This window comes from Streptomyces sp. H27-H5 (assembly GCF_026627505.1).
GTDB lineage: Bacteria > Actinomycetota > Actinomycetes > Streptomycetales > Streptomycetaceae > Streptomyces.
In genome coordinates, this window is record NZ_JAPNLK010000025.1 from 1 (window position 1) to 55,339 (window position 55,339).

At 72.5% G+C, this 55,339-nt stretch carries 54 protein-coding genes and 1 pseudogene (1 of these 55 cut by a window edge); 29 read left to right on the plus strand and 26 right to left on the minus strand.

Translation table 11 applies throughout. The features are described from left to right. Nucleotides 1–271: 271 nt before the first annotated feature. Complete coding sequence (locus OTB19_RS14930) at nt 272–871, plus strand: class I SAM-dependent methyltransferase (protein ID WP_267798645.1); 600 nt, start codon at nt 272–274, stop codon at nt 869–871. A gap of 49 nt (nt 872–920) precedes the next feature. Here the strand turns inward: OTB19_RS14930 and OTB19_RS14935 are convergent, their stop codons facing one another. Then, the gene (locus OTB19_RS14935) at nt 921–1,835 is read right to left on the minus strand and encodes an oxygenase MpaB family protein (RefSeq protein WP_267798647.1); all 915 of its coding nucleotides are present in this window, start codon (nt 1,833–1,835) and stop codon (nt 921–923) included. A gap of 142 nt (nt 1,836–1,977) precedes the next feature. On the opposite strand from OTB19_RS14935, the gene OTB19_RS14940 reads away from it, so the two are divergent. Next, nucleotides 1,978–2,775, plus strand: coding sequence for a hypothetical protein (locus OTB19_RS14940; protein ID WP_267798648.1), 798 nt, complete (start codon nt 1,978–1,980; stop codon nt 2,773–2,775). A gap of 179 nt (nt 2,776–2,954) precedes the next feature. Here the strand turns inward: OTB19_RS14940 and OTB19_RS14945 are convergent, their stop codons facing one another. Beyond that, complete coding sequence (locus OTB19_RS14945) at nt 2,955–3,137, minus strand: hypothetical protein (protein ID WP_053683347.1); 183 nt, start codon at nt 3,135–3,137, stop codon at nt 2,955–2,957. 725 nt (nt 3,138–3,862) lie between these two features. Between OTB19_RS14945 and OTB19_RS14950 the strand changes: the two are divergent. From OTB19_RS14950 to OTB19_RS14960, 3 genes and pseudogenes are all read left to right on the plus strand, one after another. Beyond that, nucleotides 3,863–5,837: pseudogene (locus tag OTB19_RS14950) on the plus strand (DEAD/DEAH box helicase). A 1-nt stretch (nt 5,838) separates the two neighbouring features. Next, nucleotides 5,839–7,095: an SWF or SNF family helicase gene (locus OTB19_RS14955; protein WP_267798649.1), complete on the plus strand. Its 1,257-nt coding sequence runs from the start codon at nt 5,839–5,841 to the stop codon at nt 7,093–7,095. A 322-nt stretch (nt 7,096–7,417) separates the two neighbouring features. Then, a complete protein-coding gene (locus tag OTB19_RS14960) occupies nt 7,418–8,692 on the plus strand; it encodes a GAF domain-containing protein (protein ID WP_267798650.1) in 1,275 nt (424 codons plus the stop codon). A 115-nt stretch (nt 8,693–8,807) separates the two neighbouring features. Here the strand turns inward: OTB19_RS14960 and OTB19_RS14965 are convergent, their stop codons facing one another. The 3 genes from OTB19_RS14965 to OTB19_RS14975 all read right to left on the minus strand — a co-directional run bounded on the left by OTB19_RS14965 (nt 8,808) and on the right by OTB19_RS14975 (nt 13,384). Beyond that, nucleotides 8,808–9,416, minus strand: a complete 609-nt coding sequence (locus tag OTB19_RS14965) for a TetR/AcrR family transcriptional regulator (RefSeq protein ID WP_267798652.1) — start codon at nt 9,414–9,416, stop codon at nt 8,808–8,810. Between the two features lie 106 nt (nt 9,417–9,522). Continuing rightward, nucleotides 9,523–11,580 (minus strand): discoidin domain-containing protein, encoded by a 2,058-nt coding sequence (locus tag OTB19_RS14970; RefSeq protein ID WP_267798653.1) that lies wholly within the window; start codon nt 11,578–11,580, stop codon nt 9,523–9,525. A gap of 280 nt (nt 11,581–11,860) precedes the next feature. Beyond that, nucleotides 11,861–13,384: an aldehyde dehydrogenase family protein gene (locus OTB19_RS14975; protein WP_267798654.1), complete on the minus strand. Its 1,524-nt coding sequence runs from the start codon at nt 13,382–13,384 to the stop codon at nt 11,861–11,863. A 365-nt stretch (nt 13,385–13,749) separates the two neighbouring features. Between OTB19_RS14975 and OTB19_RS14980 the strand changes: the two genes are divergently transcribed. Further along, a complete protein-coding gene (locus OTB19_RS14980; protein WP_267798656.1) occupies nt 13,750–14,415 on the plus strand; it encodes a molybdopterin-dependent oxidoreductase in 666 nt (221 codons plus the stop codon). Next, complete coding sequence (locus tag OTB19_RS14985) at nt 14,399–15,049, plus strand: cytochrome b/b6 domain-containing protein (protein ID WP_420716843.1); 651 nt, start codon at nt 14,399–14,401, stop codon at nt 15,047–15,049. The genes OTB19_RS14980 and OTB19_RS14985 overlap by 17 nt, the downstream gene beginning before the upstream one ends. Before the next feature lie 54 nt (nt 15,050–15,103). Here the strand turns inward: OTB19_RS14985 and OTB19_RS14990 are convergent, their stop codons facing one another. The 7 genes from OTB19_RS14990 to OTB19_RS15020 form a co-directional block, all read right to left on the minus strand. Continuing rightward, on the minus strand, nt 15,104–16,672 hold the full coding sequence (locus tag OTB19_RS14990; RefSeq protein WP_267798657.1) for a hypothetical protein: 1,569 nt from the start codon (nt 16,670–16,672) through the stop codon (nt 15,104–15,106). Nucleotides 16,673–16,845: 173 nt separating this feature from the next. Beyond that, nucleotides 16,846–17,040: a hypothetical protein gene (locus OTB19_RS14995; protein WP_267798658.1), complete on the minus strand. Its 195-nt coding sequence runs from the start codon at nt 17,038–17,040 to the stop codon at nt 16,846–16,848. Nucleotides 17,041–17,138: 98 nt separating this feature from the next. Then, complete coding sequence (locus OTB19_RS15000; protein ID WP_267798660.1) at nt 17,139–17,798, minus strand: ABC transporter ATP-binding protein; 660 nt, start codon at nt 17,796–17,798, stop codon at nt 17,139–17,141. Further along, entirely contained in the window at nt 17,791–18,753 is a 963-nt protein-coding gene (locus tag OTB19_RS15005) for an ABC transporter ATP-binding protein (RefSeq protein WP_267798758.1), read from the minus strand. The genes OTB19_RS15000 and OTB19_RS15005 overlap by 8 nt, the downstream gene beginning before the upstream one ends. 62 nt (nt 18,754–18,815) lie before the next feature. Next, nucleotides 18,816–19,682, minus strand: a complete 867-nt coding sequence (locus OTB19_RS15010; protein ID WP_267798662.1) for an ABC transporter permease — start codon at nt 19,680–19,682, stop codon at nt 18,816–18,818. Then, entirely contained in the window at nt 19,675–20,631 is a 957-nt protein-coding gene (locus OTB19_RS15015) for an ABC transporter permease (protein ID WP_267798759.1), read from the minus strand. Before OTB19_RS15015 ends, OTB19_RS15010 begins: the two co-directional genes overlap by 8 nt. 55 nt (nt 20,632–20,686) lie before the next feature. Beyond that, on the minus strand, nt 20,687–22,300 hold the full coding sequence (locus OTB19_RS15020) for an ABC transporter substrate-binding protein (RefSeq protein ID WP_267798664.1): 1,614 nt from the start codon (nt 22,298–22,300) through the stop codon (nt 20,687–20,689). A 226-nt stretch (nt 22,301–22,526) separates the two neighbouring features. Here OTB19_RS15020 and OTB19_RS15025 point away from each other — a divergent pair, with 226 nt between their 5' ends. Further along, nucleotides 22,527–23,492 (plus strand): fibronectin type III domain-containing protein, encoded by a 966-nt coding sequence (locus OTB19_RS15025; protein WP_267798665.1) that lies wholly within the window; start codon nt 22,527–22,529, stop codon nt 23,490–23,492. 166 nt (nt 23,493–23,658) lie between these two features. After that, entirely contained in the window at nt 23,659–25,683 is a 2,025-nt protein-coding gene (locus tag OTB19_RS15030; RefSeq protein ID WP_267798667.1) for an ATP-binding protein, read from the plus strand. A 141-nt stretch (nt 25,684–25,824) separates the two neighbouring features. Here the strand turns inward: OTB19_RS15030 and OTB19_RS15035 are convergent, their stop codons facing one another. After that, nucleotides 25,825–26,010, minus strand: a complete 186-nt coding sequence (locus tag OTB19_RS15035; protein WP_053683322.1) for a DUF5999 family protein — start codon at nt 26,008–26,010, stop codon at nt 25,825–25,827. Nucleotides 26,011–26,166: 156 nt separating this feature from the next. Between OTB19_RS15035 and OTB19_RS15040 the strand changes: the two genes are divergently transcribed. Continuing rightward, on the plus strand, nt 26,167–26,604 hold the full coding sequence (locus OTB19_RS15040) for an SRPBCC family protein (protein WP_267798668.1): 438 nt from the start codon (nt 26,167–26,169) through the stop codon (nt 26,602–26,604). Between the two features lie 67 nt (nt 26,605–26,671). Then, a complete protein-coding gene (locus tag OTB19_RS15045) occupies nt 26,672–27,361 on the plus strand; it encodes a hypothetical protein (protein WP_267798669.1) in 690 nt (229 codons plus the stop codon). A 78-nt stretch (nt 27,362–27,439) separates the two neighbouring features. Here the strand turns inward: OTB19_RS15045 and OTB19_RS15050 are convergent, their stop codons facing one another. After that, complete coding sequence (locus tag OTB19_RS15050; protein ID WP_267798671.1) at nt 27,440–28,669, minus strand: acyl-CoA dehydrogenase family protein; 1,230 nt, start codon at nt 28,667–28,669, stop codon at nt 27,440–27,442. Between the two features lie 218 nt (nt 28,670–28,887). On the opposite strand from OTB19_RS15050, the gene OTB19_RS15055 reads away from it, so the two are divergent. Further along, nucleotides 28,888–29,532, plus strand: a complete 645-nt coding sequence (locus OTB19_RS15055; RefSeq protein WP_267798673.1) for a TetR family transcriptional regulator — start codon at nt 28,888–28,890, stop codon at nt 29,530–29,532. A gap of 54 nt (nt 29,533–29,586) precedes the next feature. Here the strand turns inward: OTB19_RS15055 and def are convergent, their stop codons facing one another. Continuing rightward, nucleotides 29,587–30,201, minus strand: a complete 615-nt coding sequence (gene def / locus OTB19_RS15060; RefSeq protein ID WP_267798674.1) for a peptide deformylase — start codon at nt 30,199–30,201, stop codon at nt 29,587–29,589. A 123-nt stretch (nt 30,202–30,324) separates the two neighbouring features. Here def and OTB19_RS15065 point away from each other — a divergent pair, with 123 nt between their 5' ends. From OTB19_RS15065 to OTB19_RS15090, 6 genes are all read left to right on the plus strand, one after another. Beyond that, a complete protein-coding gene (locus OTB19_RS15065) occupies nt 30,325–31,563 on the plus strand; it encodes a Mur ligase family protein (RefSeq protein WP_053683314.1) in 1,239 nt (412 codons plus the stop codon). Nucleotides 31,564–31,583: 20 nt separating this feature from the next. Further along, nucleotides 31,584–32,312 carry a type 1 glutamine amidotransferase gene (locus tag OTB19_RS15070; protein ID WP_053683312.1) on the plus strand — a complete coding sequence of 243 codons (729 nt, stop codon included), beginning with the start codon at nt 31,584–31,586 and terminating at the stop codon, nt 32,310–32,312. A 189-nt stretch (nt 32,313–32,501) separates the two neighbouring features. After that, the gene (locus OTB19_RS15075; RefSeq protein ID WP_267798677.1) at nt 32,502–33,530 is read left to right on the plus strand and encodes a 6-phosphofructokinase; all 1,029 of its coding nucleotides are present in this window, start codon (nt 32,502–32,504) and stop codon (nt 33,528–33,530) included. Between the two features lie 97 nt (nt 33,531–33,627). Then, on the plus strand, nt 33,628–34,584 hold the full coding sequence (locus OTB19_RS15080) for a cytochrome c oxidase assembly protein (RefSeq protein WP_267798679.1): 957 nt from the start codon (nt 33,628–33,630) through the stop codon (nt 34,582–34,584). Nucleotides 34,585–34,616: 32 nt separating this feature from the next. Next, the gene (locus OTB19_RS15085) at nt 34,617–34,775 is read left to right on the plus strand and encodes a hypothetical protein (RefSeq protein ID WP_267798681.1); all 159 of its coding nucleotides are present in this window, start codon (nt 34,617–34,619) and stop codon (nt 34,773–34,775) included. A 155-nt stretch (nt 34,776–34,930) separates the two neighbouring features. After that, complete coding sequence (locus OTB19_RS15090) at nt 34,931–35,656, plus strand: lysophospholipid acyltransferase family protein (RefSeq protein WP_267798682.1); 726 nt, start codon at nt 34,931–34,933, stop codon at nt 35,654–35,656. 27 nt (nt 35,657–35,683) lie between these two features. Here the strand turns inward: OTB19_RS15090 and OTB19_RS15095 are convergent, their stop codons facing one another. From OTB19_RS15095 to OTB19_RS15125, 7 genes are all read right to left on the minus strand, one after another. Continuing rightward, nucleotides 35,684–37,357, minus strand: a complete 1,674-nt coding sequence (locus OTB19_RS15095; protein ID WP_267798684.1) for an alpha/beta hydrolase — start codon at nt 37,355–37,357, stop codon at nt 35,684–35,686. Nucleotides 37,358–37,551: 194 nt separating this feature from the next. Beyond that, nucleotides 37,552–38,331 (minus strand): urease accessory protein UreD, encoded by a 780-nt coding sequence (locus OTB19_RS15100; protein WP_267798685.1) that lies wholly within the window; start codon nt 38,329–38,331, stop codon nt 37,552–37,554. Then, nucleotides 38,328–39,017 carry an urease accessory protein UreG gene (gene ureG, locus OTB19_RS15105; RefSeq protein ID WP_267798686.1) on the minus strand — a complete coding sequence of 230 codons (690 nt, stop codon included), beginning with the start codon at nt 39,015–39,017 and terminating at the stop codon, nt 38,328–38,330. The genes OTB19_RS15100 and ureG overlap by 4 nt, the downstream gene beginning before the upstream one ends. A gap of 29 nt (nt 39,018–39,046) precedes the next feature. After that, complete coding sequence (locus OTB19_RS15110; RefSeq protein ID WP_267798688.1) at nt 39,047–39,721, minus strand: urease accessory protein UreF; 675 nt, start codon at nt 39,719–39,721, stop codon at nt 39,047–39,049. A 31-nt stretch (nt 39,722–39,752) separates the two neighbouring features. After that, entirely contained in the window at nt 39,753–41,474 is a 1,722-nt protein-coding gene (locus OTB19_RS15115) for an urease subunit alpha (protein ID WP_267798690.1), read from the minus strand. Continuing rightward, entirely contained in the window at nt 41,467–41,778 is a 312-nt protein-coding gene (locus OTB19_RS15120; protein ID WP_267798692.1) for an urease subunit beta, read from the minus strand. The genes OTB19_RS15115 and OTB19_RS15120 overlap by 8 nt, the downstream gene beginning before the upstream one ends. Before the next feature lie 14 nt (nt 41,779–41,792). Continuing rightward, nucleotides 41,793–42,095 (minus strand): urease subunit gamma, encoded by a 303-nt coding sequence (locus OTB19_RS15125; protein WP_053683293.1) that lies wholly within the window; start codon nt 42,093–42,095, stop codon nt 41,793–41,795. A 305-nt stretch (nt 42,096–42,400) separates the two neighbouring features. Here OTB19_RS15125 and OTB19_RS15130 point away from each other — a divergent pair, with 305 nt between their 5' ends. After that, nucleotides 42,401–42,793, plus strand: a complete 393-nt coding sequence (locus OTB19_RS15130; RefSeq protein ID WP_267798693.1) for a VOC family protein — start codon at nt 42,401–42,403, stop codon at nt 42,791–42,793. Between the two features lie 72 nt (nt 42,794–42,865). Here the strand turns inward: OTB19_RS15130 and OTB19_RS15135 are convergent, their stop codons facing one another. Further along, nucleotides 42,866–43,315, minus strand: coding sequence for an ATP-binding protein (locus tag OTB19_RS15135; RefSeq protein ID WP_267798695.1), 450 nt, complete (start codon nt 43,313–43,315; stop codon nt 42,866–42,868). 197 nt (nt 43,316–43,512) lie between these two features. On the opposite strand from OTB19_RS15135, the gene OTB19_RS15140 reads away from it, so the two are divergent. Together OTB19_RS15140 and OTB19_RS15145 are read left to right on the plus strand one after the other, a co-directional pair. Next, on the plus strand, nt 43,513–44,394 hold the full coding sequence (locus OTB19_RS15140) for a helix-turn-helix domain-containing protein (RefSeq protein WP_267798697.1): 882 nt from the start codon (nt 43,513–43,515) through the stop codon (nt 44,392–44,394). Between the two features lie 13 nt (nt 44,395–44,407). Next, nucleotides 44,408–44,629 carry a DUF397 domain-containing protein gene (locus OTB19_RS15145; protein ID WP_267798698.1) on the plus strand — a complete coding sequence of 74 codons (222 nt, stop codon included), beginning with the start codon at nt 44,408–44,410 and terminating at the stop codon, nt 44,627–44,629. A 22-nt stretch (nt 44,630–44,651) separates the two neighbouring features. Here the strand turns inward: OTB19_RS15145 and OTB19_RS15150 are convergent, their stop codons facing one another. After that, nucleotides 44,652–45,824 (minus strand): 8-amino-7-oxononanoate synthase, encoded by a 1,173-nt coding sequence (locus tag OTB19_RS15150; protein ID WP_267798701.1) that lies wholly within the window; start codon nt 45,822–45,824, stop codon nt 44,652–44,654. 155 nt (nt 45,825–45,979) lie between these two features. On the opposite strand from OTB19_RS15150, the gene bioB reads away from it, so the two are divergent. Genes bioB through bioD form a run of 3 tightly spaced genes read left to right on the plus strand, consistent with a single transcriptional unit; the run spans nt 45,980 to nt 49,285 of the window. After that, the gene (gene bioB / locus OTB19_RS15155; RefSeq protein WP_267798702.1) at nt 45,980–47,233 is read left to right on the plus strand and encodes a biotin synthase BioB; all 1,254 of its coding nucleotides are present in this window, start codon (nt 45,980–45,982) and stop codon (nt 47,231–47,233) included. Next, nucleotides 47,226–48,560, plus strand: a complete 1,335-nt coding sequence (locus OTB19_RS15160; protein WP_267798704.1) for an adenosylmethionine--8-amino-7-oxononanoate transaminase — start codon at nt 47,226–47,228, stop codon at nt 48,558–48,560. Before bioB ends, OTB19_RS15160 begins: the two co-directional genes overlap by 8 nt. A 5-nt stretch (nt 48,561–48,565) precedes the next feature. Next, nucleotides 48,566–49,285 carry a dethiobiotin synthase gene (gene bioD / locus OTB19_RS15165; protein WP_267798706.1) on the plus strand — a complete coding sequence of 240 codons (720 nt, stop codon included), beginning with the start codon at nt 48,566–48,568 and terminating at the stop codon, nt 49,283–49,285. A 188-nt stretch (nt 49,286–49,473) separates the two neighbouring features. On the opposite strand, the gene OTB19_RS15170 is transcribed toward bioD, so the two are convergent. Further along, nucleotides 49,474–50,124, minus strand: coding sequence for a hypothetical protein (locus OTB19_RS15170; protein WP_267798707.1), 651 nt, complete (start codon nt 50,122–50,124; stop codon nt 49,474–49,476). A gap of 331 nt (nt 50,125–50,455) precedes the next feature. On the opposite strand from OTB19_RS15170, the gene OTB19_RS15175 reads away from it, so the two are divergent. Beyond that, entirely contained in the window at nt 50,456–51,115 is a 660-nt protein-coding gene (locus OTB19_RS15175; RefSeq protein ID WP_267798709.1) for a class I SAM-dependent methyltransferase, read from the plus strand. A 62-nt stretch (nt 51,116–51,177) separates the two neighbouring features. On the opposite strand, the gene OTB19_RS15180 is transcribed toward OTB19_RS15175, so the two are convergent. Further along, nucleotides 51,178–51,603, minus strand: coding sequence for a GNAT family N-acetyltransferase (locus OTB19_RS15180; protein WP_267798711.1), 426 nt, complete (start codon nt 51,601–51,603; stop codon nt 51,178–51,180). Between the two features lie 201 nt (nt 51,604–51,804). On the opposite strand from OTB19_RS15180, the gene OTB19_RS15185 reads away from it, so the two are divergent. The 4 genes from OTB19_RS15185 to purB form a co-directional block, all read left to right on the plus strand. Beyond that, nucleotides 51,805–53,145 (plus strand): hemolysin family protein, encoded by a 1,341-nt coding sequence (locus tag OTB19_RS15185; protein ID WP_267798713.1) that lies wholly within the window; start codon nt 51,805–51,807, stop codon nt 53,143–53,145. Continuing rightward, nucleotides 53,142–54,161: a hemolysin family protein gene (locus OTB19_RS15190; RefSeq protein WP_267798715.1), complete on the plus strand. Its 1,020-nt coding sequence runs from the start codon at nt 53,142–53,144 to the stop codon at nt 54,159–54,161. Before OTB19_RS15185 ends, OTB19_RS15190 begins: the two co-directional genes overlap by 4 nt. A 94-nt stretch (nt 54,162–54,255) precedes the next feature. Further along, nucleotides 54,256–55,047, plus strand: a complete 792-nt coding sequence (locus OTB19_RS15195; RefSeq protein ID WP_267798717.1) for an SGNH/GDSL hydrolase family protein — start codon at nt 54,256–54,258, stop codon at nt 55,045–55,047. Between the two features lie 71 nt (nt 55,048–55,118). Further along, nucleotides 55,119–55,339 carry the 5' portion of an adenylosuccinate lyase gene (purB, locus tag OTB19_RS15200; protein WP_267798719.1) on the plus strand. It continues 1,213 nt past the right edge of the window, so only the first 221 of its 1,434 coding nucleotides appear in the window; it begins with the start codon at nt 55,119–55,121; the stop codon falls past the right edge of the window.

Consider the following 55,339-nt stretch of genomic DNA (forward strand, 5'->3'; position numbering starts at 1 on the left):
TTCCTCCCCACCGGCCTCCCCATCGGCAGTCCCGAGGACTGCCTTACCTGCGCCGGCACCCTCTACCTCGGCAGCCCGGCCTGACCGGCCCAACCCCCCTCCACGAACTTTCGCGGTGCAGCACTAGTCCGGGTGAGGGCGCGAACAAGGTGTGCATTTCGAAAGCCGCTGTAACTGCTGAAATATGACAGAGCTACGTTCGCGTTCGATCACACCGCGTACCACCTTGCACACGCACCGCAGGGACGGTCGGGTGGGAGATCATGGGCACATGAGCGAAGACCACACACACGTGCAGGAGTTCTTCGGGGCGCGCGCCGCCGACTGGGACCGCACGTTCCCGGCGGACGGGCCCGCCTTCGCGACCGCCGTGGGCGAGTTCGGTCTGCGCCCCGGAGACCGGGTCCTCGACGCGGGCTGCGGTACCGGGCGCGCCCTGACGGCGCTGCGGGCGGCCGTCGGCCCCTCGGGGACGGTGCTCGGCATCGACTTCACCCCGCGGATGCTGGCCGCCGCGCGGCAGGCCGGCCGGGAGGCCGAGGGCGCTCTGCTGCTGGCGGACGTGGCCCGACTGCCCCTGCGGGACGGGGTGCTGGACGCGGTGTTCGCGGCGGGATTGATCGCGCACCTGCCCGACCCCGGGTCGAACCTGCGCGAGCTCGCCCGCGTGGTCCGCCCCGGCGGTCGCCTCGCGCTCTTCCACCCGATCGGGCGGGCCGCCCTCGCCGCGCGCCACGGTCGCGAACTCACCCCCGACGACCTGCGGGCCGAGCACAACCTCGGCCCGCTGCTGTCGACTTCGGGCTGGGACATGACCTCGTACGCCGACGAGGACCACCGCTTCCTGGTGCTCGCGACGCACCGTCCCTGAGCGACCGCTCCCCCGCGCCGAGGATCCGGAGCCGCCGTCCGTCGCGGCGCTACGCGGGCGGTTGGGCGTCCGCTCCGGCGGGACGGCGCTGATGCGGTACGGGGCAGCCGCCCCGACCGGGTACCGGAAAGGTGCCGAGCTCACCCACGTCGTACCCGTTCGGGTAACCCTTGATCTCCCGGTTCTGGCGGGCGTGGTGCGGCGCCCGGCGCGGCGGCAGCAGCCGTACCGCGCGCCCGCGCAGCCGCAGTGCCCCGCGGACCAGCCGCCGGACCGCCGGGCGCGGGGTCTCGTACCGGAACGCGCTCAGCAGCGAGTCGTCGAGCAGCGCGACGCCGACTCCGCGCATGGCGGGACCCAGGGGCCCCGGGTACCAGGAGGCCATCAGGTCGAGGGTGGCGTCGGCCACCTCGCGCCCGCCCTCGTCCCACCCGAAGTGAGCCTCCTCGTAGGCGTTCAGGCAGGCTTCGAACTCCTCGAAGGAACCCGGGATGTCCGGGATGCCCATGTGGCGACCGAGGGTGGCGTAGTAGTGCGCGAAGGCGCGGCGCTCGTGGTGGGTCAGGGGCCGCCAGCCGTAGCAGTCGATCCAGCGCGCCGGGATCACCACGAAGGTGCACAGGACGTACCGCATGTCCTCGTCGGAGATGTCGTAGCTGCGGTGCATCCGGTTGACGCGGCGGATCGCCGTGCGCGCGGTGTCGCTCTCGAATCCGTGCTCCACGACCGCGTCGAGCAGCAGCGCCGTGTCGTCGTAGCGCTTCTGCGCGCGCTCGGTGAACTCGGCGGTCTCCGCGAGCAGCCGGCCGATGCTCGGGACCGCGTACGTCCTGAAGAGGGCCAGCTCAAGGGCGCGGGTGATGTCCCAGGGGAATTCGTAGGTGGCGGTCAGCCGGTAGATGGCGAGGAAATCCTCGTCGGGATCGAGCCGGAGGATCTCCCTCAGCCGGTCGTAACGCTGCACCGGAGTCCCTTTCTGTGGCGGGGGCCCAACTCTACGTGCAGGTGGCGGCCTTGAAAATCGACGTCCGCAGGCTCTCGACGGGCGAGTTACCCGCTGGTTAAGGTGCGCCGACGAGAGAGCGACCGCAACGGGAGGAGGCCACGTGTCCGAAGAGGATGACGGGGGCTCGCTGTACGTGCTCACCGCCGTACTGCTGACCCCCACGCAGTTCCCGGGCATCATGGGCGACGACTTCCCGGAGGCCTGTGCGCTGCTGGGCGTGCGGCCGGTCGCGGACGGGTACGGGCTGGTGCTGGGCCAGGACGAGGGGGGCGCCCGCTGGACGGTCGTGGTGGACGACGTCTCGCTCGTCGCCACGGCCATCGCCTCCTGGGACTGCGGCATGGAGTACGACCTGTCCCCGGAGGAGCGGACGATCGTGGTGTCGCTGGCCGGCTGGCCGCTGGAGCTGACGGTCTCCGCGCCGGGCATCCCGGAACCGCACGATCCGGAGCAGGGCGCCGACGGCACCGGCCGGGTGCCGCTCGCGCCCCCGTCGGCCGACGCCTGGGGGCCGGTACAGCGGCGGATGGGTGCGGACCAGATCGCCCGGGAGTGGGCGGACTGGTCCGAGCGCGTCGCGACGGACGGCGGGGCGGCGGCCGCCGCACACCCGGGCCTGGCGCGGGCGCTCAAGGAGGCCGCGGGGTACGCGGACGAGCCGCCGCCGCCCGGGCGGGTGCGGTCCAGCTTCGCGAGCGAGAACGCGCGCACGCTCCGGGCGGACGGCCCCGGCTGGTCACTGGTCGGTCGCACGGACGGCGCGGCCTTCGTCCTGCTGGACGAGGAGCCGGGCGAGGTCCTCGCGGTCCCGCGGGACGCGGACCCGGAGCGGCCCGATGTGCCTGAACTGCCGGACCTGCTGGCGACGCTGGACCGCGTCGCGACACGGCCTGCTTGAGGACGAAGAGCCACGGGCCACGCATCGCGGGCGGCTCGGCCGGCCCCTCGCCGGGCCGGCCCGCCGCTCCGCGCGGGCCAGGACGGCCCACCGACAGGCCTGCGACCGCGTCCGCGACCGCAGGCCTCAGCGCCCGGCCACCGCCACCGCCACCGCCACCGCCCGCACCGCTGCCGCCGTCAGCGGCCGATCTGCTTTCTGGACACACCCCGCAGCCGACGCCGCTGGGAGGGGTCCAGCAGGAAGTACGCAAGGGTGGGCACCCCGATCAACACCAGGAGACCCGGCCAGAACCCGACCGTCGCGAACAGCACGATGGCTGCCACCACTCCGGCCACGGCCACCTTTCCGCCTGTGGACATCTGCGGACACCTCCTCCTGCGTCGGCCACTACCCCGCTCAACGCCCCGATCCCGTCCAGCGTTCCCGGCCGCCTCGCCGTCCTGTGGGCGTGGCTCCGGTCACGAGGCGAACGCAATGCGTGAGCGGTGGCCTTGGGGTAACCTCGGCCGCCCCGTACCCAGTCGTCACGTTCGAGGATGGCGTGCTCCCCGAGATCTCCGACCTCATCAGCTGCTCGGCCGCCTTCCTGCCGGCCGACCCGCCCCGCGAGGGCCGGCTCGCCTTCTGGCACCCGGCCGACGCGCACACCGGAGGCGAAGCCGACGCCTCGGACGGCCCGGACCGTCTCCGCGCCCCGGGCACCGGTGACGCCGCAGCCGGGCCGGCCTCCGGGACCGTCGGGCGGCTCGACGTCGTGACCGCCGACCTGCGGCAGGCCACCGTCCCCGCGCTACTCCTGCCCGTCGGCGCCGCCCTGCCCCTGCTCACCCGCGCCCGAACCGCCGCCGACACCGGCTCCCACCCGGGCCCCGGAGCCGCGTCCGGCGCGCGGGCGGGCTCCCGCTCCGCACCGGACGGCGCCACCCGCCCCGCCGCGTTCTGGGGCGCCGCCGCGCTGTTGGCCCTGCGCCTGGTGGCGCGCGGGCTGCTGCTGCCGGGCCTGAGTCCCGCCGGTCACGACGCCTGGCGCCTCGGGCCGCTGGAACCGGCCGACCTGGAGCAGATCCGGGAGCTGTCGGCCGCCATGCCACCCGACGCGCACGGCGTGCCGCTGCCCGGGGACGGACCGCTCCGGCTGCCGTCGCCCGAACCGCTGCTGCGCGCCTTCCCCGACGCGGTCGCCGACACCCTGCCGCGTTCTCCCGCCGCGCCCGCCGCCGCCGGCGGTCCCGCGTACGCCTGCGCCGGCCTGCCTGGCCGGGCCCGGCCCGAGCTGCGCGGGTGGGCCGACGAGGTGGCCGCGGGTCACGACGCCGGCGTACGGATCTCCCTGCGCGTCGAACTCGACGGCCCCCTCGACCCGGCGGATCCGAGCCCGTACGCCCCGGACCGACGGCGCACCCCCGGTTCCACGGCGGGCCTCGCGGGGCCCGGTTTCCGTGCCGTGCTCCAGATGCACAGCCTCGCCGACGCGGCCCTCGTCGCCGACGCCCGCGACGTCTGGGCCGGCACCGGGGCCGCCGCGGCCGCCTTCCCGCCCCGCGCCCGCATGGACGCCCTGCGCGCGCTGCGCCGGGCCGCACGGCTGTGGCCTGCTCGGCGCCGATCCCGAGGCTCCCGGGGCGTGCGGCGAGGCGGACGGCCTCCGGGCACCCGCCGCGCTCCGGGCCACCCTGCGTGACTACCAACTCCGCGGTCTGCGCTGGCTGGACCAACGGACCTCGCTCGGCCTCGGTGCCTGTCTGGCCGACGACATGGGGCTCGGCAAGACCGTCACCCTCATCGCCCTGCACCTGCACCGGGCCCGCCCCGAACCCACCCTCGTCGTCTGCCCGGCCTCGCTGCTGGGCAACTGGCAGCGGGAGATCGAGCGGTTCGCCCCCGGTACCCCGGTGCGCCGCTTCCACGGCGCCGGCCGCAGCCTCACCGACCTGGCCGGCGGGTTCGTCCTCACCACCTACGGCACCTTGCGCGTGGACGCGCCGCAGCTCGCCGCGACCGCCTGGGGCATGGTCGTGGCCGACGAGGCCCAGCACGTCAAGAACCCCCGTTCCTCCACCGCCAAGGCGTTGCGCACCCTCCCGGCGACCGCCCGTGTCGCCCTGACCGGCACACCCGTGGAGAACGACCTCTCCGAGCTGTGGGCCGTACTCGACTGGACGACGCCCGGTCTGCTCGGCCGCCTCGGCACCTTCCGCACCCGCTACGCGGATCCCGTCGAGAGCGGCCGCGACCCGCAGGCCGCGGCCCGCCTCGCCGCCCTCGTACGGCCCTTCCTGCTGCGGCGCCGCAAGTCCGACCCCGGCATCGCGCCCGAACTGCCGCCGAAGACGGAGACCGACCACACCGTGACGCTGGGCCGTGAACAGGCCGGGCTGTACGAGGCGGTCGTCCGCGAGGCCCTCGCCGCGATCTCGGACGCGGACGGGATGGAGCGGCGCGGCCTGGTCGTGAAGCTGTTGACCTCGCTCAAGCAGATCTGCAACCACCCCGCCCAGTACCTGGGAGAGGAAACCGGCGCCCCTTCGGGCAAGCTGGACCTGCTCGACGAGCTCCTCGACACGATCCTCGCGGAGGACGGCTCGGTGCTGGTCTTCACCCAGTACGTGGCGATGGCCCGGCTGCTGGAGAAGCACCTCGGGGCCCGCGGCATCTCCTCGCAGTTGCTGCACGGGGGCACGCCCGTACCTCGCCGTCAGGAGCTCGTGGACCGCTTCCAGTCGGGCGAGGTGCCGGTGTTCCTGCTGTCGTTGAAGGCGGCGGGCACCGGCCTGAACCTCACGCGCGCCTCCCACGTCGTCCACTACGACCGCTGGTGGAACCCGGCCGTGGAGGAACAGGCCACCGACCGCGCCTACCGGATCGGGCAGACCCAGCCCGTACAGGTCCACCGGCTCATCGCCGAGGGCGCCGTCGAGGACCGCGTCGCACGGCTGCTGGAGCGCTAGCGGGCCCTCGCCGACGCCGTCCTCGCGGGCGGCGAGAGCGCGCTCACCGAACTGACCGACGCCGAGCTGGCCGAGCTCGTGGCGCTGCGCTCGAACCCGGCCGGGGAGTGACGTGACGAACACGGACGAGAAGACCTTCCCGGCGCTGCCGCCGCCCGGGCGCGGCTTCGCCGGGACCTGGTGGGGGCACGCGCGGTTGCGCGCCCTGGAGGACAGCGCGCTCGACGGCGAGCAGGTCCGGCAGGGGCGCCGGTACGCGCGCCGGGGCGCGGTCGGCGCCGTGTCGGTGCGGCCGGGCGGTCTGACGGCGGTGGTGCGCGACCCGGACGGGACGGCGCACCGGACGGACGTGCTGGTCCAGCGGTTCACGGAAGCGGAATGGGACCGGGTGGTGGGTCTGGCTGCCGCGGAGTCGGGGTACATTGCGGCGCTGCTGGACCGCGAGGTGCCGCCGGAGCCGGCCGAGGACGCGGCGGAGGCCGGGGTCGCGCTGCTGCCCGGGATCGGGGACCTCGATCCGCGCTGCGACTGCGGCGAGTGGGACCACTGCCCGCACACGGTGGCGCTCTGCCATCAGGTGGCGCGACTGCTGGACCAGGACCCGTTCGTGTTGTTGCTGCTGCGCGGGCGCGCGGAAGCCGATCTGGTGGACGCGTTGGAGAAGCGCAGCAGCGCGGAGGCGGATGCCCCGGACGAGGCCCCGGAGCAAACGGACGAAGGGGTTCCGGCCGCCGAGGCGTGCGCGGCCCAGGCGGCCCTGCCCCCGCTGCCGGCGCTGCCGCGGCTGCCGGACGCACCGGGCCAGTCGCCGACGTTGGACACCGGGACCGAACCCGACCTGGACGTGGACGCGGTGGAGTTCCTCGCGCAGGCGGCCGCGTCGGAGGCGTACCGGCGGCTGGCGCGGGCGCTCGCCCCGGGCCACGCCGAGCGGCCCCCGACGGCCCCGCTCACCCTGGTCGAGGACGCCGTGCGCCTCACCGCGCTGGCGCGCGAGGTCCGGTTGCGGTCCCGTCTGGCGGCCGCGGTCGACCGGGACCGGCCGGCGATGGACCTGGCCGCTCGGGCCTGGGCCTTCGGCGGGGCCGCGTCGCTGGCGGTGTGGGAGGACGACTGGACGCCGGACCGGGCCGCCTTGGGTCGGGCCCGTTCCGCGCTCGCGGCGGCGTGGGCGGACGCCCGGGCGCCCGAACTGCGCCGGGTACGGGCGCGTTGGACGCTGACGGGCACGGACCGCCAGCTCCGCCTGGGGCGGGACGGCCGCTGGTGGCCGTACCGGCGCGAGGCGGAGCTGTGGGTCCCGGCCGGCCCGTCGGCCCCGGACCCGGCGTCGGCCCTGACGGCGCTGGACCCGGACGAGGCCCTCTAGTGCTGTGGCCGGAAAGGTTTGCCGGGTCGCGGTGTCCGGTGCGGTGCATCGCAAGGCGGAGGACTGCCGCTTGTACTGGACGTACTCGGGCGGTTCGACAACGCGGCGAGGTGCCGTGCCGGGCGCCGTGACACGGTGAACCTTTCCGGTCACAGCACCAGGTCGTCTCTTCCGGATCTTGCCCGACCCACGCCGGCCGACGGGAACGCGTGCCCGGGGGGGGCGGGTTCGGTCACGGGACGGCCGGCCTACCGCTTGTCGTGGTGCGGTACCGGTACGACGATGGGGCGCTCCGGGTTCCGCGGCACGACGGGAGGGTGACATGGGCGATCCGTCGGTGGCGCTGCCGGGCGGGGCCGATCCCGTCGAGCGCACGCGGTTACTGCGGCGGGCCCATGACGTGTTCACCAGGGACGGGCGGGTGGAGGCTCCGGTCCGGGCGGTGATCGCAGGGTCGTGGCGGCGGTGCGCGCGGGCCCGGGTGAACCCGGAGTGCTCGGCCCGGGTGGAGCTGGCGGAGGCGGAACTGCGGTCCTACCGCGAGCAGCATCCGCTGGCCCGGGTGTTGCCGGTGTTCCGGGACCTCGTCGGGGCGTTCGCCGCGCACGGGGCGCACCTGTTGGCGGTGTGCGACGCGCGGGGCAGCCTGCTCTGGGTGGAGGGCGCGCCGGACACGCTGCGGCGGGCCGAGCGGCTCGGCTTCGTGCCGGGCGCGCGGTGGGCGGAGACGGCGATGGGAACCAACGCCCCCGGCACCGCGGTGGCGGTCGGCGAGGCCGTGCAGGTCTTCGGGGCCGAGCACTTCAGCCGCCGGGTGCATCCGTGGACCTGTGCGGCGGCCCCGGTCCGCGATCCGCGCACGGGGCGGCTGCTCGGCGCGGTCGACGTCACCGGGGGCAACGGGCTGGCCCATCCCCATGCGCTGGCGTTCGTGCGGGCGGTGGCCCGGGCCGCCGAGGCCCAACTGGCCCTGATGGAACCGGAGCCGTCGCACGCCCACGTCCCGGACAGCCTCGCCGCGCTCGGCCGGGACGAGGCGCTGTGGGTGGGCGGCGGCCGGGAGGTGGCGCTCGGGCGACGGCACAGCGAGATCATGGCGTTGCTCGCCCACCACCCGGAGGGGCTCTCGGGCGAGGAGCTGGCGATCGACCTGTACGAGGACGAGTCGGTGTCGGCGGTCACGCTGCGGGCGGAGATCTCAAGGCTGCGCGGCCTGTTGGGCCCGGGGAACCTCCTCTCGCGGCCCTATCGCACGGCCGCCCCGCTGGAGGCCGACTTCGCCGTCGTGGCCCGGCATCTCGCCTCGGGTGCCGTCTCGGCGGCCCTCACCGGGTATCCGGGCCCGCTGCTGCCCGCTTCGACGGCGCCCGGGATCGTACGGCTGCGCCGCCGGATCGAGGACCAGGCGCGGGCCGCGGTGATCGCGCGGGCGGACGCGGGGTTGCTGGGCGACTGGGTGTGCCGGCCGTGGGGTGCGGACGATCCGGGTGTGTGGCGGGCGCTGGCCGGTGCGCTGCCGGCGGAGGGGCGCCCGGCCGCGCTGGCCCGCGTGCGCTCCCTGGACCGCGAGCTGTCCGCCGACCGGCCCGCCCGCTGACGCGATCACCGCCCGGCCTTCGGGCCGACGGTCCTCTGTTCACGGGTCCGGTCACCGCCCGTCCGCCGGGCTGAGAGTCGCGTGTCGTCCCGGCTTCCGGATGGCGCGGGCCTTCTCAGACGGCGGGGGCTTCCTCGCGGATGAGCCCGGCCACGTGGTCGCTGATCATGTCGAGGATCTCGGCCGCGACCCGGTCGTTGCCGACGACGAGGTGGTGGAGCGTGACCCCGTCGGTCATGGCGGCGAGGTAACGGGCCAGCACGGTGTCGGGGACGCTGAGTTCGAAGGTCATCATGCCGCGGAGCTGTGCGAGGAGCGCGCAGTACGTCTCGGAGTACAGCTCGTACTGGCGCCGCGCCAGGTGCTCGAAGCCGGGCTGGCGCAGGGCGTACTGGGTCAGTTCGTAGGTGAGCATGTGCTCCTCGGGGTGGGCCGCGACATGGTCCCAGTAGGCCTGGAACCCGGCGCGGATGGTCTCCCGGAGCGTGGCCCTCGGCCGGATGGCGTCCTTCACGACGCCGACGTAGTGGGCGGTGATCGTCTCGATGACGGATTCGAGGAGCGCCTGCTTGGAGTCGAAGCAGTAGTGGAAGACGCTCAGCGACACACCCGCCTCGGCGACGATGGAGCGCGTGGTCGTCCTGGGGACGCCGTCGCGGGCCATGGCGCGGATCGCCGCCTCGGTCAGTTGCCGGCGGCGGTCGGCCAAGGGCATCCGGGCCATGTGCTGTTCCCTTCGTTCCCCCGCGCCCCGGCGGAGCGCGGAAGGCCGGGGCGGCCGGCTCGGGAATCCCGATCCGACCGCCCCGGCCGACTCGCAGGCAGGGCCGTCAGCTGCTGTAGACGCCCACCTCGTGGAGGGAGTAGCCCCACTGGGTGCCGCGGCCTTGTCCGTGGACGCGGATGTGGCGTGCCGGGACCCCGGCGAACTGGGCGGTGTCCAGGCCACCGTCACCGGCGGTGGTCGACCAGACCGTCCGCCAGTTCACCCCGTCCGTGGAGACCTCGATGGCGTACGACCTGGCGTACGCGCGTTCCCAGTCCAGGGTGACGCGCTTGACCAGGCCGGTGGTTCCCAGATCGATGCGGAGCCACTGGTCGTCGCTCCAGTCGCTCGCCCAGCGGGTGCCGCGGTTGCCGTCCACGGCCCGGTCGGGGGCGTAGCTGACGAACGGGTTCCATTCGGAGGTGCTGGCCGAGGTGGCGGCGCCCGACGCGAGGTTGGCCCCGGCCTTGTGGCGTTCGGATCCGCCCCAGGTGCGCAGGTAGGACTCCGCTCCGCGGAACATGTCGTCGACGACTCCCTGGCCGCCGACGTTGCGGATGTCCTCGATCCAGTCGGGGACCAGGCCGTAGTGGGACGCGCCGTCGGTGTTGAGGTCCCAGGTGCGCTGCCCGGTGGTCTGCTTGTCGATGACGGAGCCGCCGTCGGTGCTGCGGAACGGGTAGCGCACCGGGTTGGGGGTGTCGGCGCCGCGCGGGCCGGGCCAGCCGCCGACGCCGTTCATGTCGGTGCCGTAGCCGTAGCCGACGTCGTACTTGTCGCGCAGGGCGTCGGTGCGCTTGGCCTCGGCGCTGAATCCCTCGGCCCCGTTCATGTACTGGGCGGCGAAACCGCCGAGCTTGTAGAGGCGTTCGGTCCAGTCGAGGTCCATCCAGCTGTGCGAGGAGATCACGCCGGGGTAGGACTCGGACTCCAGGATGTCGAAGGCCCGTCCGGCGGCCTTGACGCTCATGTGGTCGACTTCGAGCATCATCTTGCGTTTCATCATGCCGCGCACCGCGTACTCGCCGAGGTCGGTGAGGCCGCGGGTGTTGCACTGCGGGCCGGCGGCGTAGGACGGAACGCTGACGCCCGCCGGGAGTTTCTTCTCGGCTTCGGCCGCCTGCACGAGGCCGATGGGGTTGTCGTGCTGCGGACCGGTGCACGCCTCCGTCTTCCAGAAGGTGCCGGTGGACAGGAACTGGCCCACGTTGATCGCGGTGCCGAGGGCTCCCTGGTCGAAGCGGACCCCGCAGAGGGCGTTGTCGAACTTGTGGCACAGGAACATGCTGCGCACGCCGAGTTGGTGCAGCTCGTCGAGCCCGCGGTCGATGTCCGCCTTGCTGCACTGCGAGATGTCCAGGATCTGCTTGCAGCCGAAGGGCTCGGAGGTCTCCACGCCCAGGACGACGGCCAGTTTGCCCTGCTGGATGACCTCGCGGGCCTGGGCGGAGTCGGTGACGATGCGGAACCAGCCCTTGCCCGTGCCGCCGTACATCTTGTCGATGTAGGCCTGCATGTCGTAGGTCTTCTGGGCTTCCAGCCGGATCGCGGTCATCTCGTCACAGCCGCGGTCCTTGAAGAAGTAGACCGAGCAGATGACCCCGTTGGTGACGAGGTCGTTGACGAGGATCCGCTGTCCGCCGCGCCAGGCGCGTTCGACCCAGGCGTAGTAGTTCTGCTGGTGGGTCAGCGAGTCGTGCGCGGGCCAGTCCTTGAAGGTCGGCCAGCCGTCGGGGTCGTGCTTGCCGTCGCCGCCCTTGGTGATGAAGTCGAAGATCGCGAGCGTGCCGTCGGGGTAGTGCTCGGGACAGTCCTTGAGCGCGTCCGCGATCCCGGCCTCCGAGAAGGGCTTGCCGCAGATGAGCCGACCGCCGAAGCCCTCGTTGGACATCAGGTGGTCGTGGGCGTCGACGAAGCCCCGTACGTTGCCCTGGGCGTCGGTTCCCTTGAAGGGTTCGCCGGTGACGTTGATCTGGGAGTCCGGCCCGGGCCGCGCGGTGGGGTTCCACCACCCGGTGTCGGCCGCGGCCCCCGAGGTGGGGCCGAGCGCCATGGCCAGCATGGCGAGGAGCAGTGACAGCACCGCGATCGGTTTGCGTCTGCTGTGCGGGGATCGGTTCATGGCCACCACTCACGTCCACGGTCGTCGGCGGGGGGCGCGGTCCAGGCACACGGCCGGCCGGGGCGTGAACCGCACGATCCCCGACCAGCCGCTTGTCATGTCCCGCGCAAACAATGTGTCGAGAATCCCGACTCCGACCACCGGAGTCAAGGGTCCGGGTCAGTTGACCTGATGGGCCGTCGGATCGATCGTACCCACGGTAACCTCGACGGAATCACGCTCCGTTCGCCCACGTTCCCCGCCCCGCCCTAGCCGCGCCTCCCGCCCGCGCGAGCGGCGACTAGAAGAAGCCGAGCCGCTTCGGGGAGTAGCTGACCAGCATGTTCTTCGTCTGCTGGTAGTGCTCCAGCATCATCTTGTGGGTTTCGCGGCCGATGCCGGACTGCTTGTAGCCGCCGAAGGCCGCGTGGGCGGGGTAGGCGTGGTAGCAGTTCGTCCAGACCCGGCCCGCCTGGATGGCACGGCCCGCGCGGTAGGCCGTGTTGATGTCCCGGGTCCAGACACCGGCGCCGAGGCCGTACGCCGTGTCGTTGGCGATGCGGACGGCGTCGTCGAAGTCGTCGAACGAGGTCACCGACACCACGGGGCCGAAGATCTCCTCCTGGAAGATCCGCATCCGGTTGTCCCCCTCGAAGATCGTCGGCTGTACGTAGAAGCCGCCCGCGAGGTCGCCGCCGTGCTCGATGCGCTGCCCGCCCGTGAGGACCTTGGCGCCCTCCTTCACCCCGATCTCCACGTACGACAGGACCTTCTTCAGCTGCTCCTCCGAGGCCTGGGCACCGATCATCGTGTCCGTGTCCAGCGGGTGCCCCGGCACGATCAGTTCGGTGCGGGCGACGGCCGCGTCGAGGAAGTCGCCGTACCGACCGCGCTCGATCAGGGCGCGCGAGGGGCTCGTGCACACCTCGCCCTGGTTGAGGGCGAACATGGTGAAGCCCTCCAGCGCCTTGTCCCGCAGGTCGTCGTCGGTCGACCAGATGTCGTCGAAGAAGAGGTTGGGGCTCTTGCCGCCGAGTTCGAGAGTGACGGGCTTGAGGTGCTCCGCCGCGTACTGCATGATCAGCCGCCCGGTGGAGGTCTCCCCGGTGAAGGCGATCTTCGCCACGCGCGGGCTGGAGGCCAGCGGCTTGCCGGCCTCCTCGCCGAAGCCGTTGACGATGTTGACCACGCCCGGCGGGAGCAGGTCCTCGACCAGGCCGAGCCAGTAATGCACCGAGGCCGGGGTCTGCTCGGCCGGCTTGAGCACCACCGTGTTCCCGGCGGCCAGCGCCGGCGCCAGCTTCCACACCGCCATCAGGATCGGGAAGTTCCACGGGATGATCTGGCCGACCACGCCCAGCGGCTCGTGGAAGTGGTAGGCGACCGTGTCGTCGTCGATCTGGCTGAGCGCACCCTCCTGGGCCCGCAGCGCGCCCGCGAAGTAGCGGAACTGGTCGATCGCCAGCGGCAGGTCCGCCGCGAGGGTCTCCCGTATCGGCTTGCCGTTCTCCCAGGTCTCCGCGACCGCGAGGGCCTGGAGGTTCTCCTCCATCCGGTCCGCGATGCGCAGCAGGATGCCGGCCCGCTCCGTGACCGAGGCACGTCCCCAGGCGGGCGCGGCGGCGTGCGCGGCGTCCAGGGCCAGCTCGACGTCCTCGGCGGTGCCCCGGGCGATCTCCGTGAAGTGCGCGCCGGTCACCGGGGAGGGGTTGTCGAAGTACCGGCCCCGGACGGGAGCGGTGTACGCGCCACCGATGTAGTGGTCGTAGCGGGACGCGTACGACATCAGCGCGCCTTCGGTACCGGGCGCAGCGAAACGGGCCATGGAAACCTCCCCTTGCCGAGCGCCGGCCGCCGTCGGCCGGCACGGGGAAGGAGGCTAGGAGCGACCAGGTTGCGGACACGTTGCACGAGGTGGCCGCCACCAGGTGTGACGGAAGTCTGACGGACGCCCCTCTCCCCTTGGCGTCGGGGCGCCGGCGGTGGTCGAATCGACGGGTGAGCACGGAGCGGGAGTCAGCGGGGCGGCCGGAGCCGTCGGAACGGCGTGATCCGTCGGAGCGGCCGGAACCGTCCGAACGGCGTGATCAGTCCAGGCGGCATGATCCGACGGGTCCCGGTCCCGACCTGCGTGATCCGTCGGATCCCGACCTGGTCGGCGCCCCGGTCGGGCGGCGTCTGGTCCTGGGCATGCTCGGGCTCGGCGCGGCCGGGCTGGTGGCCGCGCCCCAGCTGCAACGGGGCTTCGAAAGGGCGCTCGGCGCCGCCGCCGGCAAGGATCCGACCGGCCTGACCGGGCTCCTGCCCAACGGCGGCGGGTTCCGCTACTACTCGGTGGCCGCCTCCGTCCCCGAGCGCTCCCCCGCGGACTACCGGCTGCGGGTGGACGGGCTCGTCGAGCGTCCGGGAACGTACGACCTCGACGCGCTGCGGCGGCTGCCGCAGACCCGGGTCGTCCGGGACGTCCAGTGCGTCACCGGCTGGCGCGTGCCCGCCACGCCCTTCGAGGGCGTGCCGGTCTTCCGGCTGCTGGACGCCGCCGGGGTGCGGCCCGAGGGGCGGGCCATCCGGTTCAGCTGTTTCGACGGCACGTACACCGAGAGCCTGACCCTTTCCCAGGCCCGCCGGGCCGACGTGATGGTGGCCCTGCGAATGCGGGACGAGCCGCTGAGTCACGCCCACGGTGGGCCCGCGCGCCTGTACGTGGCCCCGATGTATTTCTACAAGTCGGCGAAATGGCTCTCCGGCATCACCGTCACGCGTGACGTGGAGCCCGGTTACTGGGAGCGGCTCGGCTACGACGTCGACGCCTGGGTCGGCACGTCGAACGGACGCGATGATGCCCCCACCGTCTGAGATGCGGCCCGCGCAGTCGCGGCCGGAGCCCCGGCAGGGCGCTCGCGTACGGCGCTTCGGTCGTCCCCAACGCCTGGTGCACCGGGCCACGGCCACGCTGATGGGGATCTGCGTGGTGTCGGCGGGCTGCCTCTACCTGCCGCCCCTCGCCGAGCTCGTCGGGCGACGCCACCTCGTCGTGACCGTCCACGTGTGGTCCGGTCTGCTGCTCGTCGTCCCGTTCCTGCTCGGCCTGGCCTCCCGGGCCTTCCGCGGCGATCTGCGCCGGCTCAACCGATTCGGGCCGCACGACAGGGTGTGGTTGCGCACCGTGCTGCGCAGGGACCGGCACGGGCCCCGGCCGGCCGGGAAGTTCAACGCCGGCCAGAAGGTGTACGCGGGCTGGCTGGGCGGCGCGGTGACGGTGATGCTCGGCACCGGGCTGCTGATGTGGGCCACCGGCCTGGCCCCGCTCGTCTGGCGGACCGGGGCCACTTTCGTGCACGACTGGCTCGCCCTGGCCCTCGGCGTCGTCCTCGCCGGGCACATCGGCAAGGCCCTGGGTGATCCGGAGGCCCGGCGCGGCCTGCGCACGGGCTCGGTGGATCGGGCCTGGGCCGCACGCGAGCACCCGTTGTGGGGGCAGGACGACTGACGGGCGGCGCGATCGGCGCCACCCGTCAGTCGCCCGGCCTCAGACCCCCGGGCGTCAGTCCCCGTCGCGGACCGCCACGATGCCGTTGAACACGCCGACGTACGCGGTGCCGTCGGGGCCGAGGGTGATCGGCGCCCAGTTGTTGTCGTACAGCGCGCCGGTGCCGGTCAGCTGTCGCCAGCGCCGCTCACCGGTGCGGAAGTCCACCGCGGTGAGGTACCAGGCGTCGATGCCCCAGGCGTTGGGCTCCTTCTCGTAGAAGTAGAGCAGCCCGTTCGCGGTGGAGAGCTTCGGGACGACGGAGGGCGAGCGGATCGCGCTCTGCCACACCGTGTCGCAGCCGCTGCCGTCGGCGCGCACGTCGATGCGGCTGACACCGCCGACGACGGACTTGCCGAGCAGCAGGGTGGTGGGGTTCTCGTAGCCGTAGTTGTTCTCGACGACGATGCTGTTGCCCCAGGTGATCAGGGAGTTGTCGGTGGTCGAGGCTCCCGATCCGAACACCGGGACCTTGCAGACGAGCCGCCGGTCGGCGGGGACGTCCACGCCCCGCTTGTACACGAGCACGTTCATCCGGTCGTCGGAGTTGTCGGTGATGGCGACGTAGCCGTTTCCGAAGAGGTCCGGGGTGGTGCCCGAACCCTGGTTCACGGAGCCCGGCTTGGTGCCCGTGCCCCGGTCGTAGGTCTGGCGCCACTGCACGCGCGGGGTGCCGTCGGCGGTGGTGGCGAAGCTGTACAGGGCGTGGTCGGTGACGATGGAGACCCCGTCCTCGGCGACGGAGAAGGAGTTCTGGATCTCCTCGCCTTCGAGCCGGACGGAGCGGATCACGGAGGTCGCCGGGTCCACGGTGCCGACGCGGCCCTGGCGGGTGACCCACCAGATGCGGCCGCTCCAGTCGGGCATGACGGAGGTGACGGGGTCACAGGTGCCGCTGGGCCACAGGTTGGTCCAGCTGACGCAGTCGTGCGGGACCTGGCCGGTGAGGTCCCAGTCGTTGTCGACCGTGAACTTCCAGGTGCCGTCCGGGTTCTGCGAGTGGGCGAAGCGCAGGATGTGCTGGCGGGAGTCGGCCAGCACCACCCGGTCCTGGTTGTCCAGGTAGAAGTAGGCGCCGCCCGAGGTGTCCCTGAAGATCTTCGCGAAGTCGAGCGAGGTGATCGCCTCGACCGTCGAAGAGCGCTGCGGGAGTGAGTGTTCCGCGAGCGTGGCGAGCGTGCGGGGGTCGAGGAGCTTGACCTTGAACCCGGAGAAGGTCCCGCAGACGGTGACGATCCTGCCGGCCGAGTCGAAGGTGGCGGTGGCGCATTCGCCGCCGAGGGCGGCGATCTTCTCGCTGGTGACCTGCGGGTTTCTGCCCAGCGGCCCGGACCAGGGCGAGGTGGCGCTGCCCGCGGCGTCGGAGTGCATGCCGCTGCGGCCGTTGGGCGCGAGGTAGGGGTGCTGCGGCGGGGCGTCGCCCGGCAGCGGGACGGCGGCGGCGGGGGCGCCGTCGTAGTGGCTGATCAGGCGGTGGCCGGGGGCCTTGGGTATCTCCTCGGCCTGGGCCGGTGAGATGCCGTACATCGCCACGAACGCGGCGAGAGCCGGTACCACCGCGCAGTTCAGCGCTCTTCGGAACATCCGGACTTCCTCCATGGTCTTCAGTTTTGTTGACACTGCGTCTCACATCGCGCCGCCGCCAGACGCTAGATCGCACGGTCCGAGGAGTCCATGGAAGAGCCGGATGATTCACGAAGGCGCAACAGTCGATCAAGCAAGGCGAGACTCGACGGCCTGATCGAGAAGGAGACGAGCTAGGGGTTGAAGCCGGACACGACGTTCGCGGTGGCCGCGAGTCCGTCGTGGATGGTCATGGCGATGCTGCTGCCCGCGAGTTGGAAGCCGAGCAGGGCGCAGACGAGTGCGTGGGAGAACTTGAGTCCGCCGCCGCGCAGGAAGATCCACGCGAGGACGAGGAGCAGGACGATCACGGAGAGGGAAATCACCATCGGAACCTCCTTGGGCGCAGCCATGGTGGCGCAGCGAGGGGGCCCTTCGGGCGAAAGACGTGTACGCCGTACGGGTGTTGACCGTCCGTGACGGTCAATCAGTTCTTGACGATCTCGTTCCAGTGGGTCGTACGGTCGCACCAGCGGCCGAGCAGGATCGGGTCGTGGCCCACCGCGAGCAGCGCCGCGCCGGTCTCCGCCCGGTACTCCTCGACCACCGCGACCAGCGCGGCTGTCGTCGAGGCGTCGAGCATGGCGGTCATCTCGTCGCAGACCAGCAGGCTCGGCCGCAGCACCAGGGCGCGTGCCAGACAGGCGCGTTGCAGTTGTCCGTCACTCACCTCGTGGGGACGGCGCGTGAGCAGATCGGCGCCGAGTCCGACACGCTGCGTCAACTCCGGTACGACGGAGGCCGCTTCCGCGCGTCGTCCCGTGGCCCGGAGGGGTTCCGCGACGAGGTCGCGCAGCGTGAGGCGGGGGTCGGCGGACAGGCGGGGTTGCTGGAAGACGACGCCGACCCGGACGCGCTGGGCGCGCGGGGCCCGGTGCCGGAATCCGGTCACGGTGCGGCCCGCGAGCACCACGGTGCCGCGCTCGGGCCGGTGCAGCAGGGCGGCGACCCTGGCGAGGGTGGATTTGCCGCAGCCGCTGGGGCCGAGCAGTCCGAGGGCCTCGCCGGCCTCCAGGGCGAGGTGGGCGTCCCGGACGACGGGGGCGCCCCGGTCGTATCCGGCGGTGATGCCGCGGAGCTCAAGCATGGTGGCAGGCCACTCCTTCGACGAGCGGGGGGCGTCGTGTCCGGCAGGTCTTGTCGGCCTGCGCGCAGCGGTCGGCGAAGGCGCAGCCGGGCGGCAGTGCGCCGAGTTCGGGCGGGGCGCCGGGGATGGGGGCGAAGGCCCGCTCGGGGAGGGCGTCGAGGAGCCCGCGGGCGTAGGGGTGTCGGGGGCCGACCGGGCCGAAGAAGACGGCCGCGGGGGCGGTTTCCACGATGCGCCCGGCGTACATGACGGCGACGGTGTCGGCGATCCGTTCGGCGGCGGCCAGGTCGTGGGTGATCATCAGCAGGGCCCGGCCGGCCTCACGGGTGTGGGCCCGCAGCTCGTCCACGGTGCGGTGGACGAGGTCCCGGTCGAGACCGGTGGTCGGCTCGTCGGCGAGCAGCAGCGGGGCGTCCCCGACGAGGGCCAGGGCGGTGGCGGCGCGTTGGGCGAGGCCGCCGGAGAGTTCGTGCGGGTGGTGGTCGAGGTGGGAGGCGGGGAAGGCCGCGCGGGTCGCCGCGGCTTCCGCGGCGGCGCGCAGTCGTGCCCGTCGTGCCCGCCGGCCGGTGCCCGGTGTCCGCGCCCCGGAGGGCCCTGAAGGCTCGGAAGGTCCGGCGAGTTCGCGAACCGTCTCCTCCAGGTGGGACCGGATGGTGCGGACCGGGGTGAGGTGGGCCGCGGGGCTCTGCGGGACGAGTCCGACGCGGCGGCCGCGGACGGTCCGGGCCAGGGTGGCCTCGTCGGCGGCGAGGAGGTCGAGTCCGTCCGCGAGGCGGGCCGACCCGGCGGTCTCGGCGGTGCCGGGGAGCAGGCCGAGGAGGGCGGAGGCGAGGACGGACTTGCCGCACCCGCTCTCGCCGACGAGGGCGAGGCACTCGCCGGCGGCCAGGGTGAAGCCGGCGTCGGTGACGGCCTCGACGTGGCGCTCCCCGGGCATGCGGAAGCGGACGGACATCCGTTCCACGCGGAGGACCGGTTCCGCGGAGGCAGGGGCGGGGGCTGGGGGTTGCTCCACGGTCACAGGGTCGGCTCCGAGCGGCGGCGGGGGTGGAGGCGGTCGCGCCAGGCGGCCGCGAGGCCGGCGATGGCCAGGGTCGGGATGATCAGCAGCAGGCCCGGGAAGAGGGTGGGCCACCAGGCCCCCACGAGGAGCGAGCCGCGTGCGGTCTGCACGAGGGTGCCCAGGCTGGCCTGGTGGGAGGGGAGTCCGAGGCCGAGGAAGGACAGCGCCGACTCGTGCCACATCGCGTGCGGGATCATCAGCACGGCGGCGAGCCCCGCCTGGGGCAGGATCGCGGGGACCAGGTGGCGGGTCGTGACCCGCCACCGTGAGGCGCCGCCCGAGACGGCGGCGTCCACGAAGGGCCGGGACCGCAGTGACAGGACCTCGGCCCGGACGATCCGGGCGGTGGACAGCCAGTGGGTCAGGGCCACCGAGACGACCACCGGCCACACCCCGGGGCGGAACGTCGCCACGATGAAGATGCCGAGCAGCAGGTGCGGGATGGACGACAGGGTGTCCACGACCCGCATCACGAGCCGGTCGGTCCAGCCTCCCCACACGCCGGCCGCCGCGCCGACGGCGGTGCCGATCACGGTGGCGACGAGCGCCGCCACCAGGCCGACCAGCAGGGACACCCGTAGTCCGTAGACGCAGCGCAGCAGCAGGTCGCGGCCCACGTCGTCGGTTCCGAAGGGGTGTTCCCAGGACGGCGGCAGGAGCTTCGCCGACAGGTCCACGGCCTGCTGGTCGAGCTGTGCCAGCGGTGGGACGAGCAGGACCGCCAGGGCGATCACGGCCGCGGTCAGGCCGCAGAGGCGCACGCGCGGTCGGCGCGTGGAGCGGTCGGCGCGGCCGGTGGCGCGCCGGATGGTGTCAGCCATCGAAGCCCACCCTGGGGTCGGCGAGTCCGTACAGCAGGTCGGACAGCAGGTTCCCGGCGAGCACGGCCGCGGTGGCCGACACCGTGAGGGCGGCGAGCAGCGGGAAGTCCACCGAGGTGGCGGCCTGTACGGTGGCCGCCGCGATGCCGGGCCAGCTGAACACGGTCTCCACCAGCAGCGCCCCGGTGATCAGTTCGGGCACCCGTGACCCGATCAGGGTCAGCATCGGGAGCATCCCGGAACGCAGGGCGTGCCCGATCAGGATCCGCCGCTCGGCGATGCCCCGTGCCCGGGCCCCGCGCACGGGGTCCTCGTCCAGGGCGTCGGCCACGCCCTGGCGTACGTACAGGAAGAACCAGGGCAGTTGGGAGATCCCCAGCACCAGCGCCGGCAGCACCAGGTGGGACGCGACCCGGCCGGGGGTGACCACGTCGTCGGAGGCGTCCGTGAGGCCGCCGGAGGGCAGGACGCCGAGCCGTACGGAGAAGAACCAGATGGCCAGCAGGCCCAGCCAGAAGGCCGGGGCCGCTGCCAGGGTGTAGGCGAGCGCGGAGACGACCCGGTCGAGCGGGCCGCCCTGTCGCCGGGCGGCGAGCACCCCGAGGGCCGTGCCCACCAGCACGGCCGGTGCGAAGGCGCAGAGGGCGAGCAGCGCCGACCAGCCGACCCGTTCGGCGATGACGTCGCCGACGGGTTGGCGCATGACGGAGGAGGTTCCGAGGTCTCCGGTGAGGGCGGAGGTGAGCCACTCCCACCAGCGTGCGACCAGCGGCTGGTCGACGCCGAGATTGGCGCGCAGTTGGTCGAGTTCGGCCTGCGAGGCGGTGAGGCCGGCCGCGCCGGCGTACGCCTTGACGGGGTCGAAGGGGGACATCGCGGCGACGGCGAACACCCCGAAGGTGACGGCGAGCAGGACGGGGGCGGCGAACAGGGTGCGGCGGCCGGCCATGCGCGCCATCGGCCCCCAGGGGACGCGGGAGGTACGGGAGGTCACGTGGTGCGCTTCACTTCCGCTTCGGCTTCCAGCTCTCGATGTTCCACCAGGGGCCGGAGCCGAGGCCGTGGTCGTGCGGCTCGACCTGGGTGGTGAGCCCGTCCCACTTGTCGTCGACCACGTACAGGTGGTCGATGTGGGTGAGGAAGACGTAGCCGGGGTTCGCGAGCAGTTCCCGCTGGACGGTGTCGTACGCGGCCTTGCGTGCGGCCGGGTCGCCGCTCTTGCGGCCGTCGAGGAGCGCCTGGTCGACGGTCTTGTTGTCGTACCGGGCCATGTTGTTGAAGCCGTCGCCGGCAAGTGCGGAGTTGAGCAGCAGGTACTGGTCGAAGTCGGGGTCGGCCGGGGAGCCGCCGCCGGCGAGGACCGCGTCGGTCTTCATCCGGGGTTCGATGACCTCCCAGGTGCCGGCCTCGGTTTTGACCTCGATGCCGGCTTTCTTGGCGTCGGAGGCGAAGGCGAGTGCGTGGTCCTGGCGGATCTTGTCGCCGGAGGTGTACCAGAGCGGGAAGGAGGCGCGGATCCCGTCCTTGACGCGGATGCCGTCGTCTCCGGTCCTCCAACCGGCCTCGTCGAGGATCCGCTTCGCCCGGTCGAGGTCGTACGCCCGTTCCGTGCCGGCCGTGAACCAGGGGCTGTCGGTGGGGACCGGCCCGTAGGCGGGCTTGCCCGCGCCCTCCAGAAGCTTGTCGACCATGGTCGTGCGGTCGACGGCGAGGTCCAGCGCCCGGCGGACGGCCGGGTCTCCGGTGACGGCGTGGGCGGTGGGGAGGGTCACGTTGCGGTAGTCGAAGGTCTTGGCCGCGTGGAGCGTGCGCGCCGTGTCCTTGCCCCCGCCCTTCCCGCCGAGGGCCTTGGCCAGGGCGGGCGGGAGGATCGCGCCGTCGAGTTCGCCGGAGCGCAGTCGGGTCGCGCGCACGTCGTCGTCCTTGATGACGACCATGGTGAACTTCTTCACGGCGGGCTCGCCGCCCCAGTAGGCGGGGTTGGCCTTGAAGCCGATCTTCTCGCCCTTGGACCAGTTGGTGAGGACGTACGGGCCGGTGCCGACGGGTCGGGTGGTGAAGCCGCCGCTGTTGACGTCCTGGCGGCCCGCGATGTGCTCGGGTGCGATCGGCAGCACGGTCCGCTCGGCGAACGGCGCGTAGGGGTACTTCAGCGTGAAGACGACGGTGTCGTCGCCCCGCGCCTCGACGCCTTGGATCGCGTCGAGTTCGGTCTTGGAGGCGTTGTTGGTCTTCGCGTCCAGGATCGTCCGGTAGGTGAAGACGACGTCCTTGGCGCCGAAGGGCTGCCCGTCGCTGAACTTCACACCCTGGCGGAGCCGGTACGTGTAGGTGCGTCCGTCGGCGGATACCTCCGGCAGGGCCTCGGCCAGGGCGGGCCGCAGCTTCATGTCCGCGTCGTGCGTGAGCAGCCCGTCGAAGATCTTGGAGTTGCCGTCCTTGCCGTATCCGAGGAGCGGGCTGAGGGTCTCCGGTTCGGTCGCGATGCCGACGACGGCGGTGTCCGCCGCGCGGCCCGCTTCGCCGCCTCCCGAGGGGGCCGAGCAGGCTGCCGCGCCCGCGATGAGCGTGGCGGCGAGCGTGGTGGCGGCCACTCCTCGTGCTGTCCGGGCCGTCATGCGATCCACATCCGCGTATACCCGCTTTTCATACTGTTTAAGATCATGTCTTATTGCAAAGAGATCGCAATAATGCCAGATGGGGTGGGGAGAGGCGAAACCGGCCGACCGACCGGCTCCCGTCACGCACCGAACCCCCGAGGGAAGCACCGGGGTCTTGCCCGCCCACCGCCGGGCGTGCCATATATGTCTAGACCTTTACGAGGAAGCGGCGGAAGGCACCTCCTTGCGACACTCCGTGCGAAGCGCCGTCCCCGCGCTCTGCCTCTGTCTGGCACTCGCCACGGCGTGCGCCCCGGACGGCGACACCGAACCCCCGCACGCCCCGGCCGAACTCACCGCGCAGGCCGGCAGCGCCACGTCGGTCCACGTCATGTGGCGAGCGGCCCCGGACGACGAGGGGGTGACCGGCTATCAGGTCTTCCAGGGCGACCACCTGGTCCGCGAACTCCCGGCCGACAAGACGATGGTGGACGTCACGGGCCTCGCCCCGGCGACCGCCTACGCCTTCACGGTCCGGGCCCGCGACGCGACCGGCAACCGCTCCCCGCTCAGCGAGCCCGCCCGGGCGACCACGCCGGCGGCGAAGGCCGAGGACCGGCGGGCCCCTTCGGCGCCGCCCACCACCACGGGCCGCGCCGAAGGCCCCCGAGCGGCCCGGCTGACCTGGACGGCGGCGACGGACGACACGGGCGTCACCGCGTACGACGTCCACCAGGGCGGCGTACGCATCCACACGGCCGGCGCCGGCGAGAGCGCCACCACCGTGACCGGACTCCAGCCGGGCACCCGCTACGCCTTCACCGTCCGCGCCCGGGACGGCGCCGACAACACCTCCCCCGACGGCCCGACGGTGGAACTGACCACGCCGCCCGACCCCGGGCAGGGCCCGGACACCGCGCCGGGCACGCTCACGGCGACCGCCTCCCCCGGGCTGGTCGACCTGTCCTGGACCGCCCCGGACAGCGGTCGACGCACCGACGAGTACCAGCTCTACGTCAACGACCGGCCCGTCACCGTCATCCAGTTCGGCGCCGGCGCGGCGATCCCGTCCGGCACCGGACGGGTGGAGCACCGGCTCACGGTGACCGAGCCGGCCGGCACCGTGTGGGCCGTGAAACTGCGGGCGCGACTGCCCGACGGGAACTGGGGGGCCTTCACACCGGAGACCCGTGTGGTCCTCGCCCGCTGAGGGCCCGCGCCGCTGCGCCTCGCACGGGGGAAGATGCGGCGATCTGACCCGAACGCCCCTGCCACCACACGGGATCACGCACAATACATCCGTGTTCGGTGCGTACTCGTTCCACAACAGTCAGCCAGTTTCCGCAGGCGGCCGCCCCGGGCCGGACTCTGGCCCGGTGTCGGGAAACCTGCCGCCGGAGTCGGCGGGATTCGTCGGACGGGAGCGTGAACTCGCCCAGCTTGAGCAGCTGTTGCCGAGCCGGCGACTGATCACCCTGACCGGGGTGGGCGGGGTCGGCAAGACCCGGCTCGCCCGGCGGGCCGCCGCCGCGTGCGGGCCCGAACGACCCGACGGGGTCTGGTGGGTCGAACTCTCGCCGTTGCGCGACCCCGACCTGCTCACCGCGACGGTGGCGCACACCGTCGGCCTCGCGGACCACTCGGCCCGGTCGCTGGACGAGGAGCTGTGCGCCTGGATGGCGGACAAGAAGCTCCTCCTGGTCCTCGACACCTGCGAGCACCTGATCGCGGCCTGCCGGCACCTCGTGGGGGAACTCCTGCAATCCGCACCGGACCTGACGGTGTTGACCACCTCCCGCGAACCGCTCGGCAGCCCCGGGGAACAGCTCGTCGAGGTACGGCCACTGCCCTTCGACGGGCCGGACAGCGACGCCCTCACCCTCTTCCGCCGGCGGGCCGTCGCCGCGTCCCCACCGGCCGCCGCCGCCTTCGAGGACCCCGCGCGGTCGGCGATCGCCGCCGAGGTGTGCCGCCGGCTCGACGGGATCCCCCTCGCGCTCGAACTGGCGGGCGCGCGGCTGCGGTCGTGGACCCTCGAACAGATGGCACAGCGACTGGGCGCCCGGTTCGACGTGCTGACCGACACCGACGACACCCTGCTCCCCCGGCACCGGACGATGCGGACCACGATCGGCTGGAGCCACGAGCTGTGCGAGCCGGTGGAACGCCTGCTGTGGGCACGCCTTTCGGTGTTCACCGGGGACTTCGACGTGGCCGCCGCCCGGGCGGTGTGCGCGGGCGGCCCGCTCCCTGCCTCCCGGGTGGAGCGGGTCCTGGCGGGCCTCGCGGCCAAGTCCGTGGTCCGGCGCACCGAGGAACGCGGAGCGGGGACCCGCTACCGAATGCTGGACACGATCCGCGAGTACGGACACGACTGGCTGACGGAGCTGGGCGAGGTGCGCGCGGTCGCCGACCGGCACGCCCACTGGTACCTCGCGCTCGCCCAGGCCGCCGACCGGGGGTGGCTGGGGCCCGGGCAGGTGGACTGGTACCGCAGGATGACCGCCGAGCACCCGCAACTGCGCACGGCGCTCGAACAGTTGCTGGGGTCCGAGCCGGCCGCCGCCCAGGAGATGGCCGGGGCGCTCTGGTTCTTCTGGTTCGCGTGCGGGCACGTCCACGAGGGCCGCGCCTTCCTTGAGCGGTCCCTGCGCTCGGGCCCGCGCACGGGCGCCACGTACACGCAGGCGCTGTGGGCGCTCGGGCTGACGGTGATGCTCCAGGGCGACCTGGACGCGGCCCGCGGGCTCGGCGAGGAATGCACCCGCTCGGCGGACCGACTGGCCGATCCCGAGCGCGAGTTGCGGGCCGCCTACCTGCACGCGGTGGCGGTGATGATGCCCGGGGACTCGGTGAAGGCCCTCGTACTGGCCGGCCCCCGGGCCCGGGCGGGGCACGGCGGGCGTTCCAGTGGTCCGGGCTGGCTGCTGTGCCGGCTCGCCACCGGCTTCGCGCTGTGCGACCTGGAGCGCTTCGAGGAGGCCGCCGAGGAGGCGCGGGGGCTGCGCGAGGCGTGCGCGGAACTGGGCGAGCGCTGGTTGCGCGCCTACGCGGACTACATCCTGGCCATGTCGGCGCTGGGGCTCGGGCACCACGGGGAGGCGGCCCGCCACGTCCGGGCCATGCTGTCGGGCAAGCGACTGCTGGGCGACCGGTTCGGGATCGCGCTCGGCCTGGACCTGTTCGCGGCGGCGGTGGCCGGCTTGGGCGACGGAGAGCTGGCGGCGCGGCTGCTGGGCACCGGACACGCCTGGTGGCGCACGGTGGGGCGGCCTCAGATGGGGGGTTCGCCCGCGCTGACGGCCCTGCGGGACGAGGGCGAGCGGCGGGCCCGCGCGGCGATCGGGGACGCGGCCTTCGAGACGGCGTTCCTGGGCGGCACGGCGGCGGCCACCGACTGACCCTCAGCCGGTGGCACGTGACTCCGGGGCTCCCGTCAGTACGGGAGGGGTCTGCCCGACGGTGTACGGAGGTCCAGGTCTCGGGGTGCGGGCTTGGGGACGGGCTTGCGGATCAGCTGCTGGCGCATGCTGCCTCCTCGCTCAAACAAGGGCCGGTCGGCGGGGTTCCACCGTGCGGCCGTCGGGGAGCAGTTCACCGGTGTCGTCGAAGACCACGGCGCCGTTGCACAGCAGGCTCCAGCCCTGTTCGGGGTGGAAGGCCACGGTGTGGGCGGCGTCGTGATCGGCGCTGTCGGCGGTCGGGCAGGGGGGCTGGTGGGAGCACATCGGCGCACCTCCTCGCAGAGTGGGGCGGGAGGGCCGGTGGTCACCCGGTCGAATCCGCGATCCACGGTGGCGGTGAGTATTGCTGATCGCCACCCCTCGGCGGAACCCGTATTCGGGGTCCAGTTCAAGGTGTGTATGCCCGATTACGATGCGCTCATGCCCGCTATCCGGATCGTTCGCACGACGACCCTCCAGCCCGCCGAGGCGTGGCTGCGACTGACGGACTGGGAGCGCCACGGCGCACAGGTCCCCTTCACCCGGACGACCGTCGAGACGGCGCCGCCGACGCACGTCGGAACGCTGTTCACGGCCCGGACGGGCGTGGGAAGGCTCACATTCGACGACCCCATGGAAGTCACCCTCTGGACACCTCCGGCCGGCGCCGCCGCGGGGCTGGTGCGCCTGGTGAAACACGGTCGTGTGGTCCGGGGCTGGGCGGAGATCGAGGTGCGTCCCCACTTCCCCTCCGGAGCACAGGTCCACTGGCGCGAGGAACTGAGCCTGCGCGGGCTGGGCCGCCCCTTCGACCCGCTCGTCGCGGCGGCGGGCCGCTTCCTCTTCGGCCGGGCCCTCGACCGGTTGTTGGGGACATGATGAATCCCGCTAGGGTGCCTTGATCACCGCCCCAGGTGACCGAACCGACTTCTTCAAGGGGACCATCGTGGCCACTCCACCACCGCAGCAGGGCTCGGTCCCGCAGCACCCGCACAACCCGTACGCGGGCCGGCCCGGCCAGGGAAACCCGTACGCCCAGCAGCCCGGCCAGGGGAACCCGTACGCCCAGCCGGCCCAGCCGCCGCAGCAGCCGGCGGGGCACGGCAACCCGTACGCGCAGCAGCAGCCGGGCGCCGGCGCCCCGCAGCAGCCCGCCGGCCACGGGAACCCGTTCGCCGCGGGCGTGCCCCCGCAGGGCGCCCCCTCCCCCCACGTGGGCCACCAGGCACCGCAGCAGGGCGGCCACGGCTGCCGGCTGTGCGGGGCGCAGCCGGCGGCGCAGGCGACCGTCCGGGGCCACCAGGGCATGGTGCTGATGATGCGCTCGCTGAGCGTGCAGGGGCCGTTCTGCCGTGACTGCGGGACCGCGACCGTCCGGGACATGTCCGCGAAGACGCTCTGGCAGGGCTGGTGGGGGCCGATGTCCCTGCTGCTCACGCCGATCACGGTGCTGCGCAACCTCGGCCCGAGGTCGACGTTCGCCGGGCTCGCGGCCCCGCAGGGCGGTTTCCGCCCGGCGCTGGACCCGGGCAAGCAGTTGCGTCGGCGCCCGCAGGCGCTGGTCGTCTCGGTGCCGATGGCCCTGTCCCTGGCCTTCTACGCGACGCTCATCGTCATCGCCGTGGCCACCGGCTGACCGGCGTCCGACCGATGTGACCGTGCCCCCGCGGGCCAAGGGCCGGCGGGGGCACGGACGTTCCCGGTGAGGCGCTGCCTAGCGGATCGGCATCCCCGAGATCGTCCGGGCGATCACCAGGCGCTGGATCTCACTCGTGCCCTCGAAGATCGTATAGATGGCGCTGTCACGGTGCATGCGCTCCACGGGGTATTCACGGGTGAACCCGTTGCCGCCGAGGATCTGGACCGCCTGGGCGGTGACCTTCTTGGCGACCTCGCTCGCGAACAGCTTCGACATGGACCCCTCCGCGGCGGTGAAGGGCTTGCCCGCGATCGCCATCCAGGAGGCCCGCCACACCATCAGCCGGGCCGCGTCGATCTGCGTCCGCATGTCGGCGAGTTGGAACGCCACACCCTGGTTGTCGATGATCGGCCGACCGAACTGGGTCCGGGTCTTGGCGTAGTCCAGGGCCACTTCGTAGGCCGCGCGGGCCGTGCCCACGGCCATCGCGCCCACGGCCGGGCGGGAGGCCTCGAAGGTGGCCATGGCGGCGTTCTTCACGCGCTCGCCGCCGCCGGCCCTGGCCCGCTCGCGGGCACGGGCGAGCCGCTCGTCGAGCTTCTCCTTGCCGCCGAGGAGGCAGGATCCGGGGATGCGGCAGTCCTCCAAGACCACCTCGGCGGTGTGCGAGGCGCGGATGCCGTGCTTCTTGAACTTCTGGCCCTGCGCGAGCCCGGGGGTGTTCGGCGGCACGATGAAGGAGGCGTGCCCCTTGGTGCCGAGCTCGGGGTCGACCACGGCGACGACGATGTGGACGTTGGCTATGCCGCCGTTGGTCGCCCAGGTCTTGGTGCCGTTGAGCACCCACTCGTCCTTGGCCTCGTCGTAGACGGCGCGGGTGCGCATCGCCCCGACGTCCGATCCCGCGTCCGGCTCGGAGGAGCAGAAGGCCGCGACCTTCACGTCGTTCTGGTCGCCGTACATCTGCGGGATCCAGGTGCCGATCTGCTCCTCGGTGCCGTTGGCCACGACTCCGATGGCGGCCAGGCCGGTGCCGACGATGGACAGCGCGATGCCCGCGTCACCCCAGAAGAGCTCTTCCATCGCCATCGGGATGCCGAGACCGGTCGGGTCGAAGAACTGCTGCGCGTAGAAGTCGACGGAGTAGATGCCGAGCTTCGCGGCCTCCTGGATGACGGGCCACGGAGTCTCTTCGCGCTCGTCCCATTCCGCGGCGGCGGGCCGGATCACGTCGGCTGCGAAGCCGTGGATCCAGTCCCGCACCTGCTTCTGGTCGTCGTTGAGCTCCATGGTGAACTCCGCCATGTCCCCTCCAGCTGTTCTCGTGCACGTACGGTTGCCCACCCGGGGCAGTTACCAGCGGTAACCACATTGCGGGCCACAGTCTGTTACCGACGGGTAAGCAGTGTCAAGCGCGGCATGTTCGGCCCGGACGGCGGCCGTCGAGTCGATCGACGGGGTGTGTGGGGTGTTACGTTGCGTGGGCGTCACGCACATCGCAAGGGCGGGGAGAGAAACACGTCATGGAGACCACTCAGCAGGCCGGCGAACCGGGAGCGGCCGAGCGCCGGCGACGGGAGTTGCTCGAAGCCGCCGACCGGGTCGTGCTCAGGGACGGCCCGAAGGCCTCCATGAACGCCATCGCGGCCGAGGCGGGCATCACCAAGCCCATCCTCTACCGGCACTTCGGCGACAAGGCGGGGCTCTACCAGGCCCTCGCCGTGCGACACACCGACGCACTGCTCGACTCGCTGCGGGCCGCGCTCGACGCCCCGGCCGAGCGCCGCCGCCGGGTCGAGGCCACCCTGGACACCTACCTCGTCGCGATCGAGGCCCGCCCGCAGGTGTACCGCTTCCTGATGCACCCCGCCGAGGACTCGCACTCCGCCGAGCGGGGCTTCGACGTCGGCCTCCACTCGGCCCCCCTGCTGCGCCGCCTGGGCGAGGAACTGGCCCAGGTCATCGGCGAACGCGTCGACCTCGGCCCCGGCGGCGAGCGCCTCGCCCGGGTCTGGGGCCACGGCATCGTCGGCATGATGCACGCCGCCGGGGACTGGTGGCTCGGCGAACGCCCCTGCGAGCGGGCGGAGTTGGTCACAGCCCTTACCGACCTGCTGTGGGGTCGGCTGGCGATCGCGGGCAACCGGGCGGACGGCCCCGGCTTCTGACCCGCCGGGCGGCCGCCCGCCGCCGGGCGGGCCGCCGACCGGACCGGGCCGGAGCTAACCCCGGCCCTGCTCCTCGCCCTGATGCGCCCGATCCGCAGGTCGGCCCCGCTCGCCCAGCCGGGCGATTCCCCGCGCGCCCCACGGCGTCCGGCGGATCGCCCGCAGCAGCCGGCGTCGCCGCAACCCGGTGACCCGGGCCGCGTAGACCGTGCCGTCGAGGTGGTCGCACTCGTGCTGGAGACAGCGCGCGAAGAACCCGGTCCCCTCGATCCGCACGGGCGCGCCGGCGGAGGTGAACCCCTCGACGACCGCGTGGTCGAAGCGGACCGTGCCGGCCTCCAGGCCGGGCAGCGAGAGGCAGCCCTCGGGGCCGCGGAACCCGTCCCCGTCGGCCGTGACCAGCCGGGGGTTGACGATGTGTCCGACATGGCGGACGTCCTCGTCGTCGGGGCAGTCGTACACGAACACCCGCCGCCCTACGCCGATCTGGTTGGCCGCGAGGCCGACGCCCTCGGCGGCGTACATCGTCGCGAACATGTCCTCGATCAGCCGGTGGAGCGGCGGTCCGAATTCGGTGACCTCCGCGCAGGCCGAGTGGAGCACCGGATCGCCCAGCAGGCTCATGGTGCGGACGTGTCCGGTGGTGCCGGGAATGGGGCGCTGTCGCATGGCGGTAAGGGTACGACGGGCGAATATATGAGGAGATCCGCGACGTCCCGGGGGCGCCGCGGTCAAGGCTCCGGCAGGTACTGGATAGGCTGGGGCCGACCGACGCAAGGAGGACAAGGGACGATGGCAGGCAACACAGAGCCGCTTTCGCCGCGGGCCAAGCTGGCCGTGACGGCGGGCAAGGCCGCGGCGGCGGTGTCGCGGGCCGCGGGACGCGGAAGCGGATCGGTGATCGGTGGCAAGGTCGCACTCAGGCTCGACCCCGATCTCCTCGGCGCGCTGGCGCAGCATCTCGATGTCGTCCTCGTCTCCGCGACGAACGGCAAGACCACGACGACCCGACTGATCGCGGAGGCCCTGCGGGCCAGCGGTCCGGTCGTCTCGAACGCGCTCGGCGCGAACATGCCGGCCGGCATCACCTCGGCGCTCGCCGGCGGCTCGGACGCCAAGTACGGCGTCATCGAGGTCGACGAGAAGTACCTGGCCGGAGTGGCCCGGGACGTCACGCCCAAGGTGATCGCCCTGCTGAACCTCTCCCGCGACCAGCTGGACCGCGCCGCCGAGACGCGCATGCTCGCGGAGAAGTGGCGCGAGGGGCTCTCGGGCTCCAAGGCCGTCATCGTGGCGAACTGCGACGACCCGCTGATCGTGTGGTCGGCCTCGTCCTCGCAGAACGTGGTGTGGGTGGCCGCCGGCCAGGAGTGGAAGGACGACGCCTGGTCGTGCCCCTCCTGTGGTGGCGTCATGCAGCGCCCGGGCGACGACTGGTTCTGCGGCGAGTGCGGCTTCCGGCGTCCCACCCCCAGCTGGGTGCTCTCCGGTGACCACGTGCTCGACCCGCACGGCAGCGCCTGGCCGATCCACCTCCAGCTGCCCGGCCGCGCCAACAAGGCGAACGCCGCCACCTCGGCCGCCGTGGCCGCCGTGTTCGGCGTCCCGCCGCAGGTCGCGCTGGAGCGGATGTACCAGGTGCAGGCCGTGGCCGGCCGCTACGACGTGGTCAACTTCATGGGCCGCGAGCTGCGGCTGCTGCTCGCCAAGAACCCGGCCGGCTGGCTGGAGACGTTCTCGCTGATCGACCCGCCGCCCACCCCGGTGATCCTGTCGGTGAACGCGCGCGGCGCCGACGGCACCGACACCTCCTGGCTGTGGGACGTCGACTATCCGCGGCTGGCCGGTCACCCGATCTTCGTGATCGGCGACCGCAAGCTGGACCTCGCGGTCCGCCTGGAGGTCGCGGGCCTGGACTTCCGTGTCTGCGAGACCCTCGACGAGGCCGTCCAGTTGGCTCCGCCCGGACAGATCGAGCTGATCGCCAACTACACCGCCTTCCAGGACGTGCGCCGCCGCGTCGGCAACTAGTACCCACAGAGGACAAGAGCATGAGCGACAACAGCCTGCGTCTGGTCTGGGTCTACCCCGACCTGCTCAGCACGTACGGAGACCAGGGCAACGCCCTCGTGGTGGAGCGCCGGGCGCGCCAGCGCGGCCTGGACGTGCAGCGCGTGGACGTGCGCAGCGACCAGCCCATCCCCACCTCGGGCGACATCTACCTGATCGGCGGCGGTGAGGACCGCCCGCAGCGCCTGGCCGCGGAGCGCCTGGTGCGCGACGGCGGTCTGGAGCGCGCCGTCTCGAACGGGGCGATCGTCTTCTCGGTCTGCGCCGGGTACCAGATCCTCGGCACCGAGTTCGTCAACGACATGGGCGAGCGCCAGCAGGGCCTCGGTCTGCTGGACGTGGTCACCGTGCGCGGCGAGGGCGAGCGGTGCGTCGGCGACGTCCTCGCGGACATCGACCCGCGGCTGGGCCTGCCCCCGCTGACGGGCTTCGAGAACCACCAGGGCGTCACCCACCTCGGCCCCTCCGCCAAGCCCTTCGCCCGCACCCGGCTGGGTCGCGGCAACGGCTCCGGAGACGGCACGGAGGGCGCGTACAACGACACCGTCTTCGGCACGTACATGCACGGTCCGGTGATGGCCCGCAACCCGCTGATCGCGGACCTGCTGCTCAAGCTGGCCCTCGACGTGAACGCGCTGCCGGCCATAGACGACCGCTGGTACGAGGCGCTGCGCAACGAGCGCATCGCGGCGGCCACGCAGCCCGCGTAACCCGCGCGCCACGTCCCGTACGGCCCGGATTCCCCAGGGGGTCCGGGCCGACGTGCGTTCGCACCACGGGTCCGCCCAGCATGTGGAGGATGGTGCAGTCCATCGGGGATCCGCTTGTAGGGTGACAGGTAGTTCCAACCGGACGACGTGGTCCGGTCGTCGGCCCACGTTGCAAAGGTTCTTCCTGCCATGCGCATTGGTGTGCTCACTTCCGGAGGCGACTGCCCCGGCCTCAATGCCGTCATCCGCTCCGTCGTGCACCGCGCCGTCGTCGACCACGGCGACGAGGTGATCGGCTTCCTCGACGGCTGGCGCGGCCTCCTGGAGTGCGACTACCGCAAGCTCGACCTCGACGCCGTAAGCGGCATCCTGGCGCGCGGCGGCACGATCCTCGGCTCCTCCCGGGTCCAGCCCGCGCACCTGCGCGACGGTGTGGAGCGAGCCCGCGGTCACCTCGCGGACCTCGGCCTGGACGCCGTCATCCCGATCGGCGGCGAGGGCACCCTGAAGGCCGCGAACCTGCTGTCGCAGGGTGGTCTGCCGATCGTCGGCGTCCCGAAGACCATCGACAACGACATCGCGTCGACCGACGTCACCTTCGGCTTCGACACCGCCGTCGGCGTGGCCACCGAGGCCCTGGACCGGCTGAAGACCACCGCCGAGTCCCACCAGCGCGTGATGGTCGTCGAGGTCATGGGTCGGCACACCGGATGGATCGCCCTGCACTCGGGCATGGCCGCCGGCGCGCACGCGATCGTCGTCCCGGAGCGTCCCTTCGACATCGACGAGCTGACCGCGATCGTCGGCGAGCGGTTCTCCGCCGGCAAGCGGTTCGCGATCGTCGTGGTCGCCGAGGGCGCGAAGCCCGCCGAGGGCGGGTCGATGGCCATCGAGGCCGGCGGCACCGACATCTACGGCCACGAGCGGTTCGCCGGGATCGGCAACCGGCTGGCCGTGGAGCTGGAGCAGCGCCTCGGCAAGGAGGCCCGTCCGGTGATCCTGGGTCACGTCCAGCGCGGCGGCACGCCCACCGCGTACGACCGGGTCCTCGCCACCCGCTTCGGCTGGCACGCGGTGGAGGCGGCGCACCGGGGCGAGTTCGGCATGCTGACCGCCCTGCGCGGCACCGACATCGTGATGGTGCCGCTCGCGGAGGCCGTGCAGACCCTCAAGACGGTCCCGGCCGAGCGCTACGAAGAGGCGCAGACCGTTCTGTGATGTTTCCCCCCTTCTGACACGACACCGCCCCCGGACGCTTCGGCGTTCGGGGGCGGCACTACTGTGGTGGGGCATCACGGGTCGAGGGAGTGAACAGATGGATCACAGCGGGCACGGCATGGACATGAACATGGACCTGCCGCCCTTCACTCTCGGACGGGGTCTGGAGTTCTCCTTCGACGCCTTCTTCCTGTTCGGATCGCTGCTGGGTCTCGCCCTGTACGGGTGGGGGGTGCTTCGACTGCGGCGGCGCGGGGACGACTGGCCGTTGGGCCGCACGATCGCCTTCGGCGTCGGCGTGCTGACCGTGATCCTGGTGATGTGCACCAAGCTCAACGACTACGGCATGGTCATGTTCAGCGTGCACATGGTCCAGCACATGGTGATCAGCATGATCACCCCGATCCTGCTGCTGCTGGGCGCCCCGATGACGCTGGCGCTGCGCGCGCTGCCGCCGGCCCCGCGCGGCACCAAGGGACCGCGCGAGCTGCTGCTGATGCTCCTGCACAGCCGCTACATGAAGGTGATCACGCACCCCGCCTTCACCATCCCGATGTTCATCGCCAGCCTCTACGGGCTGTACTTCACGCCGCTCTTCGACTTCCTGATGGAGTCCAGGACCGGGCACATCGCGATGATGGTGCACTTCCTCGCCGTCGGCGTGATCTTCTTCTGGCCGATCATGGGCGTGGACCCGGGTCCGCACCGCCCCGGCTACGTGATGCGCATGCTGGAGCTCTTCTCCGGCATGCCCTTCCACGCCTTCTTCGGCATCGCCCTGATGATGGCGAGCGAGCCGATGATCAAGACGTACGCGGACCCGCCGGCCTCCCTCGGCATCGACGCGCTGCTCGACCAGCAGTGGGGCGGCGGCATCGCCTGGGCCTTCAGCGAGATCCCGTCCGTACTCGTGCTGATCGCCCTGGTCTATCAGTGGTACCACTCCGAGCAGCGGGCCGCGAAGCGGTCCGACCGGGCGGAGGACCGCAACGGTGACCAGGAGCTGGAGGCGTACAACTCGTATCTCGCGTCGCTCCAGGCGCGTGGCCGGTAGCGCGATCGCGACTTCTGGCGCCACCATGGGGCATGACCGGATCCGTGAAGACGATGGCCGTCATGACCTTCGCCGCCCTGGTGGCGATCGGCACCTATTCCGCCACCCTCGGCAGCAACGGCTGGCTGTGGTTCGCCTGGGTGGTGCTGGGGCTGCTGACCGTCGCCATGGCCGCCTCCCGCAGCGCCTGAGCCCCGCGGCCGCCCCTGCGCGGCGCGCCCGTCCGGAGCCGCGCCGGCGTGCTGCCCGTCGCCCCCGTCGAAGCTCCGCCCTCCCGCCCCCTCTGCCTCAGGGCTGACTGTCCGTACCATGGCGGTGACAACGGGGCATCGACGGGAGCGGCCTGGTGTTCTACCACTTGCTCAAGCACGTGTTCCTCGGTCCGCTGCTGAGGTTGCTGTTCAGACCGCGGATCGAGGGGCTGGAGAACATCCCCGCGGAGGGCGCCGCGATCATCGCGGGCAACCACCTCTCCTTCTCGGACCACTTCCTGATGCCCGCGATCCTGAAGCGGCGCATCACCTTCCTCGCGAAGGCCGAGTACTTCACGGGCCCCGGGCTCAAGGGCCGGCTGATCGCCGCCTTCTTCCGCAGCGCCGGGCAGATCCCGGTGGACCGCTCCGGGAAGGACGCCGGACAGGCGGCGCTGCGCGAGGGCCTCGGGGTGCTGGCCAAGGGCGAGCTGCTGGGCATCTACCCGGAGGGCACCCGCTCGCACGACGGACGGCTCTACAAGGGCAAGGTCGGGGTGGCCGCGATGGCACTGGGTGCCGGGGTGCCGGTGGTGCCCTGCGCGATGGTCGGCACCTTCGAGATCCAGCCGCCCGGGCAGAAGATCCCGAAGATCCGGCGGGTCACGATCCGCTTCGGTGAGCCGATGGAGTTCTCGCGGTACGCCGGACTGGAGTCCGAGCGCGCCGTCCTGCGGGCCGCCACCGACGAGATCATGTACGCGGTGCTGGGCCTCTCCGGCCAGGAGTACGTCGACCGGTACGCCGGCGAGGTGAAGGCCGAGGAGGAGGAAGCACGGAAGAAGGCCCGGCGCGCAGGACGCGCCAGGCCTTCTCCGTGATCGTGGAACCGCCGTCACCGCTTGGGGCTAGCGGACGGCGGGGAGCTCCTCACGCGCCGGGAAGTCGGCGCCCGGGGTCTTGGCGAGGGACTTCGCGGTGGCCGGGGCCGGGGCGACGGGCGTGGCGTGCGGTCCGCACTTCACGTCCTTGGCGTCGACCTTGCCGGTGAGCAGGTAGGTGTCCACGCGGGTGTTGATGCAGGGGTTCACCAGGCTGGTGACACCGTGCGAGCCCGCGTTCTGCTCGGTGATCAGGCGCGAGCCGCCGAGGCGACGGTGCAGGGAGACCGCACCCTCGTACGGGGTGGCCGCGTCACGCTCGGACTGGACGATGAGGACCGGCGGCAGACCGCGCTTGGCGCCCGCACCGACCTCGATCGGGTTGCTCTGCTTGGACTTCCAGGTCGCGCAGGGGAGGTTCATCCACGCGTTGGACCAGGTCAGGAACGGGTACTTCTTGTGGAGCTTGGTGTTGTCCCGGTCCCACTTGGCCCAGCTGGTCGGCCACTTGGCGTCGGCGCACTCGACCGCGGTGTAGACGGCGTTGCTGTTCTCGGACGCCGCGTTGCCCGCGAGGTCGGACATGTCCGGGGCGATCGCGTCGACCAGTGCCTGGGTGTCACCGGCGATGTACTTGCTCCAGGTCTGGGCGACGGGCACCCAGGAGGAGTCGTAGTACGGGGCGCCCTGGAAGAAGCCGATGAGCTCGGCCGGGCCGACGACCCCGCCGATCGGGTTCGCCTTGGCGGCGGCGCGCAGCTCCTGGTACTTCGCCTCGACCTTGGCCCGGGTGTTGCCGATGTGGAAGACGGAGTCGTTCTTGGCGACCCAGTCCTGCCAGTCGTTCCACCGGGTCTGGAAGGCCACGTCCTGGCCGAGGTTGGCCTCGTACCAGATGTTGTCGACGTCCGGGTCGACGACGCTGTCGACGATCATGCGGCGCACGTGGTTCGGGAACAGGGTCGCGTAGACCCCGCCGAGGTAGGTGCCGTAGGAGACGCCGAGGTAGTTCAGCTTCTTCTCGCCGAGGGCGGCCCGGATGACGTCCAGGTCGCGCGCGGTGTTCGGCGTGGTCATGTGCGGCAGCATCTCGCCGCTGCGCTCCTTGCAGCCGTCCGCGTACTCGGCGGCGAGCTTGCGCTGGGCGCGCTTGTCGGCCTCGTTGGACGGGACCGGGTCGGCCTTGGGGGCCTTGACGAACTCCTGCGGGTCGATGCAGGAGATCGGCGCGGAGTGGCCGACGCCGCGGGGGTCGAAGCCCACGAAGTCGTACGCCTTGGAGGTGTTGACCCACAGCGGGCTCTTGGTGGTGACCCGGCGCGGGAAGCGCATGCCGGAACCGCCGGGGCCGCCGGGGTTGTAGACGAGGGCGCCCTGGCGCTCCTCCTTGGTGCCGGTGCTGCCGATCCGGTCGACCGCGAGCTCGATGGTCTTGCCGAACGGCTTGGTGTAGTCGAGCGGGACCTTGACCCAGCCGCACTGGATCGGCTTCTCGAAGCCCCAGTCGGCGGGACAGTCCTTCCACTCGATCCCCGTGCGGGCGGCGCGGGCGGCGGCGATCTGGACGCCGATCGCCTCGGCGGCCCCGCCGCCGTCGCGGCCGGCGGTGGCCGCCGTCGCGGACGGCGCCAGCAGCAGGCTCGCCGCCAGCGTTCCGGTGATCAGTGTGGCGGCGCTGCCCAGCGCCGCGGTGCGTATCACGTGGTTGTTCCCCCTGCGTCATGTGCCGCCGTGGGCGGCCGGGTTCGGTCTGTTTCGGTCGTCGGCGTGCAGGGGGATCCTTTCGCCTGACCGGCACCGGGCAACAGAGCGCGGGTCGGTTCTTTGCCAACCCGATAACCGGAAAGGCGTGTACCGCTGAGCGGTGTCCGGTTCGCCCCGGCTCTGCCCTCCCGTCACCAGCCGTACGTCGCGCAGGCCGCGTCGAGGAGTTCCCGCAGCCGGAGCGCGTCCGGGGCGAGGGCCGTCACCAACACGGCCGGCCCGGGCAGCGCGGTCGCCACCGCGAACTCGCCGAGCACGGCGGCGGCGGGCGGCGCCTGCGCGAACCGCGGGTCCACCACGAGCAGTTGCCCCAGCGCGCGGTGGCCCGCGAGCCCGGCCGGACCGTCCCAGCCGCCGGGTGCTCCCGGTCCGCAGGCCACCTCCTGATCCAGCAGCGGCCGGCCTCCCCGGTCGACGGTCAGCCGGCTGCGCAGCAGGCCCGGGACCTCCCCGCTGCGGCCGAGCACCTGCTCCTCGCGCAGCAGCAGTCGTGCGGTGGGGGCCAGTTCGACGCGGGTGGTGACCCGCAGGTCGCTGCCGCGCACGGAGACGAGCGGCTCGGGCAGCCACCGCACCCGCGCCTCCTCGGCGAGGGTCAGTCGTACGTCGTACCGTGCGGGTTCCCCGCCCCGGCCGGGCAGCGCGAGGGTCGCCGCCGCCGAGCGGAGGCCGAGCCGGGCGCCCGGTCCGGCGGTCGCCTCGACGGTGAGGTGGTCACCGCCGAGCGGGGCGCTCATGGCGCCGACCAGCATCACCTCGGCCTCGGCGGCCTCGCCCCGTACCCGGCGCAGCGCGAGCGGACCCTCCCCGGCCAGCAGGGGCAGCGCGGTGCCGCCGCGCCCGTCGGCGACGGCGCCGATCCGGGCGGTGGCGCGCAGCCCGAGGGCGGGTACCGCCGGGGCGCCGGTCACCGTACGGCCGTCCAGGCGGCGATCCGCCCGCGCACCCAGTCGGCCACCGGGGCCACTCCCTCGGGCCCGCGCAGGGACTGGAAGGCGACGGGGAGTTCACCGCGTTGTTCGGCGGCGTCCCGGGCCATCCGCTCCAGGTCGGAACCGACGTGGGGGGCGAGGTCGGTCTTGTTGACGATGAGCAGGTCGGCGGTGGTGACCCCGGGGCCGCCCTTGCGCGGGATGTCGTCGCCTCCGGCCACGTCGATGACGAAGATCTGGGCGTCGACCAGGCCTCGGGAGAAGGTGGCGGTGAGGTTGTCGCCCCCGGACTCGACGAGGATCAGGTCGAGCGGGCCGACGGTCTCCTCCAGTTCCTCCACGGCTTCCAGGTTGGCGGAGATGTCGTCGCGGATGGCGGTGTGCGGGCAGGCGCCCGTCTCGACGGCGGTGATCCGCTCGGGCGGCAGGACGGCCTCGCGGAGCAGGAACTCGGCGTCCTCGCGGGTGTAGATGTCGTTGGTGACGACGGCCATGGACAGTTCCGCGCGCAGCGCCCGGCACAGCGCGGCGACGGTGGCGGTCTTGCCGGAGCCGACGGGGCCGCCGAGGCCGAGGCGCAGGGCGCGGCGGGTGCCGTCCCCGCGGACGGGGTCGGCACCGTGGGTGTGGCGGTGGGGGTAGGTCACGGCGTGGTCGAGGTGCACGGGTTCTCCTGGGGGTGTGGGGAGGCTGTTCAGGACGCGAAGAGCCGTACCGGCCAGGCGGCATGGACCTGGGCCGAGATGTCCAGCAGCGGCGAGGAGGCGGCGGGCAGTACGCCCGTTCCCTCGTCGCGGGCGAGCAGGGCCGCCTCGGTGGCCCGCGCGGACACGGCGTCCAGCTCGGGTGCGAGTCGGGCCAGTACGGCGCTCGCCTCGAAGGGGTCGAGGCCGAGCAGGCGCACGGTCGCGGTGGCGGGTCCGCTGACGCTCTCGTACACCGCCACGTGCGCGGCGTCCGACGGCCCGAGTCCGGCCGCCCGCGCGGTGACGCCGAGGACCACGGGCTGGTGGGCGCCGCGCGGGAAGGCGGCGGCCAGGGCGTCCAGTTCGCCGGCCGGCCAGGTCGCGCGGGCGGCCCGCAGCAGTTGCCTGCCGAGTCGGCGCGCGGCGGTGCGCAGCGCGGGCGAGGGGGTGCGTGCGTCGGCGGCGGCGTCGAGTTCGGCGGGGTCGAGTCCGAGGGCGGCGGCCGCCGCGAGTCCGGCGGCGACGAGCCCGGAGGTGTGCAGCCGGCCCCGGCAGAAGTCGGCGAGGGTGGCTGCGTCGTGGATCCGGCCCGCCTTGCAGGCGGCCTCCGCCCCGCCGGAGTGGGCGTGCCCTCCGGCGGGGAAGCGGCCGTCCGCGAGGACGAGCAGTGCGGCGAGGCTCATCGGGTGCGGCCCCCGGTCGTGCGGGTGCGCATCAGAAGAGGAAGTATCGCTGGGCCATGGGCAGTTCGGTCGCGGGCGCCGGCTCCACGACCTCCCCGTCGATGCTGACGGTGAAGGTGTCGGCGTCCACCTCGACCCTCGGCATGGCGTCGTTGTTGCGCATGTCGGTCTTCGTGACCTTGCGGGTGCTCTCGATGGCCGTGAACCGCTTGTCGAGTCCGAGCCGTTCGGGCAGGCCGTCGTCCAGCGCGGCCTGCGCGGTGAAGTTCAGGGAGTTCAAGCCCGGGGCCCGCCCGAGATGGCCGAACATGGGGCGGGGCAGCACCGGCTGGGGGGTGGGGATGGAGGCGTTGGCGTCGCCCATCTGCGCGTAGGCGATCTGGCCGCCCTTGATGACCAGTTCGGGCTTGACCCCGAAGAAGGCCGGCTGCCACAGCACCAGGTCGGCCAGCTTGCCGGGTTCCACCGAGCCGATCTCGCGGGCGAGGCCCTGGGCGACGGCCGGGTTGATCGTGTACTTGGCGACGTAGCGGCGGGCGCGATGGTTGTCGGCCGGTCCGTCGCCGGGCAGGAATCCCCGCCGCTTCTTCATCACGTGGGCGGTCTGCCAGGTGCGCATGATCACCTCGCCGACGCGGCCCATGGCCTGGGAGTCGGAGGAGATGATGGAGATGGCCCCGAGGTCGTGCAGGACGTCCTCGGCGGCGATGGTCGAGGGTCTGATTCTCGATTCGGCGAAGGCGAGGTCCTCGGGCACCGCCGGGTTGAGGTGGTGGCAGACCATGAGCATGTCGAGGTGTTCCTCGACGGTGTTCACGGTGTGCGGCCGGGTCGGGTTGGTGGAGCTGGGCAGTACGTTCGACTCGGACACCACGGTGATGATGTCGGGTGCGTGCCCGCCGCCCGCGCCCTCGGTGTGGTAGGAGTGGATGGTGCGGCCGGCGATCGCGGCGAGGGTGTCCGCAACGAATCCGGCCTCGTTGAGCGTGTCGGTGTGGATGGCCACCTGGGCGCCGGTCTCCTCACAGACTCCGAGGCAGGCGTCGATGGCGGCGGGGGTCGCACCCCAGTCCTCGTGGATCTTGAACCCCAGGGCGCCGCCGCGCAGTTGGGAGTACATGCCCTCGCGGGACATGGTGTTGCCCTTGCCGAGCAGGCCGATGTTGACGGGGTAGGCCTCCAGCGCCGCGAACATCCGCGCCAGGTGCCAGGGTCCGGGCGTGACGGTGGTGGCCTTGGAGCCCTCGGCGGGCCCGGTTCCGCCGCCGACGAGGGTGGTGATGCCGGAGGCGAGGGCCTCGTCGATGACCGTCGGGGAGATGAAGTGCACGTGGGCGTCGATGGCGCCGGCCGTGAGGATCTTCCCGTTGCCCGCGATGATCTCGGTCTCGGGGCCGATGACGAGGGCGGGGTCCACCCCGTCCATGGTGTCGGGGTTGCCGGCCTTGCCAATGCCGCAGATCCGGCCGTCGCGGATGCCCAGGTCGGCCTTGACGATGCCCCAGTGGTCGAGGACGACGACGCCGGTGATCACCGTGTCGGGGGCGCCCTCGGCGCGCGTGGTGCGCGCCTGGCCCATGGACTCGCGGATGACCTTGCCGCCGCCGAACACGGCCTCGTCACCGGAGCGTCCGGGTCCGCCGCTCAGGTCCTCTTCGATCTCGACGAAGAGGTCGGTGTCGGCGAGCCGGATCCGGTCACCCGCCGTCGGCCCGAACAGGTCGGCGTACACCTGGCGTGACAGCTCAGCCATCGAGGGGTCCCCCGGTCTCCCCGCGCAGCCCCGGCACGGTCCGCAGCCCGCCCAGCGGTACGAGTTCCACCGCGACCGGGATGCCCGGCTCGAAGCGGACCGCGGTACCGGCGGCGATGTTGAGGCGGAGCCCGCGCGCGGCACGGCGGTCGAAGTCGAGGCCCGGATTGACCTCGGCGAAGTGGTAGTGCGAACCGACCTGAACGGGTCGGTCGGCGGCGTTGAGCACGGTGAGACGGGTGACGGGGCGGCCCTCGTTGAGGCGCACCGGACCGTCCCCGAAGCGGATTTCGCCGGGGATCATGCGGGGGCTCCTCCTCAGACGATCGGGTCGTGGACAGTGACGAGCTTGGTGCCGTCCGGGAAGGTCGCCTCGACCTGCACGTCGTGGATCATCTCGGGGATCCCCTCCATGACCTCCTCGCGCGCCAGCACGGTGCGTCCGGAGGCCATCAGCTCGGCCACCGTCCGCCCGTCGCGGGCGCCTTCGAGGATGTGCGAGGTGATGAGGGCCACCGCCTCAGGGTGGTTGAGGCGCACCCCGCGCGCCCTGCGCTTCTCGGCCACGTCCGCCGCCACGTGGATGAGTAGTCTCTCCTGCTCGTGCGGTGTCAATTGCACTCGTATCACCATGCTTCCAGGACAAGATCAACGCCGCGCCGACGCGACCCTATCGGCCGTCAACACTTTGTTGACCTGGGCATTTCCATGCCAAGCGTGTCTTGTCCAACGCAGAGGGAGGCTTTCCGTTCCGATCACCGTCGCTTTGCCGGCGCATGGGTGATCATTGACGGAAGACCGCGGACGCCCACGCTAGGGTCCGTAGTTTTCCGCCGCGTTAACGCACGTTTCGTGGAGGCACCCGGTTCGCCCGGCGCGGCGCCTCCGCCAGGTTCCGTATACGGAAGCTTCCTACGAGGAGAGTCATGTTTCTCAACCCTGTCCGCCACATCACCTTCGACGCGGTCGACCCCTACAAGATCGCCGAGTTCTGGTCGGCCGTGACCGGTTACCCGATCCATCCGGACGACGTGGAGGGCGACGAAGAGATCCTGCTGGAGCCGGGACAGCCCGGCGTCCCGGGCCTGTTGTTCATCCGCGTGCCGGACGCCAAGTCCGTGAAGAACCGGGTCCACCTGGACATCCAGCCGCCCACCGGGACGCGCGACGAGACCGTCACGCGGCTGACCGGGCTCGGGGCGCGGATCGTGGACGACCGGCGGGACGAGGACGGGGTGCTCGGCTGGGTCGTGCTCGCCGACCCCGAGGGGAACGAACTGTGCATCGAGCGCAGCGCCGAGGAGCGCGCCGGCGCCTGAGTCGGGTCGCGGAAGGGGCCTGCCGGCGGAGCCCTTCGGCTCCTCGCCTCCCCGACCCGCGGGCCGATCGCGTCAACAGCCGGTGGGAGCCTTCGCCGCGGCCACCGCGGTCCACGGCAGCGCGATCCACACGGTCTTGCCGCCGTCCTCGGTCGGGGTGACCGACAGCCGCCCGCCCGCCTCGGCGGCCAGCCAACGGATGATGACCATGCCCCGCCCGTTGTCCTGCTGGACCGCCGCGGGGAGCCGCCGGGGATGGCGCGGGTGACTGTCGGTCACCCCGACGCGCAGCCATTCACCGCGCTCCAGCCGGACGTCGACGGTGAACGTGGGCGACTGGCCGCGCGTGTGCTGGACCGCGTTGGTCGCGAGTTCCGAGACGATCAGTCGCACGGTGTCGGCGGTCTCGGATTCGTCGGGCAATCCCCATTCACCGAGTACTTCCGCGACGTACCGGCGGGCAGCGGCGACCGAGGCCGGGTCGCTCGGCAGGGTGACGGATGCTTCCTGGTGATCTGCCATGGCGACGTCCCTTTCCCACCGGGGCGTAACCGTCCCGGATCTACGCTGAGCGCCAGAGTGTCACCCATCGTGCCGCCGTTTCTGCCGTTCTCCCAAGATATGCATATATCTGTCGCTCAATGCGGTGAACTCTGCTACGGAAGAGCGTATTTGGACGGCAGACTGGCGCGAGCTGTGCCGGTGGAAGGAGAGCGGGTATGCAGCACGGTCCCGCGGTGCGCCGACGCAAGCTCGGCGAGGAACTGCGTGCGCTCCGTGACCGGTCCGGACTCACCAGTGGTGAGGCGGCCCGGATCGTGGGATGGCACCAGTCGAAAATCAGCCGCATCGAGACGGGTCGCAGTGGCGCGAAGACAGCGGACATCCGGCTGTTGCTCGACGCCTACGGCGATGTGGTCAGCGCCCAGCAGCGGGCCCTCTTGGAGGCCCTCGGGGCCTCGGCGGCGGGCTCGGGCGCGGGCGACGCCGCGCGCGGCCGGCAGTGGTGGCACGACTACCGGGGGCTGCTGCCGCAGGAGTACCGGGACTTCATCAGCCTGGAGGCAGGCGCCCGCGCAGCGCGGACGGTGGAACTCTCCGTGGTTCCGGGTCTGTTGCAGACGCCGGGGTACGCGCGCGCCGTGACCAGGGCGGCTCTGGGCGGGTTGCCGGAGCCGAAGGTGGACGCGCTGGTCGACGTACGGCTGGCCCGACAGTCGGTGCTGCGGGCCGATCCGCCGCTCCAGCTGAGCGCCGTGCTGGACGAGGCGGTGCTGCGGCGCCAGATCGGGGGGCCGGGGGTGATGGAGGAGCAGTTGCGGCACCTGGTGGAGGTGGCCCTGTTGCCCCAAGTGCGGCTCCAGGTACTGCCGTTCAGCGTGGGGGGTCATCTCGGCCTCACCGGACCGTTCGTCATCTTCTCATTTCCGAACATCGCCGATCTGGATGTGGTGGTCCTCGACCATCTGACGAGTAGCCTCTATCTGGAGCGGAAGGAAGACCTAGAGGCGTACAGCGCCGCGTTCCGCACCATCCAGGCGCACGCCCTCCCGCCCCAGGACTCGTCGGATCTCATCAGCTCCATCGCTGACGACGCGTAAGGAGGCACCCCCCGTGTCCGCAACCCCCTTATCCACCAGCGGACTTCTGATCAGCGCGCGGTGGCGGCGGAGCAGCCGCAGCACCGGGATGAACAACTGCGTGGAAGCGGCCGTCCTCCGTGGCGGCCTGCTGGCCGTCCGTGACTCCAAACGGACGGACGGCCCGGCCGTGCTCTTCACCGGGCCGGCCTGGCAGGGCTTCCTCGCATCCGTACGGACGGACGCTCACGCCTGACGCCCGTACGGATCGCCCCGCCTCAGCGGTCCGTGGCTCCGGCGGGAGCGGTACGAAGGATCACCCCGACGGCCCGGTCGATCTCCTCCCCCGTGAGATTCGCCCGGGCGGTCAGCCGCAGCCGGGAGATGCCGTCCGGTACGGACGGCGGCCGGAAGCACCCCACGGACAGACCCTCCTCACGGCAGTCGGCGGCCCAGCGCAGTGCCGCCGAGGCCGACGGGGCCCGCACCGACACCACGGCCGCGTCCGGCCTGGCCGCGGCCAGGCCGGACGCGGTGAGCCGCCCGTACAACGCGGCGGCCACCTGCCGCACCCGGTCCGCGCGCTCCGGTTCCCGCTGGAGCAGACGCAGGCTCGCGAGCGCCGCACCGGCGGCGGCCGGCGCCAACCCGGTGTCGAAGATGAAGGTCCGGGCCGTGTTGATCAGGTGTCGGATCACCTTCGCCGGGCCGAGCACCACCCCGCCCTGGCTGCCGAGGGACTTCGACAGGGTCATCGTCGCGACCACGCCGGGCGCGCCCGCCAGGCCGAGGGCGTGCAACGCGCCCCGGCCTCCGGCGCCCAGGACACCGAGCCCGTGGGCGTCGTCCACGACCAGCGCCGCGCCCTCGTCGCGGCAGGCCGCCGCGTACGCGAGGAGCGGCGCGGCGTCCCCGTCCACGGAGAAGACCGAGTCGCTGACCAGCAGGGCACGGCCCTCGTGCCCTGCGAGCGTCTTGCGCGCGATGTCCGGGCCGCCGTGCGGGGTGACCGCGATCCGGGCCCGTGAGAGGCGGCAGCCGTCGACGATCGAGGCGTGGTTCCCCGCGTCGGAGACGACGAGCGTGTCCCGGTCGCTGAGGGCGGTGACGGCCGCCAGGTTGGCCGCGTACCCGGAGGAGAGGACCAGCGCCGCCTCGAACCCGCAGAAGGCCGCCAGTTCCCGCTCGAGCCGGGCATGAAGCTCGGTCGTGCCCGTCACCAGGCGCGATCCAGTGGCTCCCCCGCCCCACCGCTCGGCCGCCTCCTGGGCGCCGCGGATCGTCTCGGGATGCCGGGAGAGACCCAGGTAGTCGTTGCCCGCGAGGTCCATGAGCGGCGAGTCGGACGGCCTCGGGCGCAGCGTCCGCACCAGTCCTGCCTGCTCACGCGCCTGCTCCTCGCCGTCGATCCAGGCGAAGACGTCCTCGGGCTCCGGGGTGTGCTCGGTCATCGGCGGTCCTCGCGTTTTGTCGGCTGTCGACAGATCTGCTCGACCCTAGCCGTCGCCGCTCGAGGGGTAGATGTGGCGATCCACACACTCCGATCTGGCCATGTTGTCTGATCTCTCCTTGGCCGGGAGTGCCGGTGTGGGCCAGGATCAGCGTCATGGACCTGCTGAACACCCTGGTGGACAAGGGGCTGCGGCGCGAGCTGCCGACCCGCGAAGAGGCGCTCGCCGTACTGGCGACCTCGGACGACGAACTGCTCGACGTGGTGACCGCGGCCGGCAAGGTACGCCGCCAGTGGTTCGGCCGTCGAGTGAAGCTGAACTACCTGGTCAACCTGAAGTCGGGCCTCTGCCCGGAGGACTGCTCGTACTGTTCCCAGCGCCTGGGTTCGAAGGCGGAGATCCTCAAGTACACGTGGCTGAAACCGGAGGAGGCCTCCCAGGCCGCCGCGGCCGGCGTCGCGGGCGGGGCCAAGCGGGTCTGTCTGGTGGCGAGCGGGCGCGGTCCGACGGACCGTGACGTGGACCGGGTCGGCAAGACGATCGAGGCGATCAAGGAGCAGAACGAGGGCATCGAGGTCTGTGCCTGCCTGGGTCTGCTCTCGGACGGTCAGGCGGAGCGTCTGAAGGACGCGGGTGCGGATGCCTACAACCACAACCTCAACACCTCCGAGGCCACGTACGGGCAGATCACCAAGACCCACACCTACGCGGACCGCGTCGACACGGTGCAGAAGGCGCACGCCGCCGGCCTGTCCGCCTGCTCCGGCCTGATCGCGGGCATGGGCGAGAGCGACGAGGACCTCGTCGACGTCGTCTACTCGCTGCGCGCGCTGGACCCGGACTCGGTGCCGGTCAACTTCCTGATCCCCTTCGAGGGCACGCCGCTGGCCAAGGAGTGGAACCTCACCCCGCAGCGCTGCCTCCGGATCCTGGCGATGGTGCGGTTCGTCTGCCCCGACGTCGAGGTCCGGCTCGCGGGCGGGCGCGAGGTGCACCTGCGCTCGATGCAGCCGCTGGCCCTGCACCTGGTCAACTCGATCTTCCTCGGCGACTACCTGACCAGTGAGGGCCAGGCCGGTCAGGCCGACCTGGACATGATCGCGGACGCCGGTTTCGAGGTGGAGGGCGCCGGTACGACGACCCTGCCCACGCACCGCGCCGACGCGGCGGCCGCGCCCGCCGCGGCCGGAGGCTGCGGTTCGCACGGCGGCGGCGCCTCGCTCTGCGGCCCGTCCGACGCCGCGGGCTCCGCCGAGGCGGCGGGCTGCGGTTCGGCGTGCGGTGGTTGCTCGGGGCACGCCGAGCCGGCGGCCGCCTCCCGCGCCCGGGTCGAGCCCGGTGAGGTGCGCTCGGACCTGGTGTCGGTGCGTCGACGTGGCGCGGGGACGGACATCGCCCCCAATGCCTGATCAGCACCTCCCACTGCCTGATCCGCGGGACGCGCTGCCGGCCGCCGACCTGGTCGCGCTGGACCGGCAGCACGTCTGGCACCCGTACGGCCCGATGCCCGGCAAGCAGGATCCGCTGGTCGTCTCCTCCGCGTCGGGCGTCCGGCTGCGTCTCGCCGCCCCCTCCCAGGGGCACGAGGAGCTGGTCGACGGGATGTCCTCCTGGTGGTCGGCCGTCCACGGCTACAACCACCCGGTGCTGAACGAGGCCGTGACCGCCCAGTTGGGTCGGATGTCGCACGTCATGTTCGGCGGGCTCACCCACGAGCCCGCCGTCCGCCTCGCGACGAGGCTCGTCGAGATCACCCCGGCCGGCCTGGAGCACGTGTTCCTGGCCGACTCGGGTTCGGTCTCCGTCGAGGTCGCCGTGAAGATGTGCCTCCAGTACTGGCGCTCCGTCGGCCGGCCCGGCAAGACCCGCCTGCTCACCTGGCGCGGCGGCTACCACGGTGACACCTGGCAGCCGATGGCCGTCTGCGACCCCGAGGGCGGGATGCACGAGCTGTGGTCGGGGCAGCTGCCGCGGCAACTGTTCGCGGACGCCCCTCCGGCCGGGTTCGACGTGCCGGTGGACCCCTCGTACGTGGCCCACCTGCGCTCCCTGATCGCGGCGCACGCCGACGAGCTGGCGGCCGTGATCGTGGAGCCCGTGGTCCAGGGCGCGGGCGGCATGCAGTTCCACAACCCGGGCTACGTCGCCGCGCTCCGGGACCTGTGCGACGAGTACGACGTCCTTCTCGTCCTGGACGAGATCGCCACCGGCTTCGGTCGTACGGGCGCGCTGTTCGCGGCGGAACACGCGGGGATCACCCCGGATGTGATGTGCCTGGGCAAGGCCCTGACCGGCGGATACCTCACCCTCTCCGCGACGCTCTGCACCGAGCGGGTGGCCGACGGGATCTCCCGCGGCGAGGTGCCCGTTCTGGCGCACGGGCCGACGTTCATGGGCAACCCGCTCGCGACGGCGGTGGCGAACGCCTCGATCGACCTGCTGCTGAGCCAGGCCTGGCAACGGGAGATCAAGCGTCTCGAAGCCGGTCTCCTGGCGGGCCTGGAACCGGCCAGGGCCCTGCCCGGTGTACGCGACGTGCGAGTCCTCGGCGCGATCGGCGTGATCCAGCTCGACCACCCCGTGGACATGGCCGCCGCCACCCGGGCGGCCGTCCGGGAAGGGGTCTGGCTGCGCCCGTTCCGCGATCTGATCTACACGATGCCTCCGTTCGTGACGGGCGACGCCGACGTGGCGCGCATCTGCCGTGCGGTGTGCGCAGCGGCCCGGGAGGGCTGACCCACATGACGATCCTGATGATCTCCGGCACCGGTACGGAAATCGGCAAGACGGTGACGACCGCCGCCATCGCGACGGCCGCGACGGCCGCAGGCCTGACCGTGGCGGTGCTCAAACCGGCCCAGACCGGCGTCGGACCGGACGAACCGGGCGACGCGGCGGAAGTCGCGCGGCTGGCCGGTTCGTCCGTGACCGCCGAGGAACTGGCCCGCTATCCCGAACCCCTGGCGCCCGACACGGCGGCCCGGCGCTCGGGGCTGGCCCCGGTCTCGCCCCGAGCCGTCGCCGAGGCCGCGCACCGGCTCGACCTCTCCCACGACCTGGTCCTGGTCGAGGGGGCGGGCGGGCTCCTGGTCCGCTTCGACGAGGAGGGCAACACCCTGGCCGACGTGGCCCGCCTGCTCGACGCCCCCGTGCTGATCGTCGCCCCGGCGGGGCTCGGCACGCTGAACGCCACCACCCTCACGGCCGAGGCCCTGCGGGCCCGGTCGTTGACCCCGTGGGGCGTGGTGGTCGGCAGTTGGCCCGCCGCCCCGGATCTGGCCTCGCGGTGCAACCTCGCCGACCTGCCGAAGTCCGCGGGTGTCCCGCTGATGGGCGCCGTCCCGCAGGGTTCGGGCGCGTTGGCCCCGGCCGACTTCCGTACGGCGGCCCCCACGTGGCTGGGGCCGATGCTCCACGGCACCTGGTCGGAAACGGAGTTCCTGCGGGCCTGGCAGCCCTGACCGCCGACCCGCGCCGGTCGCACGGGAGTCCGCGCTGCCGGTCGCGCGGGAGTCCGCGCTGCCGGTCGCGCGGGAGTCCGCGGTGCCGGTCGCGCGGGAGTCTGCGGGGATGAGCCGGCAGGCTCCCGTCGGGCGCGGGGGGCGTCGCTCGGGCGAGGTGCGGGACTGGCACCCGGCGGGCGTTCGGGTCAGTGCCCGCCCTTCGGCTCCAGGCAGCCGCCCTCCATGTACACCCCGTGCCCCTCCACCGTGAGGCCGCCGCCGGCCGTCCACCGTCCCGTCACGCACGGGCCGGCTTCCGGGATGAACAGCGAGAACCCCAGCGCTCCCCCGCTCCGGTACACCTCGTTGCCGGTGACGGAGTAGCCGAGTTCCTTCAGGGACGCGGCCAGTTCCGCGTCGCCGCGCGGGGCCGCCTTGCCGGCGCCGGTCAGCGCCGCCTTGATCCGGGCGCCGTGGGCGTCGGCTCGGCACCGACTCTCGGCCGAGAGGGTGTCTTGCGTCTTGTACGCGTGGTTCTCCGCGTACTTGCGTGCCTCGGGGTCCATCGGCAGTTCCCGCGACGACTCCCCGCCGCTCGCACCGTCGTTCGCGCCGCCGTTCGTGCCGCCGTCCTGCGGGTCGGCCGACGCCTCGGCCGCCTTCTGCGCGCATCGCGCGGCCACGTCGGGGAAGAGCCGGTCGTGGCGGGCCAATCCGGACGCGACCGGGTCGGGTGAACCCGCCGCGGTCGGCGTCGTGTTCCCGGCGCTCCCCGCCTTGGTGGTGCCGCAGGCCGTCAGCGCCGGCAGCACCGCGACGAGCAACACCCCTGCCATCCAGGTCATTCGAGAGGTCAAGACGTCTCCACATCCCCGGAGGGAGCGTCAGGCCCCGACGACCGAGGCGAACAACCGATTATCGCCTGCCTTCGCCTGGACCGGATGGGGGCCCCTGGAGGCGCACACCGCGGACTCCGCTCCCTCCCCGAGCGCGCGCACCATCCGCGGGCCCTCCGCCTCGACCGCGCACCGCCGGGTGTGCGGTGACCCTCCCGGCTGCCCGTAGACCCGGACCCGGCCGTGCTCCCCCCGGACGACTGTGCGCCCACGCGGTTTCGCGGCCCCCCGAGGCGGGGAACAGCCCGGCAGGGCACCCGCACCAGCCGCCACCCCCGCTTGGAGGCCCGCCATGCCCCGCCGACCCGCCGACCCGGTCCATCACCCGCACTTCGCGCGTTTCTACGCCCGCTTCAGCACCGCCGCCGAGACCCGCGGCGGCATCGGCACGCTCCGCGAGGAACTGCTGCACGGCGTGTCCGGTCGTGTCATCGAGATCGGCGCCGGCAACGGCCTCAACTTCGCGCACTACCCCCGGGCGGTCTCCGAGGTGGTCGCCGTCGAACCGGAGCGCTCCCTGCGTCGACTCGCCGCGGCGGCCGCGCTGCGCGCCGAGGTCCCGGTCGACCTCGTGCCCGGCGTCGCCGAGGCGCTGCCGGTCAAGAGCGAGGCCTTCGACGTGGCCGTGGCCTCGTTGGTGCTGTGTACGGTACGCAGCCTGCCGCGCGCCCTCGCGGAACTGCACCGGGTGCTCCGCCCCGACGCCGAGCTGCGGTTCTTCGAGCACGGTCTGGCGCCCGGCCCCGGCATGGGCGCCGTCCAGCGGACGCTGGACCGGACCGTCTGGCCCCGGCTCTTCGGCGGCTGCCACACGGCCCGCGACCCGCTCGCCGCGATCGAGGCGGCCGGCTTCCGCATCGTCTCGCACCGCGCCTTCCGGCTACCGGAACGCGGCCCGGCGCTCCCCACCTCGTACTGCGTCATCGGCTCGGCCCGCCGCGTGGAGGACTGAGGACGGGAGGGCTCTGCGGCCTCCCCCGGATCCCGTCCCCCGCTCGCCCACCGGTCCGCGAATCAGCGGTCGAGCGGCTTGACCCAGCGGGTCCAGTGGTCCTCGGGGCGGTATCCGGCCGCGTCCCACGCCCCGTGCACCCCCTCGTTGCGATCGAGCACCATCGCGTCCGCGCGCCGCCCGCCCAGGGCGACGAACCGCTCCTCGGCGGCGGCCGGCAGGGCCGCGCCGATGCCCTGCCTGCGGTGTTCGGGGTGGACGGCGAGCCGGTACAGGTGGCAGCGCCGGCCGTCGAAGCCGGCGATGACCGTGCCGACGAGCCCGCCGTCTCGGCGGGCTGGGAGGAGGGCGTGCGGGTCACGGGCGTGGAGCAGCTCGATTCCGGCGAGGTCGTCGGAGATGCTTGTGCCTTCGGCGGCCGTCTTCCAGAAGGCCAGTACCTCGGCGAGGTCTGGCGGGGAGCCGGGTCCGATGTGAAGATCGTCCATGCTCCGGATCCCCTCACCCGAGGGACGGGCACCAAAAGTACGATCCCTCCTCTTTGCCTGTCCTTTACCCTGTGGTCAACCGTTCCGCTCGAACGACCTGAAAGAAAGGTGTGAGCGTCCGCCCATGGGCGAGCCCCTCGGTACCCGACATCGCGCGACCCCCCTCCTCCTGGCTGATCATGGAACGGAGGTGACCGACCGATGACCGAAGTGCTCCTGCTCATCGTGGCGCTGCTGCTCTGCCTGGCCTGCGGAGTCTTCGTCGCGGCCGAGTTCTCGTTGACGACCGTCGAGCGCAGTGAACTGGAACGCGCCGTCGAACGCGGCGAACGCGGGGCCGACAGCGCCCTGGCAGCCGTTAGGAGCCTGACCTTCCAACTCTCGGGCGCCCAACTCGGCATCACCGTGACCGGCCTGGTCATCGGCATGCTCTCCAAGCCCTCGATCTCGGCCCTGCTCCAGGGCCCCTTCCAGGCCATGGGCCTGTCGGCCGCGGCCGCGTCCTCCGCCGCCCTGGTCGTGGGCACCGTCCTGTCGACCGTCGTCCTGATGGTCGTCGGCGAGCTGGTGCCGAAGAACTGGGCCATCTCCTCGCCGCTGGCCATCGCCAAGCGCGTGGCCACCATGCAGCGGGCCTTCAGCCGTGCCTTCAGGCCGCTGATCAGCCATCTGAACACCACCGCGAACCACCTCGTCCGCCGGTTCGGCCTGGAGCCGGCCGAGGAACTGGCCTCGGCACGCAGCCCTCAGGAGCTCGTGGCCCTGGCCCGGCACTCCGCGAAGGCGGGCTCGCTGCAGAAGGACACCGCCGAGCTGTTCGTGCGGACCCTGAACCTGGCCGACCTGACCGCGGAGAACGTCATGACCCCGCGCGTCCAGGTCACCGCCCTCGACGTGCAGGCCACCGCCGAGGACGTGGCGAACGCCACCCTGGCCACCGGCCTGTCGCGCTTCCCGGTGTACCGGGGCAGCCTCGACACCGTCGTCGGCACCGTGCACATCAAGGACGTGCTGGCGCTGCCCGCCGAGGACCGGCACCGGTACCCCGTCGAGCGACTGCTGCGCGAGCCGCTGCTGGTACCCGAGTCACTGACCGTGGATCGGCTGCTGGACCGGCTGTCGGGCCGGCAGACGATGGCCGTCGTCATCGACGAGTACGGCGGCACCGCCGGTGTGGCCACGCTGGAGGACATCGTCGAGGAGGTCGTGGGCGAGGTCCGCGACGAGCACGACCCGCACGAGACCCCGGACCTGGCCCCGGCCGGCACGGACGCCTCGGGACGGGCCCTGTACTCGGCCGACGGCGCCGCCCGCACCGACCAGCTCCGGCGGATCGGGCTGCGGGTCCCGGACGGCCCGTACGAGACGCTGGCCGGTCTCGTGGCCACCGAGTTGGGCCGGATCCCGGCCGTCGGCGACAGCATGGAACTGGACGGCTGGCGGCTGGACGTGGTGGACGCGAGCGGGCGTCGGGCCGCGCGGGTGCTGCTGCACACGCCGGTCGAGTCCGCCGACAACGACGGTGCTGAGGAGACCCGATGACCGCGATCCAGTTGCTGATCGGCCTGGCGACGCTGGTCGTGAACGCCTTCTTCGTCGGCGCGGAGTTCGCGCTGATCTCCGTCCGGCGCAGCCAGATCGAGCCGTACGCCGAGCAAGGCGACCGGCGGGCCCGCGCCGTGGTGTGGGGCCTGGAACACCTGTCGGCGCTGATGGCGGCGGCGCAACTGGGCATCACCCTCTGCACCCTGGTGCTGGGTGTGGTGGCCGAGCCCGCGATCGCCCACCTGCTGACGCCGCTGTTCGACCTGGTCGGCGTACCGGACGGGCTGACTCACGCGATCTCGTTCGTGGTGGCGCTGGCCCTGGCGACGTACCTGCACATGCTGTTCGGCGAGATGCTGCCGAAGAACGTGGCGCTCTCCGAGCCGGTGCGCACCGCGTTGTTGCTGGGGCCGCCGCTGGTGACCCTGGCGAAGGCCCTCCGGCCGGTGATCTTCGCGATCAACGCCTTCGCGAACGCCCTGCTGCGCCTGCTGCGGGTGGACGTGAAGGACGAGGTCGCGGCGACCTTCTCGGACGACGAGCTCGCCCGGATGGTCAAGGACTCCAGTGCCGCCGGACTGATCGACGGCCGCGCGAGCGAGCGGCTGCACGATGCCCTGGAGCTGGGCCGTCGTCCGGTCACCGATGTGGTACTGCCGTCGGACCGGGTCGTCCCGGCGCGCGAGGGCATCTCCGCGGCGGGTCTGGAACGGTTGTCGGCCGAGTCCGGCTACTCCCGCTTCCCCGTGATCGACGCGGAGCACAGGATCCTCGGCTACCTGCACGTCAAGGACGCGCTGGACGTGGCCGAGCGGGACGAACCGTTCCCGCTGTCCGAGCTGCGCCCGATCGCCCAGGTGCGGGCGGAGACCCCGCTGGACGACGTGCTGACCGCCATGCGGCGCAGCCGTACCCACCTGGCGGCGGTGCTCGGCCAGGACGGCGTCATGACGGGCCTGGTCACGATGGAGGACGTGCTGCGCGAGCTGTTCGGCAGGCCGGCGTCCGCGTGACCGGCTCCTGAATCCCGTGTCCCGGGATCCCGGGCCCCGCGGCGGCCCCCGACCGTGCGGGGCCGGGCTACCGCGCGGTAGCATCGCTCCCGCCATGGAGATGAATGCGTCCTACACCAGTTTTGTCGCGATCGGTGACTCCTTCACCGAGGGCATGTCCGATCTGCTCCCGGACGGCTCCTACCGGGGCTGGGCCGATCTGCTCGCCGCACGCCTCGCGACCCGCGAGCCGGACTTCCGCTACGCGAACCTCGCGGTGCGCGGGAAGCTGATCGGCCAGATCGCCGGGGAGCAGGTGCCCGTGGCGGCCGCGATGGGCGCCGACGTGGTGACGCTCGTGGGCGGCCTGAACGACGCGCTGCGACCCAAGGTCGACATGGGCCGGGTACGGGGGCACCTGGAAGAGGCCGTGGAACTGCTGGCCCCTTCCTGCAAGACGCTGGTCCTGATGCGTTCGCCGGGGCGCAACGGGCCGGTGATGGATCGTTTCCGCCCCCGCATGGAGGAGCTCTTCACCATCCTCGACGAGCTCGCCACGCGGCACGACGCGCTGCTCGTGGACCTGTACGGGGCGCCCGTGCTCGCGGACCCGCGCATGTGGGACGTCGACCGGCTGCACCTCACGGCCGAGGGGCACCGCCGGGTGGCGGAGGCCGTCTGGCAGAGCCTGGGGCTGGCGCCGGAGGACGAGTGGCGGGCCGATCTCGCTCCCTCGGCGGCGCCGACCTGGCCCGCGCGCAGGACCGAGGACCTCCGCTTCGCCCGGCAGCACCTGCTGCCCTGGATCGGGCGCCGGCTGACCGGCCGCTCGTCGGGCGACGGACGGGCGGCGAAGCGCGCAGAGCTGCTGCCGTACACGCCTTCGGCCACGGATCGGCTCTCGTAGCAAGGCACAATCCGAGGCGGGTCCCCTACCTGCGTAAACGCACAGCGGCGGCCCAAGTAGAATCACTCCACGTGACAGCCAAGCCCCGCATCCCCAATGTCCTGGCCGGCCGCTACGCCTCCGCGGAGCTCGCCGTCCTGTGGTCCCCCGAGTACAAGGTGACGCTGGAGCGGCGGCTGTGGCTCGCCGTGCTGCGCGCCCAGAAGGACCTCGGTATCGAGGTTCCGGACGCCGCCCTCGCCGACTACGAGCGCGTCCTGGAGACGGTCGACCTCGCCTCCATCGCCGAGCG

Coding starts and splice junctions, on each gene's coding strand:
- bioB (WP_267798702.1), top strand. CDS start 45,980: ATGGACCTGCTGAACACCCTGGTGGACAAGGGGCTGCGGCGCGAGCTG.
- OTB19_RS15180 (WP_267798711.1), bottom strand. CDS start 51,603: ATGGACGATCTTCACATCGGACCCGGCTCCCCGCCAGACCTCGCCGAG.
- OTB19_RS14930 (WP_267798645.1), top strand. CDS start 272: ATGAGCGAAGACCACACACACGTGCAGGAGTTCTTCGGGGCGCGCGCC.
- OTB19_RS14965 (WP_267798652.1), bottom strand. CDS start 9,416: ATGGCCCGGATGCCCTTGGCCGACCGCCGCCGGCAACTGACCGAGGCG.
- OTB19_RS15135 (WP_267798695.1), bottom strand. CDS start 43,315: ATGGCAGATCACCAGGAAGCATCCGTCACCCTGCCGAGCGACCCGGCC.
- OTB19_RS15050 (WP_267798671.1), bottom strand. CDS start 28,669: ATGGCGGAGTTCACCATGGAGCTCAACGACGACCAGAAGCAGGTGCGG.
- OTB19_RS14975 (WP_267798654.1), bottom strand. CDS start 13,384: ATGGCCCGTTTCGCTGCGCCCGGTACCGAAGGCGCGCTGATGTCGTAC.
- OTB19_RS15160 (WP_267798704.1), top strand. CDS start 47,226: ATGCCTGATCAGCACCTCCCACTGCCTGATCCGCGGGACGCGCTGCCG.
- OTB19_RS15140 (WP_267798697.1), top strand. CDS start 43,513: ATGCAGCACGGTCCCGCGGTGCGCCGACGCAAGCTCGGCGAGGAACTG.
- OTB19_RS15040 (WP_267798668.1), top strand. CDS start 26,167: ATGCCCGCTATCCGGATCGTTCGCACGACGACCCTCCAGCCCGCCGAG.
- OTB19_RS15035 (WP_053683322.1), bottom strand. CDS start 26,010: ATGTGCTCCCACCAGCCCCCCTGCCCGACCGCCGACAGCGCCGATCAC.
- OTB19_RS14970 (WP_267798653.1), bottom strand. CDS start 11,580: ATGAACCGATCCCCGCACAGCAGACGCAAACCGATCGCGGTGCTGTCA.
- OTB19_RS15000 (WP_267798660.1), bottom strand. CDS start 17,798: ATGCTTGAGCTCCGCGGCATCACCGCCGGATACGACCGGGGCGCCCCC.
- OTB19_RS15195 (WP_267798717.1), top strand. CDS start 54,256: ATGGAGATGAATGCGTCCTACACCAGTTTTGTCGCGATCGGTGACTCC.
- def (WP_267798674.1), bottom strand. CDS start 30,201: ATGCGACAGCGCCCCATTCCCGGCACCACCGGACACGTCCGCACCATG.
- OTB19_RS15075 (WP_267798677.1), top strand. CDS start 32,502: ATGCGCATTGGTGTGCTCACTTCCGGAGGCGACTGCCCCGGCCTCAAT.
- OTB19_RS14995 (WP_267798658.1), bottom strand. CDS start 17,040: ATGGTGATTTCCCTCTCCGTGATCGTCCTGCTCCTCGTCCTCGCGTGG.
- OTB19_RS14990 (WP_267798657.1), bottom strand. CDS start 16,672: ATGTTCCGAAGAGCGCTGAACTGCGCGGTGGTACCGGCTCTCGCCGCG.
- OTB19_RS15175 (WP_267798709.1), top strand. CDS start 50,456: ATGCCCCGCCGACCCGCCGACCCGGTCCATCACCCGCACTTCGCGCGT.
- OTB19_RS14985 (WP_420716843.1), top strand. CDS start 14,399: ATGCCCCCACCGTCTGAGATGCGGCCCGCGCAGTCGCGGCCGGAGCCC.
- OTB19_RS15010 (WP_267798662.1), bottom strand. CDS start 19,682: ATGGCTGACACCATCCGGCGCGCCACCGGCCGCGCCGACCGCTCCACG.
- OTB19_RS15085 (WP_267798681.1), top strand. CDS start 34,617: ATGACCGGATCCGTGAAGACGATGGCCGTCATGACCTTCGCCGCCCTG.
- OTB19_RS15065 (WP_053683314.1), top strand. CDS start 30,325: ATGGCAGGCAACACAGAGCCGCTTTCGCCGCGGGCCAAGCTGGCCGTG.
- OTB19_RS15185 (WP_267798713.1), top strand. CDS start 51,805: ATGACCGAAGTGCTCCTGCTCATCGTGGCGCTGCTGCTCTGCCTGGCC.
- OTB19_RS15020 (WP_267798664.1), bottom strand. CDS start 22,300: ATGACGGCCCGGACAGCACGAGGAGTGGCCGCCACCACGCTCGCCGCC.
- OTB19_RS15070 (WP_053683312.1), top strand. CDS start 31,584: ATGAGCGACAACAGCCTGCGTCTGGTCTGGGTCTACCCCGACCTGCTC.
- OTB19_RS15080 (WP_267798679.1), top strand. CDS start 33,628: ATGGATCACAGCGGGCACGGCATGGACATGAACATGGACCTGCCGCCC.
- OTB19_RS15055 (WP_267798673.1), top strand. CDS start 28,888: ATGGAGACCACTCAGCAGGCCGGCGAACCGGGAGCGGCCGAGCGCCGG.
- OTB19_RS14960 (WP_267798650.1), top strand. CDS start 7,418: ATGGGCGATCCGTCGGTGGCGCTGCCGGGCGGGGCCGATCCCGTCGAG.
- bioD (WP_267798706.1), top strand. CDS start 48,566: ATGACGATCCTGATGATCTCCGGCACCGGTACGGAAATCGGCAAGACG.
- OTB19_RS14945 (WP_053683347.1), bottom strand. CDS start 3,137: ATGTCCACAGGCGGAAAGGTGGCCGTGGCCGGAGTGGTGGCAGCCATC.
- OTB19_RS15005 (WP_267798758.1), bottom strand. CDS start 18,753: ATGTCCGTCCGCTTCCGCATGCCCGGGGAGCGCCACGTCGAGGCCGTC.
- OTB19_RS15130 (WP_267798693.1), top strand. CDS start 42,401: ATGTTTCTCAACCCTGTCCGCCACATCACCTTCGACGCGGTCGACCCC.
- OTB19_RS15190 (WP_267798715.1), top strand. CDS start 53,142: ATGACCGCGATCCAGTTGCTGATCGGCCTGGCGACGCTGGTCGTGAAC.
- OTB19_RS14980 (WP_267798656.1), top strand. CDS start 13,750: ATGCTCGGGCTCGGCGCGGCCGGGCTGGTGGCCGCGCCCCAGCTGCAA.
- OTB19_RS15150 (WP_267798701.1), bottom strand. CDS start 45,824: ATGACCGAGCACACCCCGGAGCCCGAGGACGTCTTCGCCTGGATCGAC.
- OTB19_RS15110 (WP_267798688.1), bottom strand. CDS start 39,721: ATGAGCCTCGCCGCACTGCTCGTCCTCGCGGACGGCCGCTTCCCCGCC.
- OTB19_RS15015 (WP_267798759.1), bottom strand. CDS start 20,631: ATGGCCGGCCGCCGCACCCTGTTCGCCGCCCCCGTCCTGCTCGCCGTC.
- OTB19_RS15115 (WP_267798690.1), bottom strand. CDS start 41,474: ATGGCTGAGCTGTCACGCCAGGTGTACGCCGACCTGTTCGGGCCGACG.
- OTB19_RS15120 (WP_267798692.1), bottom strand. CDS start 41,778: ATGATCCCCGGCGAAATCCGCTTCGGGGACGGTCCGGTGCGCCTCAAC.